47 protein-coding genes (2 of these 47 only partly in view) are annotated in these 57255 nt (G+C 60.8%); 9 read left to right on the top strand and 38 right to left on the bottom strand.

The window, feature by feature from the left end:
* From ACZ9H3_RS06510 to ACZ9H3_RS06480, 7 genes are all read right to left on the bottom strand, one after another.
* Window positions 1-553, bottom strand: partial view of a sarcosine oxidase subunit gamma gene (locus ACZ9H3_RS06510; RefSeq protein WP_102051944.1) — the 5' portion only. 41 nt of this gene lie to the left of the window's left edge; the window shows 553 of its 594 coding nt (coding positions 1-553); the start codon lies at window positions 551-553; its stop codon lies off the left edge, out of view.
* Between the two features lie 3 nt (window positions 554-556).
* On the bottom strand, window positions 557-3460 hold the full coding sequence (locus ACZ9H3_RS06505; protein ID WP_476220139.1) for a 2Fe-2S iron-sulfur cluster-binding protein: 2904 nt from the start codon (window positions 3458-3460) through the stop codon (window positions 557-559).
* The gene (locus ACZ9H3_RS06500) at window positions 3457-3762 is read right to left on the bottom strand and encodes a sarcosine oxidase subunit delta (protein ID WP_330523810.1); all 306 of its coding nucleotides are present in this window, start codon (window positions 3760-3762) and stop codon (window positions 3457-3459) included. The genes ACZ9H3_RS06505 and ACZ9H3_RS06500 overlap by 4 nt, the downstream gene beginning before the upstream one ends.
* 14 nt (window positions 3763-3776) lie before the next feature.
* Entirely contained in the window at window positions 3777-5018 is a 1242-nt protein-coding gene (locus ACZ9H3_RS06495; protein WP_099775209.1) for an FAD-dependent oxidoreductase, read from the bottom strand.
* Entirely contained in the window at window positions 5000-5899 is a 900-nt protein-coding gene (gene folD, locus ACZ9H3_RS06490; protein WP_102051942.1) for a bifunctional methylenetetrahydrofolate dehydrogenase/methenyltetrahydrofolate cyclohydrolase FolD, read from the bottom strand. The genes ACZ9H3_RS06495 and folD overlap by 19 nt, the downstream gene beginning before the upstream one ends.
* On the bottom strand, window positions 5896-6762 hold the full coding sequence (purU, locus tag ACZ9H3_RS06485; RefSeq protein WP_476220138.1) for a formyltetrahydrofolate deformylase: 867 nt from the start codon (window positions 6760-6762) through the stop codon (window positions 5896-5898). Before purU ends, folD begins: the two co-directional genes overlap by 4 nt.
* A 279-nt stretch (window positions 6763-7041) precedes the next feature.
* The gene (locus tag ACZ9H3_RS06480) at window positions 7042-7641 is read right to left on the bottom strand and encodes a helix-turn-helix domain-containing protein (RefSeq protein WP_065761885.1); all 600 of its coding nucleotides are present in this window, start codon (window positions 7639-7641) and stop codon (window positions 7042-7044) included.
* Window positions 7642-7939: 298 nt separating this feature from the next.
* Between ACZ9H3_RS06480 and glnT the strand changes: the two genes are divergently transcribed.
* The 5 genes from glnT (at window position 7940) to ACZ9H3_RS06455 (ending at window position 13734) form a co-directional block, all read left to right on the top strand.
* Window positions 7940-9274: a type III glutamate--ammonia ligase gene (glnT, locus tag ACZ9H3_RS06475; protein ID WP_065761884.1), complete on the top strand. Its 1335-nt coding sequence runs from the start codon at window positions 7940-7942 to the stop codon at window positions 9272-9274.
* 67 nt (window positions 9275-9341) lie between these two features.
* Window positions 9342-10247: a class II glutamine amidotransferase gene (locus tag ACZ9H3_RS06470; RefSeq protein ID WP_476220137.1), complete on the top strand. Its 906-nt coding sequence runs from the start codon at window positions 9342-9344 to the stop codon at window positions 10245-10247.
* Between the two features lie 11 nt (window positions 10248-10258).
* Window positions 10259-10942, top strand: coding sequence for a GltB/FmdC/FwdC-like GXGXG domain-containing protein (locus ACZ9H3_RS06465; protein WP_099775206.1), 684 nt, complete (start codon window positions 10259-10261; stop codon window positions 10940-10942).
* A 15-nt stretch (window positions 10943-10957) separates the two neighbouring features.
* Window positions 10958-12280, top strand: coding sequence for an FMN-binding glutamate synthase family protein (locus ACZ9H3_RS06460; protein WP_065761881.1), 1323 nt, complete (start codon window positions 10958-10960; stop codon window positions 12278-12280).
* A gap of 128 nt (window positions 12281-12408) precedes the next feature.
* The gene (locus tag ACZ9H3_RS06455; RefSeq protein ID WP_476220136.1) at window positions 12409-13734 is read left to right on the top strand and encodes an ammonium transporter; all 1326 of its coding nucleotides are present in this window, start codon (window positions 12409-12411) and stop codon (window positions 13732-13734) included.
* Between the two features lie 70 nt (window positions 13735-13804).
* Here ACZ9H3_RS06455 and ACZ9H3_RS06450 read toward each other — a convergent pair whose 3' ends face one another.
* Together ACZ9H3_RS06450 and ACZ9H3_RS06445 are read right to left on the bottom strand one after the other, a co-directional pair.
* The gene (locus ACZ9H3_RS06450) at window positions 13805-14848 is read right to left on the bottom strand and encodes an LLM class flavin-dependent oxidoreductase (RefSeq protein WP_099775204.1); all 1044 of its coding nucleotides are present in this window, start codon (window positions 14846-14848) and stop codon (window positions 13805-13807) included.
* A 193-nt stretch (window positions 14849-15041) separates the two neighbouring features.
* Entirely contained in the window at window positions 15042-15527 is a 486-nt protein-coding gene (locus ACZ9H3_RS06445; protein WP_065761124.1) for a flavin reductase family protein, read from the bottom strand.
* A gap of 322 nt (window positions 15528-15849) precedes the next feature.
* Here ACZ9H3_RS06445 and ACZ9H3_RS06440 point away from each other — a divergent pair, with 322 nt between their 5' ends.
* Window positions 15850-17256, top strand: a complete 1407-nt coding sequence (locus tag ACZ9H3_RS06440; RefSeq protein ID WP_065761125.1) for a purine-cytosine permease family protein — start codon at window positions 15850-15852, stop codon at window positions 17254-17256.
* A gap of 491 nt (window positions 17257-17747) precedes the next feature.
* On the opposite strand, the gene ACZ9H3_RS06435 is transcribed toward ACZ9H3_RS06440, so the two are convergent.
* From ACZ9H3_RS06435 to ribBA, 5 genes are all read right to left on the bottom strand, one after another.
* Window positions 17748-18902 (bottom strand): ABC transporter ATP-binding protein, encoded by a 1155-nt coding sequence (locus ACZ9H3_RS06435; RefSeq protein WP_065761126.1) that lies wholly within the window; start codon window positions 18900-18902, stop codon window positions 17748-17750.
* A gap of 17 nt (window positions 18903-18919) precedes the next feature.
* Window positions 18920-19729, bottom strand: a complete 810-nt coding sequence (locus ACZ9H3_RS06430) for an ABC transporter permease (RefSeq protein ID WP_099775202.1) — start codon at window positions 19727-19729, stop codon at window positions 18920-18922.
* 6 nt (window positions 19730-19735) lie between these two features.
* Window positions 19736-20680 (bottom strand): ABC transporter permease, encoded by a 945-nt coding sequence (locus ACZ9H3_RS06425; protein ID WP_065761128.1) that lies wholly within the window; start codon window positions 20678-20680, stop codon window positions 19736-19738.
* Entirely contained in the window at window positions 20677-21702 is a 1026-nt protein-coding gene (locus tag ACZ9H3_RS06420) for an ABC transporter substrate-binding protein (RefSeq protein ID WP_065761129.1), read from the bottom strand. Before ACZ9H3_RS06420 ends, ACZ9H3_RS06425 begins: the two co-directional genes overlap by 4 nt.
* 270 nt (window positions 21703-21972) lie before the next feature.
* Complete coding sequence (gene ribBA, locus ACZ9H3_RS06415) at window positions 21973-23082, bottom strand: bifunctional 3,4-dihydroxy-2-butanone-4-phosphate synthase/GTP cyclohydrolase II (RefSeq protein ID WP_476220135.1); 1110 nt, start codon at window positions 23080-23082, stop codon at window positions 21973-21975.
* A gap of 70 nt (window positions 23083-23152) precedes the next feature.
* Between ribBA and ACZ9H3_RS06410 the strand changes: the two genes are divergently transcribed.
* A complete protein-coding gene (locus tag ACZ9H3_RS06410; protein ID WP_409278456.1) occupies window positions 23153-23446 on the top strand; it encodes a DUF1330 domain-containing protein in 294 nt (97 codons plus the stop codon).
* Between the two features lie 18 nt (window positions 23447-23464).
* Here ACZ9H3_RS06410 and ACZ9H3_RS06405 read toward each other — a convergent pair whose 3' ends face one another.
* The 17 genes from ACZ9H3_RS06405 to ACZ9H3_RS06325 all read right to left on the bottom strand — a co-directional run bounded on the left by ACZ9H3_RS06405 (window position 23465) and on the right by ACZ9H3_RS06325 (window position 46093).
* A complete protein-coding gene (locus ACZ9H3_RS06405; protein WP_065761132.1) occupies window positions 23465-24028 on the bottom strand; it encodes an NUDIX hydrolase in 564 nt (187 codons plus the stop codon).
* A gap of 1 nt (window position 24029) precedes the next feature.
* Window positions 24030-24782: a GntR family transcriptional regulator gene (locus ACZ9H3_RS06400; RefSeq protein ID WP_409281808.1), complete on the bottom strand. Its 753-nt coding sequence runs from the start codon at window positions 24780-24782 to the stop codon at window positions 24030-24032.
* A gap of 89 nt (window positions 24783-24871) precedes the next feature.
* On the bottom strand, window positions 24872-25261 hold the full coding sequence (locus ACZ9H3_RS06395) for a carboxymuconolactone decarboxylase family protein (protein WP_065761134.1): 390 nt from the start codon (window positions 25259-25261) through the stop codon (window positions 24872-24874).
* Between the two features lie 20 nt (window positions 25262-25281).
* Window positions 25282-26733: an NAD-dependent succinate-semialdehyde dehydrogenase gene (locus ACZ9H3_RS06390; protein ID WP_476220133.1), complete on the bottom strand. Its 1452-nt coding sequence runs from the start codon at window positions 26731-26733 to the stop codon at window positions 25282-25284.
* A gap of 68 nt (window positions 26734-26801) precedes the next feature.
* Window positions 26802-27287: a flavin reductase family protein gene (locus ACZ9H3_RS06385; RefSeq protein ID WP_065761136.1), complete on the bottom strand. Its 486-nt coding sequence runs from the start codon at window positions 27285-27287 to the stop codon at window positions 26802-26804.
* A 12-nt stretch (window positions 27288-27299) separates the two neighbouring features.
* Complete coding sequence (locus ACZ9H3_RS06380; protein ID WP_065761137.1) at window positions 27300-28781, bottom strand: aldehyde dehydrogenase; 1482 nt, start codon at window positions 28779-28781, stop codon at window positions 27300-27302.
* Window positions 28778-29611: an alpha/beta fold hydrolase gene (locus ACZ9H3_RS06375; RefSeq protein ID WP_065761138.1), complete on the bottom strand. Its 834-nt coding sequence runs from the start codon at window positions 29609-29611 to the stop codon at window positions 28778-28780. Before ACZ9H3_RS06375 ends, ACZ9H3_RS06380 begins: the two co-directional genes overlap by 4 nt.
* A 25-nt stretch (window positions 29612-29636) precedes the next feature.
* Window positions 29637-30227: an amino acid synthesis family protein gene (locus tag ACZ9H3_RS06370; RefSeq protein ID WP_065761139.1), complete on the bottom strand. Its 591-nt coding sequence runs from the start codon at window positions 30225-30227 to the stop codon at window positions 29637-29639.
* 235 nt (window positions 30228-30462) lie between these two features.
* Window positions 30463-31716, bottom strand: a complete 1254-nt coding sequence (locus ACZ9H3_RS06365) for a ferredoxin reductase family protein (protein ID WP_476220132.1) — start codon at window positions 31714-31716, stop codon at window positions 30463-30465.
* A 209-nt stretch (window positions 31717-31925) separates the two neighbouring features.
* A complete protein-coding gene (locus ACZ9H3_RS06360) occupies window positions 31926-32705 on the bottom strand; it encodes a hypothetical protein (protein WP_476220131.1) in 780 nt (259 codons plus the stop codon).
* Complete coding sequence (locus ACZ9H3_RS06355; RefSeq protein ID WP_476220130.1) at window positions 32702-36163, bottom strand: T6SS effector BTH_I2691 family protein; 3462 nt, start codon at window positions 36161-36163, stop codon at window positions 32702-32704. The genes ACZ9H3_RS06360 and ACZ9H3_RS06355 overlap by 4 nt, the downstream gene beginning before the upstream one ends.
* A gap of 441 nt (window positions 36164-36604) precedes the next feature.
* Entirely contained in the window at window positions 36605-37936 is a 1332-nt protein-coding gene (locus ACZ9H3_RS06350) for a TolC family outer membrane protein (RefSeq protein WP_102051931.1), read from the bottom strand.
* Between the two features lies 1 nt (window position 37937).
* A complete protein-coding gene (locus ACZ9H3_RS06345; protein WP_245704425.1) occupies window positions 37938-39257 on the bottom strand; it encodes an HlyD family type I secretion periplasmic adaptor subunit in 1320 nt (439 codons plus the stop codon).
* Window positions 39258-39280: 23 nt separating this feature from the next.
* On the bottom strand, window positions 39281-40990 hold the full coding sequence (locus ACZ9H3_RS06340) for a type I secretion system permease/ATPase (RefSeq protein ID WP_065761914.1): 1710 nt from the start codon (window positions 40988-40990) through the stop codon (window positions 39281-39283).
* 166 nt (window positions 40991-41156) lie between these two features.
* A complete protein-coding gene (locus ACZ9H3_RS06335) occupies window positions 41157-44315 on the bottom strand; it encodes a beta strand repeat-containing protein (RefSeq protein ID WP_476220129.1) in 3159 nt (1052 codons plus the stop codon).
* A 406-nt stretch (window positions 44316-44721) separates the two neighbouring features.
* Window positions 44722-45279, bottom strand: a complete 558-nt coding sequence (locus ACZ9H3_RS06330; protein ID WP_102051929.1) for a cytochrome b — start codon at window positions 45277-45279, stop codon at window positions 44722-44724.
* Window positions 45280-45394: 115 nt separating this feature from the next.
* Window positions 45395-46093, bottom strand: a complete 699-nt coding sequence (locus ACZ9H3_RS06325) for a YoaK family protein (protein ID WP_065758618.1) — start codon at window positions 46091-46093, stop codon at window positions 45395-45397.
* A gap of 216 nt (window positions 46094-46309) precedes the next feature.
* Between ACZ9H3_RS06325 and ACZ9H3_RS06320 the strand changes: the two genes are divergently transcribed.
* Entirely contained in the window at window positions 46310-47275 is a 966-nt protein-coding gene (locus tag ACZ9H3_RS06320; RefSeq protein WP_330523361.1) for a toxin-antitoxin system YwqK family antitoxin, read from the top strand.
* Window positions 47276-47336: 61 nt separating this feature from the next.
* On the opposite strand, the gene fdhE is transcribed toward ACZ9H3_RS06320, so the two are convergent.
* Genes fdhE through fdnG form a run of 4 tightly spaced genes read right to left on the bottom strand, consistent with a single transcriptional unit; the run spans window position 47337 to window position 52848 of the window.
* Window positions 47337-48248 carry a formate dehydrogenase accessory protein FdhE gene (gene fdhE, locus ACZ9H3_RS06315; RefSeq protein ID WP_065758621.1) on the bottom strand — a complete coding sequence of 304 codons (912 nt, stop codon included), beginning with the start codon at window positions 48246-48248 and terminating at the stop codon, window positions 47337-47339.
* Window positions 48245-48892, bottom strand: a complete 648-nt coding sequence (locus tag ACZ9H3_RS06310; RefSeq protein WP_065758622.1) for a formate dehydrogenase subunit gamma — start codon at window positions 48890-48892, stop codon at window positions 48245-48247. Before ACZ9H3_RS06310 ends, fdhE begins: the two co-directional genes overlap by 4 nt.
* Complete coding sequence (fdxH, locus tag ACZ9H3_RS06305; RefSeq protein WP_330523413.1) at window positions 48889-49779, bottom strand: formate dehydrogenase subunit beta; 891 nt, start codon at window positions 49777-49779, stop codon at window positions 48889-48891. The genes ACZ9H3_RS06310 and fdxH overlap by 4 nt, the downstream gene beginning before the upstream one ends.
* An 18-nt stretch (window positions 49780-49797) precedes the next feature.
* The gene (gene fdnG, locus ACZ9H3_RS06300; RefSeq protein ID WP_476220127.1) at window positions 49798-52848 is read right to left on the bottom strand and encodes a formate dehydrogenase-N subunit alpha; all 3051 of its coding nucleotides are present in this window, start codon (window positions 52846-52848) and stop codon (window positions 49798-49800) included.
* A 316-nt stretch (window positions 52849-53164) separates the two neighbouring features.
* Here fdnG and ACZ9H3_RS06295 point away from each other — a divergent pair, with 316 nt between their 5' ends.
* Window positions 53165-53515, top strand: coding sequence for a hypothetical protein (locus ACZ9H3_RS06295; RefSeq protein ID WP_102051924.1), 351 nt, complete (start codon window positions 53165-53167; stop codon window positions 53513-53515).
* Window positions 53516-53521: 6 nt separating this feature from the next.
* Here the strand turns inward: ACZ9H3_RS06295 and ACZ9H3_RS06290 are convergent, their stop codons facing one another.
* From ACZ9H3_RS06290 to ACZ9H3_RS06280, 3 genes are all read right to left on the bottom strand, one after another.
* Window positions 53522-54604 (bottom strand): helix-turn-helix domain-containing protein, encoded by a 1083-nt coding sequence (locus ACZ9H3_RS06290; RefSeq protein WP_065758625.1) that lies wholly within the window; start codon window positions 54602-54604, stop codon window positions 53522-53524.
* A 178-nt stretch (window positions 54605-54782) separates the two neighbouring features.
* Window positions 54783-55754, bottom strand: a complete 972-nt coding sequence (locus tag ACZ9H3_RS06285) for a PDR/VanB family oxidoreductase (RefSeq protein ID WP_102051923.1) — start codon at window positions 55752-55754, stop codon at window positions 54783-54785.
* A gap of 62 nt (window positions 55755-55816) precedes the next feature.
* Window positions 55817-57255: the 3' portion of an NAD-dependent succinate-semialdehyde dehydrogenase gene (locus ACZ9H3_RS06280; RefSeq protein ID WP_065758627.1), read on the bottom strand. The gene runs 10 nt beyond the window's last position; 1439 of the gene's 1449 nt are visible here — the last part of the coding sequence; its start codon lies off the right edge, out of view; its stop codon occupies window positions 55817-55819.

Here is a 57255-nt window from a genome sequence, read left to right as displayed (position 1 = left end):
ACTCACTCATGGCGTCCAGCACGGCATCTTTGAAGTAGGCCAGCGAGGCGCGATCACACAGCAGTTGGAAACAGGGCAGGCCGACGGGGCCCAGGTTGATCACGATGACGTTGATCCGCGCCGCCGAGGTCTGCGCCACTGCACCGACGGGAAACACCTCGGGCCGCAGGTCGACCCCGCAGAGCTTGGCCATGACCTCGCTGATGCAGGCGCCGCTCAGTTGCAGCCAGGCGTGGCTGTCCTGGCGTGGCAGCAGGTAGTTGGCGTTGTGGTCCAGCTCCCAGCTGACTTCTTCATCGGCAATGCGTTGACCCTGGTCGGCCAGGCCACCGAGCAGCAGGTACTCGGTCTGGGACAGGCGCGCGACCTGGCTGCCGTCGGCCTGGAGGACGGCGCGGTTGGGCGCTTCGGGCAGCTCGAAACCGCGTACACGCAAGTAGTCGGCGCTGTGCGTGCCACGAAAGCCGATGCGGGGCAGCGCGGTCAGGTCAATCAAGGCGCACTGCTGCAGGGCGCCAACATCGAGTAAGGGCTGTGCGTGCAGGTTAGACATGGCTCAGAGCTCCTGGCGCTGGTTGGCGGGGTCGAAGAACGGCAACTGCACCACTGTGGCTTGAACCACCTGGCCGCCGTCGACGCGGATGGGAATCTGTTGCCCTGGTGTGCTTTGCTCGGGTGCGGCATAGGCCAGGCCGATGATCTGCCCCAGGGTCTGCGAGTGTTCGCACGAGGTGACGTTGCCGCTGATGTCGGGGCCGTTCAGCACCAAGTGGCCTTCCAGTGGTTTAGGGCTGCCCTTGGGCAGGGTGAAACCGACCAGTTTGCGTTTTGCCGGTTGTGCTTGAAGGATGTCCAGTGAACGGCGGCCCACGAAGAATGGCTTGGTCCGGTTGATCGCCCAACCCATGTCGATCTCGTCGGGATGGGTCATGCCGTCGGTGTCCTGGCTGATGATCACATGGCCTTTTTCCAGGCGCAGCAGGCGCTGCGCCTCGACGCCGAAGGGACGGATGTCGTAGTCCTTGCCGGCATTCATCAGAGCCTGCCAGAGGGCCGCGCCATGGCGCGACGGCACGTGAATCTCGTAGCCCAGTTCACCGACGAAGCCGACCCGCAGCACGCGGGCCTTGATGCCGGCGACTGTGCCCTGGCGCACCCCCAGGTAAGGGAAGCCCGTGCTGGACAGGTCAATGTCGGTGCAGAGCGTTTGCAATACCTTGCGCGCATCCGGCCCAGCCAGGTTCACGGCCGACAGGGCTGCAGTGACGTTGGCAATATCGACGTTCAGGCGCCATTGGGCGTTCCACTTGAGCATCTGCTGGTAGATGCGATCGACGCCGCTGGTGGTGGCGGTGACGTAGAAGTGCTGCTCGGCGAAGCGTGCGCAGACACCATCGTCAATCACCACCCCTTGCTCGTTGGTCATCAGTGCATAGCGTGAGCGGCCCACCGGTTGCTTGAGGAAGGCAAAGGTGTAGAGGCGGTTGAGCAACTCGCCGGCGTCCGGCCCGCGCACATCCAGGCCACCGAGCGTGGACACATCGATCAGGCCGACTTTGGTGCGTACGTGCAGTGCCTCTTCCTGCATGCACCGCTCGCGTTCGCTGGCCTTGCCGTAGTAGGCAGGGCGTTGCCAGATGCCGGCAGGCATCATCTTCGCGCCGGCAGCCAGATGTTGTGCGTGCATGGGCGTTTGCCTGAAGGGGTCGAACGCCCGTCCGGCGACGTGGGCCAGTTTTTCTGCCTCGAAGGGTGGGCGGGCAGTGGTTATTCCGGTTTCACTGATGCTGCGCTGTGTCGAAGCCGCGACCAGGCGAGCCGTGGGCAACGCCGAGTGACGGCCCTGGGACGGGCCCATGCCGACGGTGGAGTAACGTTTGACCAGTTGGATATCGCGGTAGCCGATCCGGGTTGCGTTGATGATGTCATTGACCTGCAGGTCTTCGTCGAAATCGACAAAGTCCTTGCCCTTGGGATGAGGGAAGATCGGCCAAGGGAAGTTGACCCGCGCTTCGGCCTTGAACGATTGCTGCGCTGGGTAGGGTAATGCCAACGCAGCCAGGGCCGTGGCGGTGGCATTGGTGGCATCGGCCAGGACGTTGTCCAGGGTATGCCGGCCATTGGCGGAACCCGCTACGCCGAGGTTGTTCGGCAGGCCGCTCAAGGTGAACTCTGCCGATGCGTCGTTGTAGGCCAGCTTGCCGCCAGCCTGACAAAGCAACTGATACACCGGCATGTAGCCGCCGGACATGCACAGCAGGTCGCAGTCCAGGGTCAAGGCCTGGCTGGCCACCTGGCCCTGGCCGGTGATACTGCGCAGTTCGACGCCAGTAATGTGGCGCATGCCTTTGCTGTGCAGGGCTTCGTAGACGGTCGTGGCAAGGTGGCAGCGGATACTGCGTTGCTCCAGCGCGACCAGCAGATCGCGATTGCCCGGACCACTTCGCAGGTCCACCAGTGCGGCAACTTCAACGCCTTGCTCATACAGGTCGAGGGCGGCCAGGTAGCCGTCGTCGTTGCCGGTGAGCACCACGGCGCGTTTGCCGGGTTTCACGGCATACAGTTTCATCAGGCGCTGGGCTGCACTGGTCAGCATTACACCCGGCAGGTCGTTGTTGCGGAAGATGACGGGCTGGTCGAATGAGCCGCTGCAGATCATGCACTGGCTGGCGCGGACCTTGTACAGGCGCTTGCCTTGAATCACGGGCAGATAGTTGTCGGCAAACCAGCCGTTGCAGGTTGCCTGGGTAAGGATGCGGATGTTGGCATGCTGTTGGACCGCCTCGATCAACTGGTTGCGCAGGGTGTTGGCGCGTCGGTTGTCGATGTCGAAACGGGCATAGTTCAGCGAGCCGCCGAGAATCGATTGTTGTTCAACCAGCAACACCTTGGCACCGGCATTGGCGGCGGTCAGGGCGGCTTGCAGGCCGGCCGGGCCTGCACCGATCACCGCAAGGTCGGCGAACAGGTAGGCCTTGTCGTAGTACTCGGGCTTGAAGTCGAGGTCGAGTACGCCAAGGCCGGCCTTTTTGCGGATGATCGGCTCCCAGACTTTCCACATGCCCTTGGGCTTGTAGAACGAACGGTAGTAGAACCCCACCGGCATGAACCTGGAGAACTTGCCCAGGTAGGCGTCCTTGTCGTGCTCCAGCGAGCCGTTGAAGTTTTGCCCGCTGGCTTCAAGGCCTTGCGTCAACGGCTGGCAGTCGGCCAGGACATTGGGCTCGTGGGGCAACTGGATCAGGCTGTTGGCATCTTGCCCGGCCATGCTCAGTGGGCCGCGTGGGCGGTGGTACTTGAACGAGCGTGACAGCAGAAAACGGCCGTTGGCGAGCAAGGCGCTGGCGATGCTGTCACCCTGCAGGCCCTGATAGGCGGTGCCATCAAAGCTGAAGGTGAGCGGCTGATTGCGATCGATCAGCAGGCCCATGGGGGCCGGAAGGCGATTGGGGAGGCTCATCCTGCGATCTCCTGCGGTTGCGCGGCAGTGAACTCAACCCGCGTGCTGAACAGTTCCCGTGGGTCGAAGGTCCGGATGATCTCGTCAGTGACGGTGTGGCGTTCAGCCAGGAACCAGTAGCTGGAGGGGCTGTGCATCCACCATTCACGAACCACGCCGAGGGTGTCTTCGCTGTTGAAGACATAGGCCGCCCATTCACTGTCGCTGCAGGTGCTTGGGTTCGGCATTGGCTTGAACTCGCCACCGTAGGTGAACTCGCTGATGTTGCGAGGCCCATTGAGCGGGCAAATCATGACTTTCATCTCACGCTCTCCTGTTAGTGGCTGGCTGCCGTGGCGCCCATTTCGTTGACTTGGGCAAAGGTCGAGAAACGCTCCAGGCTGAACGGTTTGATCAGGTCCGGTACCTTGCCGCCACTGGCGACCAGCTCGGCCATGGTCTTGCCGCAGATGGGCGTGGACTTGAAACCCCAGGTGCCCCAGCCGGCGTCCAGGTAATAGTTCTTCACCGGGGACAACCCCATGATCGGGCTGTAGTCCGGGGTCATGTCGGTGATTCCGGCCCATTGGCGCATCAGTTTGGCGTTGGCCAGGAACGGGAACATTTCGATGGCGTGGGCCAGCAGGCTTTCCTTGAGGTCGAGCGTCGAGCGGGTGTTGAACAGGGGATAAGGGTCCGAGCCACCCCCAAACACCACTTCGCCACGACCGGTCTGCTGCACGTAGCAGTGCAGGGCCGAAGAGCTCACCAACGGATCAAGGAAGGGCTTGAACGGCTGAGTGACCATCGCTTGCAGGGGAAAGGTCTGGATGGGCGAGCGAATACCGGCCTTTTTCATCATCTGCGAGCTCATGCCCGCCACGGCTTGCACGACGCAGCCACAGCGCACCGTGCCGCGGTTGGTTTTCACCGCGCTGATCGTGCCGTTTTCGATGACCAGTTCCTGGACTTCGGTCAACTGATGGATTTCCACTCCCCGTTTGGCTGCCTGCTTGGCGTAGCCCCAGGCCACCGCATCGTGACGCGCTGTCGCACCGTCGATGTGCCAGAGGCCGGCCAGTACCGGCAGGTGCCCTGGGTCCAGGTTCAAGGTAGGCACCAGTTCGCGGATCTGCTGGCGATCAATCATTTCGGTTCGCCCGCCGAAGTGCTTGTTCACCTCGGCACGCTGGCGGAATGCACGCACGGTGGCGTCGGTGTGGGCCAGGGTCAGTTGGCCGCGTTCCGAATACATGATGTTGAAGTCAAATTCGTTGGACAGGCCCTGGAACATCTTGACCGACTCGGCGTAGAACTTGACGCCCTCGCTGGTCAGGTAGTTGGAGCGAATCACGGCGGTGTTGCGAGCGGTGTTGCCACCGCCCAGGTATGACTTTTCCAGTACGGCAATGTTGTTGATGCCGTGGTATCGGGAAAGGTAATACGCCGTTGCCAGTCCATGACCGCCGCCGCCGATGATGACCACGTCGTAGGCAGGCTTGAGGGCTTTTGGGGCCGGCAAGTCGACCTCCACCGGGTACTCCGAACTCAGCCCGTATTTCAGTAGGTTGAAAGGCATACGGCCTCCGACTGGCTGCGTTGGGCTTGCTGCCGGGCAGCGATCACGGTGTTTTTCATCAAGAAGGCGATGGTCATTGGGCCCACACCGCCAGGCACCGGCGTAATCGCGGCAACCTTGGGCAGGGCACTGTCAAAATCGACATCGCCGACCAGTCGGCTGCGACCGTGGTCATCAATGCGGTTGATGCCGACATCAATGACCACGGCGCCCTCCTTGAGCCACGAACCATCGATGAGCCGTGGTCGCCCGACGGCGGCGATGACAATGTCGGCGAGCTGGCACAAGGCTTTGGCGTCGGCACTGCGCGAGTGAACCACGGTCACCGAGCAATGGGCCTTGAGCAGCAGGGCGGCCATGGGCTTGCCGACGATGTTCGAGCGACCGATTACCACGGCGTGTTTGCCACTCAGGTCGCCAAGGACCTGCTCAAGCAGGTACAGGCAGCCGCTGGGCGTGCAAGGTGTCAGCACGTCGCGGCCCTGGCTCAGGCCACCGACGTTCTCGCTGTGAAAGCCGTCGACGTCCTTGCTCGGCGCAATGGCTTGCAGGGCCCGGGTTTCCTCGATGTGTGGCGGCAATGGCAGTTGCAGGAGCAAACCATGTACCTGCGGGTCGTCGTTGAGCTTGCCGATCAATGCCAACAGCTCGGTTTCGCCGGTGGTGGCGGGTAGTCGGTACTCCAGCGAGCGGATACCGGCTTCCTCTGCCCGCAGGATTTTGTTGCGTACATAGACTTGGCTGGCCGGGTCCTCGCCTACCAGGATCACCGCCAGTGCCGGTTCAATACCGTCGGCTTTCAGCGTTCGGACGTCTTCGCGCACCTGTTGCAGCACCTGTGCGGCAGCGGCCTTGCCATCAATCAGTTTCAGCGGGCTCATCGGAAGATCACCGTTCTGTCGTTGTTAAGGAAAACCCGGTGTTCCAGGTGGTATTTCACCGCCTTGGAGAGGGCGACGGTTTCGGTGTCCCGTCCGGTGGCGACCAGGTCGTCGGGCTGGTAGACATGGTCGACCCGCTGGACCTCCTGCTCGATGATCGGGCCTTCATCCAGATCGCTGGTGACGTAGTGGGCGGTTGCACCGATCAGCTTTACCCCGCGTTGGTAGGCCTGGTGGTAAGGCTTGGCACCTTTGAAGCCGGGCAGGAACGAGTGGTGGATATTGATTGCCCGGCCCGACAGTTGCCGGCACAGGTCGTCGGAGAGGACCTGCATGTAGCGGGCGAGTACCACCAGATCGGTACGGGTTTCATCAATGACCTTCATCAACTCGGCTTCCTGCTGCGCCTTGGTGTCCTTGGTCACTGGCAGGTAGATGAAGCGAATGCCTTCTCGTTCGGCCATCGGCCGCAGGTCCAGATGGTTCGAGACGATGGCCGTGATGGTCATGTCCATCTCGCCCTTGTGGTAGCGGTAGAGCAGGTCGGTCAGGCAATGGTCGAATTTGCTGACCATCAGCAGCACGCGCATTGGTTCACGGCTATCGAAGAGCTCCCAGTGCATGTCGAAGCCGTCGGCGACGACCTGGAACGCGTGCTTGAGCTGGTCAATGTCGCCGTCGTGGCCGTCGTTGAAGCGAAACACCGCCCGCATGAAGAATTTGCCGCTGAACTCATCGTCAAACTGTGCCATTTCTCCGATGTAGCAGCCGTTTTCCGCGAGGTAGGAGGTAACGGCGGCGACGATGCCTGACGTCGCCGGGCAGCTGATCTTGAGAATGAACGGGTTCTTTTCGTGTTGCATGGCTGGTCCTCGGAAAGATGGCGGCAGGTCATCGCAGAGCGGAAAAGTTCATCGGTGAAATCGTTTTTTGCGGGCCAATAAAAATCACCCTTGGGAATAAAATATTCCTGTGGGTGCTTTTATAGGTGAAGGAGGGCCGTAGCGTCCAGTGGTTTCTGGAAACTTTTTTTACTTACAGGAATTTTTTTGGTGGGCGGGCGAGGTCAGGCGGGTGCGATGAGGGCGTCATCGCCGGCCCGCCGAGGCCCTGCGCAGGAGCGGGTTTTACTTGCGTGCTGCTTACTCGTTCTGGTTGCCGTAGTTCATGATCGACAGCAGGCGAATCGGCACCTGCACCAGTTGCTCCGGCCCGTGGGGAACCTCCCCGTCGAAGGTCAGGCTGTCGCCGGCTTCCATGCGGTACAGCTGATTGCCATGCCGGTAGATCAGTTCACCTTCAAGTAGGTGGAGAAACTCGGTACCGGGGTGGGAGAAGGTCGGGAACTCTTCGCTGGCGTCATCCATGCTCACCATGTAGGCCTCGAAGTTCTTCTTTGGCCCACGGGTATGGTTGAGCAGGTGGTAGGTGTGGCCTTTCTCGGTACCTCGCCTGACCACTTCAAGGCCTTCACCAGCCTTGACCAGTAGCGCGCTGCTGCCTTGCTGATCGTACTGGCTGAACAGTTTCGACATGGGCATGCCCAGCACGTCGCAGAGACGGCTGAGGGTATCGAGGCTGGTGGATACCTGCGCGTTTTCGATCTTGCTCAGCATGCCCTGGCTGATACCGGCGATACGGGCGACGTCGGCCAGTTTCAGTTCCTGGGCCTGGCGCTGACGTTTGATTTGCATGCCCAGGTACTGCTCGAGCTTCAGGCGGGGTTGCGTTTCATCGGTCATCGTTATCACAGCCTGCACTATTTCTTTTCAATAATTTTATATTCGCACCAGGAATGTGCGATGTACACCCCTGTCGAGCCTGTCCACCCTCGATTATTCGCGGTGGGAAAGCAAGTTTCCCATATAGACAGCAGCAACGCTCCCCTTCGCGCATTCAGGTCAGTGGTATCCCAGAGTTGGCAAGCTGATTGCATTCCTATTGGGAAAGTAACTTTCCTGATTGGAATAATGTGGTTGTCAGGGAAGTCAGGCGTTTCAACCTTCCACAACGCTTTGCCTTTCACGAGGAGTGAGATCCATGTTGCCACCAGATACCCAGCATTTGATCGAGAAGCATGGGATCAAGTACGTGCTGGCTCAGTTCGTTGACATTCACGGTTCGGCGAAGACCAAATCAGTGCCGGTTTCTGGCCTGAAAATGGTTGCCGAAGACGGTGCGGGCTTCGCGGGATTCGCCATCTGCGGCATGGGCATGGAGCCGCATGGCCCGGACTTCATGGCCCGGGGCGATCTGTCGACGCTAACGCCGGTTCCGTGGCAGCCAGGCTACGGTCGTATCGTGTGCATCGGTCATGTCGATGGCAAGCCCCATCCCTATGACAGCCGTTATGTCTTGCAGCAGCAGATCAAACGCCTGAGCGATAAGGGCTGGACGCTCAACACCGGGCTGGAGCCAGAGTTCAACCTGATGCGTCGCGATGAGCAGGGGCGTCTGCAGCTGGTGGACAGCAGCGATACCCTGGACAAGCCCTGCTACGACTACAAGGGGCTATCGCGTTCGCGGGTGTTCCTTGAGCGCCTGACCGAAGCCTTGCAGCCGGTGGGTTTTGACATTTACCAGATTGACCATGAAGACGCCAACGGTCAGTTCGAGATCAACTACACCTACAGTGAAGCCATGGAGTCCGCGGACCGCTTCACCTTCTTCCGCATGGCGGCGGGTGAAATTGCCAACGACCTGGGCATGATCTGCTCGTTCATGCCCAAGCCCGACCCGAAGCGGGCCGGCAACGGGATGCACTTTCACTTGTCGATCGCCAGTGCCGAAAACAAGAACCTGTTCCACGATGCCAGTGATCCAAGCGGCATGGGCTTGTCGAAGCTGGCTTATCACTTTGCTGCCGGCCTTTTGGCGCACGGCCCTGCGCTGTGTGCCTTTGCAGCACCCACGGTCAACTCCTACAAGCGCCTGGTGGTTGGTCAATCGCTGTCTGGCGCAACCTGGGCGCCGGCGTTCATCGCCTTTGGTGCCAACAACCGATCTGCGATGGTTCGTGTGCCGTACGGTCGCCTGGAGTTTCGCTTGCCCGATGCGGGCTGCAACCCGTACCTGGTGAGCGCGGCAATCATCGCTGCGGGCCTGGACGGCATCGACCGCAAGCTCGAAATCGACAAGGTCTGCAACGAGAACCTCTACAAGCTCAGCCTTGAAGAGATCGCCGCACGTGGCATCAAGACCTTGCCGCAATCACTCAAGGAAGCCTGTGATGCCCTGGAGGCCGACCCCCTGTTCGCCGAGGTCATGGGGCCGGAGATCGTGGGCGAGTTCATCCGCCTCAAGCGCATGGAGTGGGTGGAATACAGCCGCCATGTGAGCGACTGGGAGATCCAGCGCTACACCGAGTTTTTCTGATTCGTTAATCAACCGTTCCTGACGCCCGGTGAGTGGGGAGGGCGTCTTCTGCCCTGGAGTTTCTAATATGTGTGGAATTGTGGGTCTTTACCTGAAAAACCCCAAGCTTGAATCCCAGTTGGGCAAGCTGTTTGAACCCATGCTCGAGGCCATGACGGATCGTGGTCCGGACAGTGCCGGTTTTGCCATCTACGGTGATGAAGTGGCGGATGGCTGGGTCAAGCTGACCCTGCAGGCGACCACCGAGGGCTATGACTTCAAGGCCTTGGTTGCAGCCGTCGAGGCCCGCCTGGGCTGCGCGCTGGACTGGTTTCAGAATGCCAGCGCCATTGTCCTGAAAGTACAGGCGGACGAAGCCGCGGTGCGGGCCGTGTTGGCCGAGTTGGCGCCAAGCGTGCGCATCATGAGCGCCGGGCAGAGCATCGAGATTCTCAAAGGCATGGGTTTGCCCAAAGAAATCTCTGAGCGTTTCGGCCTGGCTAGCATGAAAGGCAGCCACATCATCGGTCACACCCGCATGGCCACTGAAAGCGCGGTGACCATGGAAGGCAGTCACCCGTTCTCCACCGGCGCCGACCTGTGCCTGGTGCATAACGGCTCGCTTTCCAACCACTCGCGCCTGCGCCAGAACCTGCGCCGCGAAGGTATCACCTTTGAAACCGAGAACGACACTGAAGTGGCCGCCGGTTACCTGACCTGGCGCCTGCAGCAGGGCGACACGCTCAAGCAAGCGCTGGACAAGTCGCTGGAAGAGCTCGATGGCTTCTTCACCTTTGCGATCGGCACACGCAACGGCTTTGCCGTGATTCGCGATCCGATTGCCTGCAAGCCGGCGATCCTCGCCGAGACTGACGACTACGTTGCCATGGCCTCGGAGTATCAGGCGTTGTCCAGCCTGCCAGGTATCGAGAACGCCAAGGTCTGGGAACCGGTCCCGGCCACCATGTACATCTGGGAACGCGAGTCGGCTTAAGGAGCACGCACATGAAAACTATCGATTTGTCCAACGCCTCTGTGCGTGATCTGAACCAGGCCCTGCATGACCAGGCCAAGCATGTGGATGACCGCGAATGGGTCGTGACTCACCCTAACGGTGCGCACAACCTGGCGGTCGGGGTCAACCAGGAGGTCTCTATCGATATTCAGGGCCACGCCGGTTACTACTGCGCAGGCATGAACCAGAAAGCCTCGGTCACCGTGCATGGCAACGTCGGTGTCGGTTGCGCCGAGAACATGATGTCGGGGTATGTGCGGGTCAAGGGCAGCGCCTCGCAAGCGGCAGGCGCCACCGCACATGGCGGCCTGCTGGTGATCGAGGGGGATGCCGGTGCGCGTTGCGGCATTTCCATGAAAGGCATCGACATCGTGGTCGGCGGCAGCATCGGCCACATGAGCTGCTTCATGGGGCAGGCGGGTCGTCTGGTGGTGTGTGGCGATGCCGGCGATGCGCTGGGCGACTCGCTGTACGAAACCCGCATCTATGTCAAAGGCAAGGTCGAGTCGCTGGGTTCGGACTGCATTGCCAAGGAAATGCGTGCCGAGCACCTGGAAGAGCTGCAGCAGTTGCTAGATCGCGCTGGCCTCAATGAAAAGGCCGCTGACTTCAAGCGTTATGGCTCAGCCCGCCAGCTGTACAACTTCAAAGTCGACAACGCCTCCGCGTACTGATCCAGGAGAACCACAATGAGCGAAAAGACCCCTCCAGTGCTGCGCGAGTCCGCCACCTTCGACCGCCTGGCCATTCAGGAAATCCAGCGTGCCGCCGAAACCGGCATCTACGACATCCGCGGCGGTGGCACCAAGCGCAAGCTGCCGCATTTTGATGACCTGCTGCTACTCGGTGCCAGCGTTTCGCGGTATCCGTTGGAAGGCTACCGCGAGAAGTGCGGCACTGATGTTGTGCTCGGCAACCGTTTTGCCAAGAAACCGATTCACCTGAAAATTCCCGTGACCATTGCCGGGATGAGCTTCGGCGCCTTGTCGGCCAACGCCAAGGAAGCGTTGGGCCGTGGCGCGACCATTGCCGGTACCAGCACCACCACCGGCGACGGCGGCATGACCCCGGAAGAGCGTGGCCAGTCGCAGCACCTTGTGTATCAGTACCTGCCATCGCGCTATGGCATGAACCCGGACGATCTGCGCAAGGCCGATGCCATCGAGATCGTTTTGGGGCAGGGCGCCAAGCCGGGTGGTGGCGGCATGCTGCTGGGCATGAAGGTGACCGAGCGGGTAGCGGGTATGCGCACCCTGCCAATTGGTGTCGATCAGCGCAGTGCCTGCCGCCACCCGGACTGGACCGGACCGGACGATCTGGCGATCAAGATCGCCGAGATCCGTGAAATCACCGACTGGGAAAAGCCCATCTACGTGAAAATCGGTGCCAGCCGTCCTTATTACGACGTCAAGCTGGCGGTCAAGGCCGGGGCTGATGTGATTGTCCTCGACGGTATGCAGGGCGGCACGGCGGCGACCCAGGAAGTGTTTATCGAGCACGTGGGCATTCCGATCCTGCCGGCCATCCCGCAAGCGGTACAGGCTTTGCAGGAGATGGGCATGCACCGCAAGGTTCAGTTGATCGTCTCTGGTGGTATCCGCAACGGCGCCGATGTTGCCAAGGCCATGGCGTTGGGCGCGGATGCTGTTGCGATCGGCACTGCGGCGCTGATTGCGCTGGGTGACAACCACCCGCGTCTGGATGAGGAACTGAAGAAAATCGGCTCGGCCGCAGGCTTCTACGACGACTGGCAGAACGGTCGTGATCCGGCTGGGATCACGACCCAGGACCCGGAACTGTCGAAGCGCCTGGACCCTGTTGAAGGTGGGCGTCGTCTGGCCAATTACTTGCGGGTGTTGGTGCTTGAGGCGCAAACCATGGCGCGCGCCTGCGGCAAGTCGCACCTGCACAACCTCGATCCTGAGGACCTGGTGGCCTTGACGGTGGAGGCGGCTGCGATGGCACGGGTGCCGCTGGCAGGCACCCATTGGATACCTGGCCAACAGTACTGAGCCAGCGCTGTAAACGCAGCACCCCTCCCCGGAGGGGTGTTGTGCATGCCTAGAGGCTTATAAAAGCCCGTCTATCAGTGTCTTTTTACGTGCTGCCAGCAAACCCTTTTTTTGCAGGAGCTTCGAAAATGGTCAAGCGCTTTTCTGGCAATCTCCTCTTGAGCCTGATGGCATTGGGCGCGGTTGTGCCGCTGGCCCAGGCCGCTGATGCACCGACACTCAATACCGGCAGTACCGCCTGGATGATCAGTGCGGCAGTGCTGGTGATGTTCATGTGCCTGCCGGGGCTGGCGCTTTTCTACGGTGGCCTGGTGCGGGCGAAGAACATGCTTTCGCTGTTTACCCAGTGTTTTGGTATCGCCGGTCTGGTGGGCGTGCTGTGGGTGATCTATGGCTACAGTATGGTGGTCGATACCACTGGGATGGTTGAAGGGGAGGTGACCTTCAACAGCTTTGTCGGTGGTCTGAGCCGCGCGATGTTGGCTGGCATGACGCCTGACAGCCTGGTGGGTGAAATTCCCGAGGGCGTCTACGTCACCTTCCAGATGACGTTCGCCATCATTACCCCGGCGTTGATCGCGGGTGCTTTCGCCGAGCGCATGAAGTTCTCGGCGGCGCTGTTGTTCATGGCCTTGTGGTTCACCCTGGTGTACGCGCCAGTGGCGCATATGGTCTGGGGTGGGGCGGGAGCGTTGATGCACAACTGGGGGGTGCTGGATTACGCCGGCGGAACAGCGGTGCACATCAATGCCGGGGTGGCAGCGCTCGCTGCGTGCTTGATGCTCGGCAAACGCAAAGGCTATGCCAATACGCCGATGCCAGCGCATAACCTGAGCCTGACCATGGTTGGTGCGGCCATGCTCTGGGTCGGTTGGTTCGGCTTCAATATCGGTTCGGGTGGTGGCCTTGGCGGTGTCTCCGGGATTGTCATGCTTAACACCCAACTGGCGGCGTGCGCCGGCATCCTCGGCTGGATGTTCACCGAATGGTTCAAGGTCGGTAAACCCAGTGCGTTGGGCCTGGCCAGCGGTGCCTTGGCCGGCTTGGTCGGTATTACCCCGGCATGTGCCTACGTGGGGGTTGGCGGGGCATTGGCCATCGGCGTGTTGTGCGGCGTGCTCTGTTACTTGAGCGTCACCGTGCTGAAACGGCGCCTGGGTTATGACGACAGCCTCGACGTGTTTGGCCTGCATGGTATCGGCGGCATCATTGGCGCGCTGCTGACCGGTGTGTTTTGCGTACCGTCCATGGGTGGGCTGGTTGAGGGCGTGAGCATGGGCGCGCAGGTGTGGGCGCAGGTTCAGGGTGTTTTGATGACCACGGTTTACTGCTTTGTGGTCAGCTGGCTCATTCTGAAAGTGGTGAATGCGCTGACGGGCTTGCGTGCCGATGAGTCGGTAGAGGAGATGGGGCTGGACCTCGCCGAGCACAACGAGCGGGCGTACAACCATTGAGTTGTAGCAATTGAGTGCAAAAACGCCGGGGCATGCCCCGGCGTTTTTGTGACAGATGCCTGCGCTTCGCTTAGCTGAAGGCGGGTACCACGTGCTTGATGAACAGCTCCAGGGACTTCTTCTTCTCGGCATGCGGCAGGCTGTTGTCGCACCAGAAGCTGAACTCGTCCACGCCCAGTTCCTGGTAGTAGCGAATGCGCGCAATGATCTCTTCCGGGGTGCCGATCATGGTGTTCTTGCGGATGTTTTCCAGCTCGAACTCTGGGCGTTCGGCGAACTTTTCTTCCGGGCTTGGCTCAAGGAAACCATTGACCGGGGTTTGCTTGTTGCCGAACCAGGCATCGAAGGTGCGGTAGAAGCGCGAAATGGCCTGGGCACCGACTTTCCAGCCTTCAGGGTCATCAACGGCGTGTACATGGGTGTGGCGCAGTACCATCAGTTGCGGGCGTGGTACTTCGGGGTTGTTGTTCAAGGCAGTCTGGAACTTGTTCTTGAGGTCCAGGACTTCTTCATCGCCCTTCATCAGTGGCGTGACCATCACATTGCAACCGTTGGCGACTGCAAAGTTGTGCGAGTCTGGATCGCGGGCGGCAATCCACATGGGTGGCATGGGTTTCTGTACAGGTTTTGGCACGCTGGTGGAGGTCGGGAATTTCCAGATATCACCGTCGTGGGCGTAGTCACCCTGCCACAGGGCACGGACGACCGGGACCATTTCACGCAGGGCCTGACCACCGGAGGAGGCGGGCATGCCACCGGCCATGCGGTCGAATTCAAACTGGTAGGCACCACGGGCCAGGCCGACTTCCATCCGCCCGTTACTGATCACGTCCAGCAGCGCGCATTCACCCGCAACGCGCAAAGGGTGCCAGAACGGCGCAATGATCGTGCCTGCACCCAGGTGGATGGTGGTGGTCTTGGCCGCGAGGTAAGCCAGCAGCGGCATCGGGCTTGGCGAGATGGTGTATTCCATGGCGTGGTGTTCACCAATCCAGACGGTGCTGAAGCCGCCGGTTTCGGCCATGAGGGTCAGCTCGGTCAGGTCTTCGAACAACTGGCGATGGCTGACGCTTTCGTCCCAACGCTCCATGTGTACGAACAACGAAAATTTCATGACGCTTACCTCGGATCTTTTGTTGTGGGCCTGTCGACTGCAGGCCTGATATCAGGAAAGAGCGCTGTGCGCTGCCGGGTGGTGTCTGGCCGTTATCACCGGGTACCGAGTGGAACAGGAAGGCCCGGGTACTGAATTATTGGTATACCATAATACGGGATATCTGCAAGCGATTTGTCTTCTGTGCCCAGGCTCAAGCCAGTACTGGCAATGCGCCCATCTTTCCATTGCAGTACACCAGCGGCCCGTTGTCGCGCTGCGGCACAATCAGGTTCTTGACTGCGCCAACCATGATGGCGTGGTCGCCGCCTTCATACTCGCGCCACAGTTCACATTCGATGATGGCCGTGGCGTTACTCAACAGTGGGTTGCCCAGTTCGCTGAGGGTCCATTCGATCCCTTGCGCCTTGTCTTTACCCTTGCGGGCGAAGGCATAGGCTTCTTTTTGCTGGACGCCGGACAGCACATGGATGGCAAAGCGTTTGTTCTTGATCAGGACCGGGTAGGAGTCGGAACTGTAGTTGGGGCAGAACAGCACCAGTGCCGGGTCCATCGACAGCGAACTGAACGCGCTGGCAGTCAGGCCGACGACCTGGCCATCGTCGTCGAGGGTGGTGATGACGGTCACCCCGGACGGGAATGAACCCATGACTTGTTTGTAGAGGGTGGCATCGATCATTGGACTGTCCTCGAAGCAGCAGGAAGGATTGGGTCAGGCTTCAGGTATGATGGTATACCATAATATGATCTTTGCAACGCCTTTTACGTACAACACGACGAGTGTCACAAAGGCGCTTCAGGCCCCGTGTTCTCGGGGGTTTTGGCCATTAAAATCGGGCGTTCCACGGCACGAGGGCAGATCAGCTGCTCGGCAAAAGACCGGCTCAGTCTTGTTAAAAAGTTGGAATACCATAATATGGTGTTCATCTTGGGTGGCTCGCAGAGCCGCCCCGGTTTGGCTTTGTACAACGATAAAAACAGACAAACTCGAGTTGATGAACATGTCCCAGATGTCCAAACAAGACCCGTTGATCGAGAACCATACGGTCGACTACGTACCGCTTGCGGAGCGCCATGGGAAGGCGCGCGATCTTTTCACCCTGTGGTTCAGCACCAACATTGCGCCATTACCCATCGTGACCGGTGCGATGGTGGTTCAGGTGTTCCACCTCAACCTGTTCTGGGGAGTGATGGCGATCATCCTCGGGCACATGATCGGCGGCATCGTGATTGCCCTGGCGTCGGCGCAAGGCCCATGCATGGGGATTCCGCAGATGGTCCAGAGCCGTGGTCAATTCGGCCGCTACGGTGCATTACTGATCGTGTTCTTCACTGCAATCATCTACATCGGCTTTTTCATTTCCAACATCGTCCTGGCCGGAAAATCCATTACCGGCATCGCGCCTTCGGTGCCGGTACCGGCGAGCATTCTGATCGGGGCGTTGAGCGCTACGGCAATCGGCGTGATCGGCTACCGCTTTATCCATACCTTGAACCGTATCGGCACTTGGGTCATGGGCAGTGCCTTGCTGGCAGGTTTCGTCTATATCTTTGCCCACGATGTGCCTGCTGATTTCTTCAGCCGTGGCGGTTTCAACCTTTCTGGCTGGTTGGCCACGGTGTCACTGGGGATCATCTGGCAGATCAGCTTTTCGCCCTACACGTCGGATTACTCGCGCTACCTGCCCGCCGATATCGGCATTGCCCGACCGTTCCTGGCTACCTACCTGGGCGCGACACTGGGTACCATTCTGTCGTTCACCTTCGGTGTCGTCGCCGTGCTGGCCACGCCCGATGGTACTGAAGCCATGGCTGCTGTAAAGCAGGCCACGGGCGGGTTGGGGCCGATTTTGATGGTGCTGTTCCTGCTCAACATCATCAGCCACAACGCCCTGAATCTGTATGGCGCTGTGTTGTCGATCATCACCTCGATCCAGACCTTTGCCAGCCAGTGGACCCCAAGCATCAGGGTACGGGTAGTGTTGTCGACGCTGATCCTGGCGGGGTGCTGCGTGGTTGCGCTGGGTGCCTCGCCGAACTTCATTTCGCAGTTTATCGGCCTGGTTCTGGCGCTGCTGCTGGTGCTGGTGCCGTGGGCGTCGATCAACCTGATTGATTTCTACCTGATCAAGCGCGGCCAGTACGACATCAGCTCGATTTTCAGTGCCGACGGCGGCGTGTATGGGCGTTTCAATCTGCATGCGATTGTTGCGTACTTTATCGGTACCCTCGTGCAACTGCCGTTTGCCAATACTTCGCTGTATGTCGGGCCCTACGCCAACCTGGTGGAAGGCGCTGACTTGTCCTGGCTGGTCGGGCTGGCAGTGACCTGCCCGCTGTACTACTGCCTGGCTACCCGTAGCCAGCCTGCAGCACGCGGTGCCGTCAAACTGGGCTTTACCGACTGATCAAGCGCGTTACTGTCACTCGCCGTCGCCGAGCAACTGGGCTCACACCCAGGTTGCTCGGCGACGGCGTATTGCGTTTCAAGCGTCAGCCCCGCTGCGTCGACGACGAACCGATAATCCCCCCATCGAGTAATCGAACAAACACCGCTTACTGACCTGGCGTGCAGTGCTCAGGTTAGTGGCCGGGTTGCCTGCGCCCTGCGCCCTGCGCTTCGCTGCTGCTTTCGGGCATCACGCTTCATTCCCTTTCAGCGTTCATTCCTTTCAATTGATACAGGCGGATCGGCTCTGGAATACCTGGCTCGCGGACAGGCACGGTACCGACCCGCTGTATGGCTACGCTGGCGGTTAAGCGCGAAGTCTCGTGAGGATTAGCGAAGGCAGGAGAGGGTGTCGTGTTTTATGTAGCGTAGGAAAGGGGGGGCGATGCAGGCCGACTAGTACCGTCGGTAGGGGCGTTCCCGTGCAGGGCACGGGAACGTGGAGGGGAGTTAATGCGCGCCAGCGGCCTTGTTCAGGTCGCTTTCAGACCATTGGGTATACACGCAGGCATCACTGGTTGCCCAGCGTACCCGCACGGTGTCGCCAGCGGTGAGTGGCATGCCGGTGGCCGACAGGGCCTTGACGGTCATCGCCGTACCACCCGGTGTAACCACGCTGCAGGTTTGGCTTTCACCGAGGAAGAGCATTTCGCTGACCTTGGCCGAGACTTCGTTCCAGCCCGCAGCGAGTGGTTCCCGCTGGGCCTGCTCAACACTCAGGGCCAGTGCTTTCTCCGGCCGGATCATCAACAGCACGTCCTGGTCGAGTTGCAGGCCACCGGTCAGACGGATCGACAATGGCTGGCCTTCAAAGCTGGCCACCGCATTACCCTGGGCCTTGAGCTTGAGGAAGTTGGAGTTGCCAAGGAACGAGGCGACAAAGGCATTCGGTGGGTTCTGATAGAGGTCGTAGCCACTGCCCAGCCCAACGATCTTGCCGTGACTGAAAATCGCAATGCGCTGAGACAGGCGCATGGCTTCTTCCTGGTCGTGGGTGACATAAACGATGGTAATGCCCAGGCGACGGTGCAGTTGACGCAGTTCGTCCTGCAGGTCTTCGCGCAGTTTCTTGTCCAGGGCGCCGAGCGGCTCATCCATCAGCAGGATGCGTGGCTCGTAGACCAGCGCACGGGCAATCGCCACGCGCTGCTGCTGGCCACCGGAGAGTTGGGACGGGCGCCGATGGGCGAACTTCTCAAGTTGTACCAGCTTGAGCATGGCATCGACACGTTTGTCTCGTTCGCTGGCCGCCAATTTGCGGATGGCCAGGGGGAAACCGATGTTGTCGCGGACCGAAAGGTGCGGGAACAGTGAGTAGCGCTGGAACACCATGCCGATGTCGCGCTTGTGCGGCGGGACATTGACCAGCGATTGGCCATTGACCAGGATCTCGCCGCTGCTGGGTGTTTCGAACCCGGCAAGCATCGACAGGGTGGTGCTCTTTCCCGAGCCGCTGGAGCCGAGGAACGTGAGGAACTCACCGTCCTGAATGTCCAGCGAGATGTTGTCCACGGCGGCAAAGTCGCCGTAGTGCTTGTTCAGGTTGCGCAGGCTGACCAGGGGCTTGTCGCGCTGCTGTGCAGGATCTTTGATGACGGCACTCATGTCGTACTCCTAGGCGCTCAGGCGCTGATTTCATTGCGCCGGCGCAGCGCGGCGGCGATCACCATGACCAGTACCGACAGACCGATCAGCAGCGTCGAAGCGACGGCGATCACAGGTGTCAGGTCCTGACGCAGGGTGGTCCACATTTTCACGGGCAGGGTTTGCAGGGTCGGGCTGGCCATCATCACGCTGAGCACCACTTCGTCCCACGAGACCAGAAAGGCGAACAGTGCACCGGCAACCATGCCCGGGCGGATCGCCGGGAAGGTCACCTTGACCACCGCCTGCAGACGCGACGCCCCGCAGATCACCGCGGCGTCTTCGATAGACTGATCGAACAGCTTCAGTGAGTTGATGATCGAGATGATGGTAAAGGGCAGCGCGACGATCACATGGCTTACCACGAAGGCAAACAGGGTTCCGGTGTAGCCCAGTTTGAGGAACAGCGCATACACCGCCACGGCGATGATCACCAGTGGCACGATCATCGGCAGGGTGAACAGGCCATAGAGCATTTCCCGGCCAGGAAAGCGCCCGCGAACCAGGGCGAAGGCCGTCGGCAGGCCGAGTGCAACGGCGCAGATTGTCGTCAGCACCGCCACCTTCAGGCTGGCCAGTGCGGCGTTCATCCAGTCGGCATTGGAAAAGAACTGGCTATACCATTTCAGCGTCCAGCCCGGTGGTGGGAACACCAGCCACTGCGAAGAACCGAATGACAGCAGCACGATGAACACGATCGGCAGCAGCAGGAACAGCGCGATCAGGCCGGTGGTGAGGTACAGGCCCAGACGCATGCGCCGGCCCATGGCATTGGGAGTCAGGAGCATGATCGCTTACCTCGCGTTACTGGCACCAACCGGAGACTCCGGTTGAAGCTTCAGGTAGAAGTAGAACAGCACCAGGGTGATCACGATCAGCAGTGCGGCGCCGGCGCTGGCCAGGCCCCAGTTAAGGAACGATTGCACCTGCTGAATGATGAACTCGGGCAGCATCATGTTCTGCGCACCGCCCAGCAGCGCTGGCGTCACGTAGTAACCCAGGGACATCACGAACACCATCAGCCCGCCAGAGAACAGCCCCGGACGACACAGCGGCAAGAACACCCGGAAGAAGTTGGTCCAGGGGCTGGCGCCGCAGATTGAGCCGGCCTGCAGGATCATCGGGTCGATTGCCTGCATGGTGGCCTGCAGCGGCAGGACGATGAACGGGATCATGATGTAGCTCATGCCGATCACCACGCCGGTCAGGTTGTGCACCATTTCCAGCGGTTGATCGATGATGCCCAAGGCCATCAGCGCCTTGTTGATGACCCCGGACGCCTGCAGCAGCACCAGCCAGGAGTAGGTGCGCGCCAACAGGCTGGTCCACATCGACAGCAGGACGATGTTCAACACCCAGCGACCCCAACCGCGAGGTACCAGCGTGATCACCCAGGCCAGCGGAAAGCCCAGCAGTAGGCTGAACAGCGTGACCAGCCCGGCCACCGAGAACGTGTTCAGCAGCACCCGTGCATAGGCCGAGTTGGCGAACAGTTGTTCGTAGTTTCCCAGCCCTGGCGTGGGTTCCAGTACGCCACGCAGCAACAGGCCGATTAATGGCGCCAGGAAGAACAGGCCAAGGAACAGCAGGGCCGGTATCAGGTTGCCGACGCCCCGCCAGCGTTGGGCCAGGGTGGGGGATTGCTTCATGGTGACTGCCTTGCCAGTGGTCGAGCCTGCAGCGCCCTTGGCGCTGCTGCTCGGGTTAGCGTGACGGGACGCAGTGGCCGCCATTTTCATTTGACCAGCCATTCGTTCCACCGTGTCGCAATGGCAGGACCGTTCTTGGCCCAGTATGCGAAGTCGAGAGTGATCTGGTCCTTAGCGTAGGCAGTCGGCAGGTTGGGTGCCAGCACGGAGTCCAGGCGCGCGACGCTGTCGACGTTGACCGGCGCATAGGCGGTCAGGTTGGAAAAGTCGGCCTGGCCTTTGGCGCTGCTGGCATTGGCCAGGAACTTCATGGCCGCATCCTTGTTCTTGGAGCCTTTGGGGATTACCAGGAAATCGGCCATGACCAGGTTCTGTTTCCAGCTTACGCCCACGGGGGCGCCATCTTGCTGCAGGGCATAGATCCGGCCGTTCCAGAACTGCCCGAGGCTGGCTTCACCCGAGGCAAGCAGTTGCTGCGATTGCGCGCCGCCGCCCCACCAGACGATGTCTTTCTTGATGGTGTCGAGTTTTTTGAAGGCGCGGTCCAGGTCCAGCGGATAGAGCTTGTCGGCGGGCACGCCGTCAGCCAGCAGGGCCAGCTCAAGCACGCCAGGGCTTGGCCATTTGTACAGGGCACGTTTGCCGGGGTAGGTCTTGGTGTCGAACAGTGCGCTCCAATCGACTGGCTTGCTGGCGCCCAGCTTGCCTTCGTTGTAGCCCAGCACGAAGGAGAAGAAGAACGAGCCGACGCCGTGATCGGAGACAAAACGCGGGTCGATCTTGTCGCGCTGAATCGTGTTGAAGTCCAGTGGCTCGAGCAAGCCTTCAGCTGCTGCGCGCAAGGCGAAATCAGCCTCTACATCCACGACATCCCACTGCACATTGCCGCTTTCGACCATGGCCTTGAGCTTGCCATAGTCGGTTGGCCCGTCTTGAACCACGGTGATGCCGCTGCTGCGGGTAAAGGAGTCGGCCCAGGCCTGCTTCTGCGCATCCTGGGTTGTACCGCCCCAACTGACAAAGTTGACGCTCTCGGCCGCTGAGACGAATGAGCAGGCCGATGACAGCATGCCTGCAACAAGTACCGCGGCTACACGTTTGTTCAACACCATTTTCACGCCCTCATTTGTTGTGTTTTTGAGCGGGCTGTAGACACCCGCTTATCGGGAGCAGTAGGTCCATCGGGGCCTTGAGAGGCGACCGTGCCAAGGGCTGTTATTTGTGCTGTCCCTGGCGGGCGCACTTGGCAAAAGTGTCCGGTCTACGGAATATCATATTATGGTATTCCAAACTTTCTGCAAGCATTTTGCCGTACCGACCATCCGGCAAAATGCTGTGTTTCTGGACAACATCGCGCATTGCCGCGCTTGAAACAGCGGTGATCAGGCAGAAAATGGAATACTTTCAACCACTTCCAGGTCATAGCCGGTCAGCCCTGCGTATTTCAACGGTGGGCCAAGATGACGCAGTTTGCCCACGCCCAAGTCCTGCAGGATCTGCGCGCCAGTGCCGACTTCCGAGTAGATGCGCGACTGTGAGCGGCTGTACTGCCGTGGCGGTTTGGTCAACTGCGGTATGCGTTCAAGCAGGGCTTGTGAGGATTCATGGTTGGCCAGGATTACCACAACCCCATGGCCTTCCTCGGCGACTTTCTGCAGGGCCGCCCAGAGTGTCCAGTTGCTTGGCCCGCTGTACTCTGCGCCCACCAGGTCACGCAGTGGGTCGATGACGTGCACCCGTACCAGGGTTGGTTGTTCGCGGCGCAGTTCGCCCATCACCATCGCCATGTGTACGCCGCCTTCAATCCGGTCTTCATAGGTGACCAGGCGGAAGGTGCCATGTACCGTCGGCAGCTCACGCTCACCGATACGGACTATCGTGTGTTCGGTGCTCAGGCGGTAGTGGATCAGGTCGGCAATGGTGCCGATCTTGATGCCGTGCCGGCGGGCGAACACTTCCAGGTCAGGGCGCCGGGCCATGGTGCCATCGTCGTTCATGACCTCGACAATGACCGAGGACGGGGTAAGGCCCGCCAGTCGCGCCAGGTCGCAGCCCGCTTCGGTATGCCCGGCGCGGGTCAGGACGCCGCCTTCCTTGGCGCGCAACGGAAAGATATGCCCGGGTTGTACGAGGTCCTCTGGCACGGCATTGCTGGCCACTGCGGCGGCCACGGTACGGGCCCGGTCGGCAGCAGAAATGCCAGTGGTGACGCCGCTGGCGGCTTCGATGGAGACGGTGAACGCGGTGCTGAACACGCTACCGTTGCTGGGCACCATTTGCTCCAGGCCCAAGCGCTGGCAGTGCTCGTCGGTTAGCGTCAGGCAGATCAGGCCACGGGCCTCGCAGGCCATGAAGCTGATGGCCCTGGCGTCGCAATGGTCGGCCGCGATCAGCAGGTCGCCTTCGTTCTCGCGGTCCTCGTCATCGACCAGGATCACCATCTTGCCCTGGCGGTAGTCTTCGATGATTTCTTCGATGCTGTTGAAGGCCATGGCTGGACTCTCAGTGTGTGGTATGAAATTCTATGGTATACCATAATACAGCTTGACTGAGGAGGTCACGATGAAGGCTTACTGGATTGCGCATGTGGATGTCACCGACCCGGACGCTTACAGCGAATACACCCGTCGTGCACCTGCGGCGTTTGCTGCTTATGGGGGGCGTCTATTGGCTCGAGGCGGCCGCAGCGAAGCGCTGGAAGGGCGAGCAACGCCACAACGCAGCGTTGTCATCGAATTTGACTCCTACGCGCAGGCGCTGGCCTGCTACCACTCGCCGCAATACCAAGAGGCCAAGGGCTACCGTGAAGGTGTTGCTCGGGCTGAAGTGATTATAGTCGAGGGCATAGCACCCTGAATGACGGGCGCGGTGGGGTCAGCGGATGAAGTGGATCTTGCCGCAGTCATCATTGCCAATGTAGATGCCATAGACACCCGCGCGGCGTTCCTCGATGTAGCGTTCGAGGATCTGCCGTATTGCCGGGTAATAGATGCTGTCCCAGGGAATGTCCTCGGGTGCGAAGAACTTGTAGTCGAGGGTTTCCGGGCCAAACTGGCCGGTGACTTCCAGGGCGATGGCGCGGTAGATGATGTATACCTCACTGATCTTCGGCACGCTGAAGATCGAGTAGGGTGAGTGGATTTCCGCTCGCACACCCGTTTCTTCCCATACTTCGCGCAAGGCAGCCTGTTCAGTGGTCTCATTGCTTTCCATGAAACCGGCCGGCAGTGTCCAGGTGCCCGGGCGAGGAGGGATGGCGCGTTGGCACAGCAGGTACTTGCCGTCCTGCTCGATGATGCAGCCGGCAATGATTTTTGGATTGACGTAGTGGATGTAGCCGCAACTGCGGCACATCTGGCGCTCATGGGTATCCCCCGGTGGCAGCTGGCGAACCAGGTCATTGCCACCGCATTGCGGGCAAAAGCGCGGGGTCATCATTTCAGCGGCCTATACGCGGTTCTTTAAGGGCGATGGGTGCAATGATCTCGGGGATGTCGCCGGTTTCCCCTTGCTTGCGCTTGAGGTACTCCAAGGCCACCTTCGCCGCCGCGCGGACGTGGTCGACCGAGGCCTGGTGCGCGGCCAGTGGATCGCCGCTCTTGATGGCCTCGACGATACGTTCCATTTCGTGGCTGCTGCTGCCACGGCGGTTCTCCTGAGACACCGATGTGGCACGAAGGTAGCTGATACGGGCCTGCAACTGGCGTAACTGGGTCGCGGCGATGTGGTTGCCCGAGCCTTCGAGCAACACGTCATAGAACCCTTGAACCGAATCGATGACCTGCTGCAGTTCGCCCTCTGCGAGGGCCTTGCGGTTTTCTTCGAGGGCTTTTTCCAGGGCCTTGATATCCTTGGCCTTGGCACGCAGGGTGAACAGTTGGACGATCATGCCTTCCAGTACACAGCGCAGCTCGTAGATATCGACCGCATCGTCCAGCGTAATGATTGCCACCCGAGGGCCCTTGGCGTCGGCGAATTCCACCAGCCCTTCGGATTCCAGGTGGCGCAAGGCTTCGCGAACCGAGGTACGGCTGACGCCGAGGCGGTCGCACAGGTCGCGTTCGACCAGGCGGTCTCCGGGCAGGAGCTGGAAATTCATGATGGCGCTTCGCAGTTTATCCAGCACGATTTCGCGCAGGGTAACGGGGTTGCGATTGACCTTGAAGCTGTCGTCGAGTGGCAGGCGTTTCATGGGGTCTGCTCTGAGTTGGGCTGTCCAGGTAAAAGGCGCACGTCGATCATCGGGATCGTCCGTGCTCCGTTTGGATCAGCAGCCCAGGTTTAACTGGAGGCCTCTGCATCGGCTTCGGCGAAGGCTTCACGGGCAAGCCGGAAACTGTCTACGGCAGCGGGTACGCCACAGTAGATGCCGACCTGAAGCAGAATTTCGCGTATTTGTTCACGACTCAGTCCATTGCGCAAGGCGCCACGGATATGCAGCTTGAGTTCGTGAGGCCGGTTAAGGGCCGATATCATGGCCAAGTTTATCATGCTGCGCTCTTTAAGCGATAAGCCCTCGCGGCCCCAGACGTGACCCCAGCAGTACTCTGTGACCAGCTCCTGCAGGGGGCGATTGAAGTCGTCGGCATTCTCGATTGAGCGGTTGACGTAGGCTTCGCCCAGTACCTGGGTACGAATCGCCAGGCCCTTTTCATATTTTTCGTTGCTCATGTCGTGCTGCTCCTGTCGGGTCAAAGCCCGCCCATCAGGGTGTATTTGATTTCGAGGTAGTCTTCGATGCCATACTTCGAGCCTTCACGGCCCAGGCCCGATGCCTTGACCCCGCCAAAGGGCGCCACCTCGGTGGAGATCAACCCTTCGTTGATGCCGACCATGCCGTACTCCAGGGCTTCGCTCATGCGCCAGGCACGCCCCAGGTCGCGGGTGTAACAGTAGGCCGCAAGGCCGAATTCGGTGTCGTTGGCACGCGCAATCGCTTCGGCTTCAGTGTCGAAACGGAATACCGCTGCCAATGGCCCGAAGGTTTCTTCCTGCGCGACCTTCATTTCGCGGGTCAGCCCGGCGAGGACGGTTGGCTGGAAAAAGCCATGCCCCAGCGCATGGCGTGCGCCTCCGCAGACCCGCTGTGCGCCTAATGCCAGTGCATCCTGAACATGCTCTTCAACCTTGGCCACGGCGCGTTCGTTGATCAGCGGCCCTTGCTGGACATCGGGCTCGAAACCATCGCCAACCTTGAGTGCTGCAACACGCTCGGCAAGGCGTGCAACAAACGCATCGTGAATGCCGTCTTGAACCAGGAAGCGGTTGACACACACGCAGGTCTGCCCGGCATTGCGGAACTTGGCGACCAATGCGCCTTCCACGGCGCGCTCAAGGTCGGCGTCGTCGAAGACGATAAAGGGCGCATTGCCGCCCAGTTCCAACGAGACTTTCTTCAGGGTCGGCGCGCACTGCGCCATCAGCAATTTGCCAATGCCGGTGGAGCCAGTGAAGGAAAGCTTGCGCACCACGGGGCTGCCGGTCAGTTCTGCACCAATCGCCACGGCGTCGCCCGTGATGACATTGAACACGCCGGGTGGAATACCGGCCTGTTCGGCCAGCGCGGCCATGGCCAGCGCTGAGAAGGGGGTTTCCGGTGCCGGTTTGACGATACATGTGCAGCCTGCCGCCAAGGCCGGACCGGCTTTGCGGGTGATCATCGCGGCCGGGAAGTTCCACGGTGTGATGGCGGCCACGACACCGATCGGCTCCTTGCTGACGACGATACGTGCATCAGCCTTGTGGCTGGGGATGGTATCGCCGTAGATGCGTTTGGCTTCCTCGGCAAACCACTCGATAAAGCTGGCCGCGTAGAGAATCTCACCCTTGGCTTCGGCAAGGGGTTTGCCCTGTTCCAGCGTGAGGATTTCGGCCAGGGCGTCGGCATGTTCGAGCATCAGGCTGTGCCAGCGCTTGAGCAGGGTGCTGCGTTCCTTGGCCGTCAGGCTGCGCCAGCTCGGCCAGGCCGCGTTTGCCGAAGCGATGGCCAGGCGGGCGTGGTCGGCGCCGAGGTTGGGGACTTGGCCGATTTTTTCGCCGTTGGCCGGATTGAAAATCTGCTGATAGGCGCCGTCTGGCGCGTCCAGCCATTGGCCATTGATAAAGGCTTGCTGGCGAAATAGTTGCGAGGCTGCAGGTGTCATGCCGGCTCCCGGAATAAAAAGGGGCCGCTACCGAGGGGGAGGGTAGCGAGCGGCCCCGGAGTAAACGCTTAGGTCAGGGTGGGCAGCGCGCCCAGCTTGCCTTTGTGGTAGATCATCGGCGTGGCTGGCTGATCGGGCAGGATCAGGTTTTTTACCGCGCCGACGATGATGGCGTGATCGCCGCCGTCGTATTCGCGCCAGAGCTCGCACTCAATGATCGCAGTGGCCTTGCTCAGCAAGGGGTTGCCCAACGCACTGAGGTGCCACTCAATGCCTTTGGCCTTGTCTTTGCCCTTGCCGGCAAAGGCATAGGCTTCGGCCTGCTGATCGGCTGCGAGCAAGTGAATGGCAAACTGCTTGCTGTTGCGCAGAATCGGGTAGGTATCAGACGCGTAGTTAGGGCAGAACAGGACCAGTGCCGGGTCAATCGACAACGCGCTGAACGCGCTGGCGGTGATGCCGACGATGTCACCCTGCGCGTCCAGGGTGGTGACCACTGTCACCCCGGAAGGGAAGGAGCCCATGACTTCTTTGTAAATGCCGGGTTCGATCATGATGCAGGTCTCCTAGCGCATGACAAACGGGTCGGGCATCGGTGCTTGCGAGAGGTTGATCCATACCGTTTTCAGTTCGGTATAGGCCAGCACCGATTCGATGCCGCTCTCGCGACCGTAGCCGCTGTTCTTGAAGCCGCCGATAGGCGCCATGGCCGATACCGCGCGGTAGGTGTTGACCCAGATGATGCCGGAGCGTACGTCCCGGGCCAGGCGATGGGCGCGGCCCAGATCGCGTGTCCAGATACCGGCAGCAAGGCCGAATTGCGAGTCGTTGGCGATTGCCAGGGCTTGGGCTTCGTCCTTGAAACGAATCACCGAGGCCACTGGGCCGAACACCTCTTCCTGCATGATCTTCATCGAGTTGCTGTCGCACTCGAACAGGGTCGGCTCATAGAACCAGCCTCCGCCGGCAATGTCCGGGCGCTTGCCACCCAGGCGCAGACGAGCACCTTCGGCCAGGGCATCGGCCACCAGGCCTTCGACGACTGCCAGTTGTTGGGCCGTGGCCATCGGGCCCATCTCGGTGCTGTCGTCCTGCGGGTTGCCGATACGAATGCGTTTGGCGCGGGCAATCAGGCGCTCGACGAACTCATCGTAAATTTCGTCCTGAACCAGCAGGCGCGAACCGGACACGCAACTCTGGCCGGAGGCCGCATAGATACCCGCGATGGCTCCGTTGATTGCACTGTCGAGGTCTGCGTCGGCAAAGATGATGTTGGGCGATTTGCCGCCCAGCTCCAGCGACAGCTTGGCAAAGTTCTCGGCGCTGCTGCGTACCACGTGGCGCGCCGTGGCCGCACCACCGGTGAAGGCAATCTTGCGCACCAGGGGGTGACGGGTCAGTGCAGCACCCGTGCTGGGGCCGTAACCGGTCACGACGTTGACGACGCCAGGCGGAATGCCGGCTTCCAGGGCCAAGCGTGCCAGCTCAAGAATAGTCGCCGAGGCATGTTCGGACGGCTTGAGCACGATGGTGTTACCTGCGGCCAATGCTGGCGCCAGTTTTATCGCGGTCAGGTACAGCGGGCTGTTCCACGGGATGATCCCGGCCACGACGCCGATGGGCTCGTGCACGGTGTAGGCAAACATGTCCGGCTTGTCCAGCGGCAGCGTGCCGCCTTCGAGCTTGTCGGCCAGGCCCGCGGTGTAGTGGAAGAACTCTGGCAGGTAGCCCACCTGGCCGCGGGTTTCGCGGATCAGTTTGCCGTTGTCGCGACTTTCCAGTTGTGCCAGTTGCTCTTTGTTCTCGGCGATCAGATCGCCAAGGCGGCGCAACAGCTTGCCTCGAGCGGTAGCGCTCAGGCCCCGCCAGGCTGCGCCCTCGAAGGCTGCCTGGGCCGATTGAACGGCACGTTCGACATCGGCTTCGTCAGCATCGGGCAGCACCGCCCAAGGCTCGGCGAGCGCCGGGTTGAGGCTTTCAAACGTCTTGCCGTTAAGGGCATCGACCCATTCGCCGCCGATGCACATCTGGAAGCGTGCGAGTGTCATGCAACGATCCCCTCTATCTGGTTGTGTTGGTTTTGTGCGTTATCCAGAAAGTTCAGCAGCACCTGATTGACCAGGCGCGGCGACTCTACCGGCATCATATGCCGCTGTTCGTCGAGTATTGCCACTTGTGCGCCGGGAATGCGCTCGGCCAATTGCCGGGCCATCTCCGGGGTCGAACCGGGGTCCAGTTCGCCGGTGGCAATCAGGGTGGGCACCCGAATGCTGCCGAGGTCGTCAGCGCGGTACATGTCCTGCGTGGCGAACAACTCGTAGGTGGTCAGGTAGCCTTGTGGATCATTGCTGGCCAGTGTCTGGCGGATGGCTGCGATCTGTGCCGGGTTGGCAGCCTGATACTCGCGGCTGAACCAGCGTGACAGCGCCGCTTCGGCATTAGCGTCCGGCCCGTGCTCAGCGGCCTGGGCGGTTCGCGCAATGACGCCAGCGCGTTGTTCCAGGCTACGGTTGAACACGCTGTTAAGGATCACCAGCCCCTGCACGTGCTGCGGATAGTGCAGCGCAAAGGCGCGAGCGACCAGCCCGCCCATGGAGAAGCCAATCACGGTCGCCCGCGGCAGCTCAAGGTGCTCAAGCAACTCCAGCAACTGATCGGCATAGCCCAGCAGGTCGGTGCCAGTGGGCGGGCGCTGGCTGGCGCCATGCCCGAGCATGTCGTAGGCAATGACACGGTACTTTGTGGCCAGGCCTACGATCTGCCCGCCCCACATTTCTTTATTCAGGCCCACGCCGTGGATCAATATCACGGGCTGGCCTTGGCCGGTCGCCAGGTAACTGGTGCCAGCCGGTGTGCGTTCAGCAGTGAGCCGAATCATGGAGCGCTCCTACATGCTGTGTGGGTTACTGCGCTTTCTCAGCGGCCAGTTCTTCCAGATCGATGTAGCGGTTGCCGATACGCGGGTGCAGGCGGCCACCGTCGGCGCAACCCAGGACCACAACGATTTCGTCGGCACGCGGTGCATCTTCGATCTGCATTTCCAGCGTGATGTAGTGCGAACGCAGACCCTCATCGTCCTTGTGCATCATCGGAATCTGGATCGAAGTGCCAGGGCCACCGCGCTTGTTGGTGAAGCTCAGGTAGCTTTTGGCCTTGACCGCTTCACGGTAATGATTGCCAAAGCGCAGGGTATGGATGACAGCGGAAGCGTGCTCGATTTCACCGTCGGCACCGACGACGGCCGCCTTGCCGTAGGCTTCGATCTTTTCCGCGCCGCCAATGGTTGCCACCAGCCGCTCAACCATCAGGGCACCGAGGTCGGAGCAGTTGGCACGGATTTCCGGCTTCAGGTCTTCAACGAAGCCGCGGCCCAGCCAAGGGTTCTTGATGACCACAGCCAGCCCGACCATGGTCACCGGCTTGTCTGCAGCTTTACCGCCTTCGATGAAGGTTTCTTCGACATAGCTGACGATTTTGCGAATTTCAAAACTCATGAGCGGCTCCATCTGAGGGAATAAGGTTTGTGCGTATGATGGTATACCATAATACTGTAAGCGCAAGTCCCTCAGATGAGTTTGTAGAGCAAGAAGGCGACAGATGGCCTGCAAACAGGGATTCCGCTGTCTGCTGGAGGTGTGCTGGGAGGGCGAGGGGGAAAGGCGAGGGCGTGATGTAGCTGCTACGCCAATCGGCCTTGGCGTAGCATCGCGAGAGATTCAGTGATGGCTGTTAGCGGAATTCGAAGAACTCATAACGCAGATTGCCTTCTGGAATCCGCTGTTCGCGCATCAGTTCCTTGACTTGGGCCAGCAGCCCTTTGGGGCCGCAGAAGCTGATCTGGATGTGCCCTGGATTGGTTTCGCCAGCAACCCGGCGCAAGGTCTCAGCCAGTTTGTCGGCGCTGCTGTCATGGCCGACAAACTCGGCGCCGCGTTCTTCAGCCATCGTTTTCATCTGCTCGACACTGGGGAACGCCCGTGAAGGGTTGAAGCAGTAAACCAGCGTGACATTGTCGAAGCGCTTGGCAGCTTTGTCCTGCAACCAGGAAACGAACGGCGAAATGCCCACCCCGCCACCAATCCAAATTTCCCGCTGAGCATCGGGCAGGCGCTTGAAGTGCCCGTAAGGGGCATAGATATCCGCCAGCATGCCGACCTTGACCTGTTTGCGCAGCGCCTGGGTGTAGTCGCCCAAGGCGCGGATCACGAAGTGGATATGGCCGTTGTCTTTATGGGCGCTGGCGATCGTGAACGGGTGGGGCTCACGCAAGCCCTTTTCCTTCATGGCCAGGAATGCGAATTGCCCGGCCTTGAACGGGAAGCCGCGATGGACCGGTGCCAGTTCCAGGTGCAGGGAGCCTTTGGCAATGGACACCGCAGCAACCTTGTACTCGCCGGCTGTGGCAATGAAGGGGTAGAGCACCAGCTTGTACAGGGCAGCAATGACCCCCAGGCCACAGAGTACGGCCAACCAGATGCCGGAAGGGCTGTTCAGGGTAATCGGTGACTTGAAGCTCAGCCAATGGGCAATGACGATCAGGAACAGCGGGCCAGAGAGTTTGTGCCACCAGCGCCAGACGCTATAGGGGATGTTTCGGTTCAGGGCCAGCAACACGATCATGCCCAGTGCCACATAGCTCAGTTGGCGCACCATGCGCGTCCAGTACTTGGAAAACTCCACAATCGCAGCACTGTTCCAGGCGTCCAGGTTGGCTTTGAACACCAGGTGGTAGCTGGCAAAGACCAACGCCCAGATGCCCAGCCATTTGTGCGTTTCATACACCCGATCCAGCCCGCCGAACAGTCGCTCGATGAGATGCCAGCGAGCGGCCAGCAGGCATGAAACCGCCATGTTGGCCAACGCCGCAGCGCCCAGCACCAAGCTGAGGGTGGCCGAGGTCATCCAGGTATCGGAAGGAATTTCGAGCAAAATGGTGAGCGTGGTGATCAGCAGGATACCCACGACGCAGTGCCAGCTTTTCAAACGGTTAGCCTCCAGTTATCAACGTTAATAGCTTAACGGTTTTCGAGGCGGTCGGCGCTGACCTGGGTCACGGGTGTCACGACGGTGTCAGTAATAACGCTACTGTAGTTCCGTGCCTTGATGCTCCAACCCAGTATGTCAGCACGGACTTCACGTTAGATAAACCGCTGACTGCGGTCATTTAGCCGTCTCCGTCCGACCAGTGCGCGTTAACCACGGTCAACGTGCCTGTCGACTCGAGGTACATTCGGGAGGTGCTGCTCAACAAGCTCCAGGATCGACTCGAACGCTTTACGCTTGGCAAACAGTGGGAAGGTACTGCGCGAGTGTTTGTTCAGATAATCGTTGTACCAAGCGAACTCCAAGCCAACCAATTTTTGCTTTCGGTCTATGGCTACCTCTGTAAACCTCGACCACTCGTAGGTATGGTGATGAAAGTCTGTATGCAAATCACGGTAGCGTGCTGAGTTCATGGAGGCATGTGTCAACATCACGCTACCGGATCCGCCAATAGCACCGATCAGAAGCGCCGGATCGTTATATGCACTTGCCATACACATAAATGCAATCGCCGTGAATGCTGCCAAACCCTTCAAGAAAGTGAGTGTCCACTCCGGAAAAACTTTCCACTTGCAAAATTCTGCTCCAGACTTTGTAAAACGGTAGGCAAAATTCATGCGTTGATGGGTCATGCACGACACAACAGATGCGATGAAGAAGAAAAAACACACGCAAGATAATGTTCGCCAGGGCTCACTAGTGCCTTCATAAACGTCATACATGATGAGGCACATTGCAGAGGTAAAAAAAAGCATGAAAATAAAAATCCCATTAGCAACAACGGTATTGTAGTTTCGCGCTTTTATCCTCCAGCTCAGCAGTTCAGATTCATGTTCATACTTCCACGTCAGTTGCGGCGGTAGTTCTCGTGGCGTGGCCCAGTTACCCAGTAGGGACTTCACGCGAGACAACCCTTCTGAAACCTTCATTTCGCCATCCCCTCTGGCACCTGAAGGTTCAACCCATAGAGGCTGTGTTTCTCCAACTTCTGTTCTTCAGGCAGCATGTCCGTGAACAGCGTATTTTTGCGCTCGGCCTCACGCAAATCGTCGCGTAGGGCCACGCGGAACATGTAGCCACGGGCGTCTGCGCGTTGATTGAACGATGATGGGTAATGCACCTCCAGCTCCAGCGCTGCATTGCTCTTGGGTGTCGCCACCCAGGCCTGCCATACGCGGTGTTGATCCTTGGCCTGATAGGCAAAGTCGCTCTGTAATTGCTGGCCACCGGCGGCCTCCGGCAGTTGCCCGGCCAGCTCAGGATCAACCCAATGACCGCGCAGAAAGTGCTCGTAGAGTGGGCTCTGCTGCTGCGGCGTGTGATAGACCGGCGAGCCTTCGCTGTCGATCACCACCGGTTGCAGTTGGACAATACTGCCCGCCAGCGTAGCGGGGAGCAGCAGTTGCACCCAGAACCCCAGGCAACGTTGTGGCCCTCGGTCCGGGTAGGTGTATACCGCTCGGGCCCAGACGCTGGGTCGCTGCAGGATCTCCAGCAGGGCCGTGAGTTGGGTTTTATGGCCGTCAATGCCCACCCAGGTCTCTTCCGGGGCCTTGCCCCAGCTACAGCGGTACAGCCACAGCCTTAGGCCTTCACGCTTGTAGCGATTGGCATGTATTGAAAACAGCAGATAGGCAATGCCGAGTGCGCCCAGAACAATGGTGACCGGTGAGGACATGATCCAGGCGAAGTTGAGCCAGTAACCCAAGATAGCACCAGCTAACTGTGCAGTTGCCACACTGCTCATCCCTACAAGAGCCCCCCACTTCAGTTTGAGTAAACGTTTTTCCTCCTCGCTACTCGCCCCCGCAATATCCTTGGACACCTGCCACGCTTCAACACCCGCCGCAATTGCACCAAGCGCCGCCCAGGTCGCCGTGCGGGCAATCAACCGCTTGGCGGCCTGCGCGAAGTTGATGTCGCCTTGAGCCAGCCATGCCCTGGCGCCCGCTTTCGTAAGTTTCGTGATCTCGTTGCCCAACGGCGCAGACATCCCCTGCGCCCGATTCCACGCCGGGCCCACGCACACCGCCATCATTGCGTTACTGGTATAGGCCGCATTGGCGGTCATCATCCGCAGTTCGCTGTTGTTGAACAGGCCGTCGGCACTCGCTTGTTCAAGGCTGTACAGGGTGTTCCAGACATTCAGCCCGACCAGCATCAGCGGCAGCGACTGGCCGAAGTGCTTGCCCATCCATTCGCGGCTGCGGGCGTTGAAGCGCTCGCGTTGTTGGCTTTTGAGGCGGTGCTGGGCCAGGGCCTCCTGCTGCCCGAGGTCGCCCAGTTGTTGGTGGAGGTGGTCGACATGCACGTTCAGGCGGTTGACCGGGGACAGTGTGAACAGCAGTTGATGCGGCCGGCTGAAATGCAGGTCCTGCAGTTGCAGGGTCAAGCTGCGTAACGCGGTGCGGGTCGCAGCCTGATCGTGAGGCGCGCCGGGACGTGTCAGCGTGCGCTGCTGGGCGTCGATCTGCTGTTGCAGGCCAAGCACCTGCTGCTGCCAGCGGCGGAACTGCGCCTTGAAGTCGGGGTTGAAGCGCAGTTGGGTAGCGTCAGAGGCCTGGGTCGAGATCAAGGCCTGGGTAACGACTTGGGTGAGCACGTCCGTCGCGCTGGCGTAGGCTCGTTGCAGGGCCGGCGCCAGGGTCATGCTCAGGGTGTGCCAGGCCCCTTCGGCACTGCTGTTGGCCACCGTCACCAGGGTGTCGAACGCCTGCCGGGCCGTCGTGCTCAGCGCCTGGTAGGCCTTGCTCTGCTTGACCGAGGGCAAGTCGAGCACGCCTTTGAGTTCGTTCGCCCGGGTGGCAACGCTGGTGACATCCGCCGGGTTGCCGGGGTCGACGGGGAGTGTGCTGCCATCGCCCTGGCTACGGCCATCGAGCAGGCCGGTGGTGGCGAAGTTGTGCGCAACCGTGCGTACCAGTGTGGCAATTTCCGGGTTGAAGTTGAACAGCGCCGTGCCCAGCAGGGTGCTCGGTTTCACCGCCTGTCGGCACAGCCAGTCCTGCCCGGCCTCGCCGCCGCCCAACAGGGTCGCGAGGCCTTCGGCAGTCTCCAGCAAGGCGCGGCTGTGGGCCGGGTTGCAGGTGTCTAAGAACAGGGTGTCGGCATTCGGTGCAAGCCGCTCCAGCCAGTTGAGCAGGTCACGTTCGCTGCGCTGGGCATGGGCCTCAAGCTGGGCCGCCTGGGCCGTGGCTCGGCTCAGGAAGCCTTGCAGTTCATCGAAGTGGACGTCTTCGCGCCACAGGCGTTTGTCGCGCCACTCGGCCAGGGTGCGCCGCCAGGTGCCGGGGTGCGGGAGTGTGCCCCAACGCTGAATGAACGTCGCCTCATGTGCCTCGATCTCCCAGCGCCACGTCTCGATCATGGGCGCATCACCCGCACTGCCAACCACACGGGCTCGCTCGGCTTCATCATCGGCCTTGAGCAACGTGTACAGGTCATCGGTGTAGGCGCGGGTCAGCGCCGGGTCCTGGGCGACGTGCGCGGGTAGCAGCGGGGTGCAATCAAAGCCGCACAGTGCTTGTACCGCCGTGGCCGTTTGCAGTTTCTCCTGGTGTTCCTGCTCGAACAGTGCCTTTTCCAGGCGCCGCCCGGTGAGGTTCAGGCTCAGGTCGTCAATCAGCGCCAACGGGTCGTCGAGGGCGATGAACAGTGCCGTGTGCTGGTCTGGCACGTAGCCACGAATCAGCGCTTCCTCGAAATCCCGCTTGAACGGCCGGTCGGGGTCGGATGGGTCGGCATCGGTGGGCAGCGTGGTGCTGAGCAGGTTCGGTGCGGGCTGGTCCTGTACGCGGATATCGGCCACGCTCTGGCCCAGTTGCACCAGTGGTGCACCGTGGGCAACCTGGTAGGTGTCGCAGTAATCCGGCAGGTCGAGGTCGCGCAACCAGGGCGTTTGCAGGCCACCGGAACGCATGGCCTCGCACAGCCGCCAGGTCCATTGCACCGGCGAAAAGGCCAGGCGCAAGATGCTGCGGCGGGGGTACAGCAGGTAAGGCCGTGATTCGCCGGGGTTGGTTCGCAGGTCCTGGCCAATTTCCAATGCGGTCCAGGTGTGGCGGATAAACAGCCGCCCGATGACCTGGTACTCGTGGAAGGTCTTGTCGACGCTGTCCCAGACATACAACCAGCCGTCCCGCAGTTGGCGCAGGGTGTAGCTGCGGGTTTTCAAGGTGGGCTGGAGCTTGGGTGCCCAGCCTTTGGGCAGTGGATGCGGGCCTTGTGCCTGGCCTTTTTCCGGGGACGCGTCAATCGCGTAGCGCACTGGAAAGATGGCAACCTCGGGGGATTTCAGCGGGCAACAGCCGCGCCCCACCGGAACATTGTCAAAGGCTTGCCTGAGACGCGCCTGCCTAAGCTCTGCCGGACTGGCTTCCTGATTCATGTTGCATCCTTGTCTAATTCGATTGCCAGGCAGTGGTCATCCATGAAGGGCGTGCCGACAGTGGCCTTGCTGACTGCAGTGGTAATGAGTGGGGTGCTCGCCCATAGCGGAACACCTCGAATGGCAAAGGATTGGAACGCTAGCAGATGCACTTCTGGAGGGATGTAGGACGCTTCCGAAAGTTGTTACAAGGCCGGTGTCGGCAGCTGCGTCTCACATTGTCGGGAGAGGGCGGGAAGGGGGCAAAGGTCGAGGTTACCGTCTGGGCAATGATTGAACGCGCGGCTCAAGCTGTTGCCGGGGGATGAGCTGGTATCCGGTCCGGTTGCTACCGGTATCGAAAGCCCCTGCAGGTGCTCATCCCTGCAGGTTAGCGTATCCAGAGCGGTGTATCGGGAGCGGAAGACGAACTGTCAGGGCACTCAGGCCGCTTGTGCAGCACTAGAGTGGCTCTACGAGCCACTCGTTGGCCTTGCGGATATCGGCTTGTGCCAAGCGTCCGCTCCAGCGGTGCAGCACCAGCATGCTGGTGATGAAGCGGTACTGCGCCTGGTAGAGGTCACGGCGGGCGCGGAACTCTTCCTTGATGCTGTAGAGCACATCGACTGCATTCTTGACCCCGTAGCCAAAGGCTTTTTCCGTCGAGATGCGTGACTTCGTTGCCGATTCCAGCGCGCGGCGGGTGGCCTTGATACGTCCGAGTTCGGCGCTCATGCCGATGTAGGCTGTACGGGTTTCCTTGATGATCTCGCGGCGCAGGGCTTCCATTTCCTGCTGGGCGGCGTCCTTGTCGCCTTCCGAGCTGACCACGCGGGCGCTGGTGGAGCCGCCGCTGTACAGCGGTACTTGCAGGTCGAGGGACGCGACATAGTTTTCCGAGCGCGGTGTCAGGGTGCCTTCATAGCCGATGTCGCTGCGCAGTGCGGTCAGGTTCAGCCCAAGACGGGGCAGGTGCCCGGCCTTGGCTTCGGCGATTGCCGCATCGGCGGCATTGACGCTTTGTTGGCGGGCCAGCAGTGCCGGATTGCTGCTCAGGGCCGCTTCTACCCAGTAATCCTGGGCTTGAGCCGGCAGGCTGAAACTCGGGTTGTCGCCCAGCCGTTTGAGCGGTTCCTGAACGTCACGCCCTACCAGTTCGGAGATGGCCTCGCGGCTGTTCGCGACCTTGTTGCCTGCCTCGATCTCATCGGCCAGCAGCGTGTCGACCCGTGCCTCAAGATCGTTTACGTCGGTGATCATCGCCATTTGCCGGGCGAACATGGCTTTCACTTGCTTGAGGTTGCGCTCGGTCGCGCTGCGTTCGCTACGCACCAGGGAAAGCTCGTCCTCGGCGGCGAGCACGGCAAAGTAACGTTCGGACAAGTCGATGCTGGCTTGTACCTGAGTGTCGTCCGACTCGTACTCACGCTGCTTGGTCAGTTGCGTGTACTTCTGGTAGCTGCGCCAGACCTGCGGGTCATAGATCACCTGATTCAGGCTCAGGGTAGCGCGCCGACCGGTGTACTCGGTTCGGCTCAGGTCGTCATCACGCCGGCTACGGTTGACGCTGGCACCGGCGCTGAGCTGCGGCAGGAGTTGGCCAAACGCTTCGCGCTGGCGGCCTTCGCCACTGCGAATCAAGGCGTTCGCACGCAGTATGCGTGGGTCGGCGCTGCTGGCCTCCTGCTGCAGTTGCCAGAGGTCAACGGCGTGGCCTGCGGCGCTGCTTTCAACTGGGCTGTTGGCCAGTGCTGCCAGTGGCACGGTTAAGCACATCGCGATCAGGTACTTCATGTCAGTCCTCGATCAGCGAGCGGGCGAAGGCATTGCTGGCAGGTTGTATCAGGTACTGCAGCAGGGTACGGGCGCCGGTGTTGATCAGGACTTCGGCAGGCATACCCGGTACCAGCGCCAGGTTGCCGAGGGTTTTTCGACCCGTTTCGGTCAGCGCTACACGGGCCAGGTAATACGCCGTCCCGGTCTCCTTGTTGGTCAGGCGGTCGGCGGAGACCTGCAGCAACTGCCCCTCGATGACCGGGGTTGCGCTGCTTTTGAAGGCGCTGAAGCGAATGTCCACCAACTGACCGACCACGATACGGTCGATATCGGTGGGCGATAGCTGTGCTTCGACAATCAGTTCTTCGTTGGCCGGAACAATGTCCATCAGCGGCGTGCCCGGGTTTACCACACCGCCCAAGGTATGCACGGTCATGCCCATGACCATGCCCGACTCTGGTGCCAGCACTTCCGTGCGCTTGTCGCGGTCTTGTACGGTGGCCAGTCGCTCGCGCAGGTCGTAGATCTTGGTGCGCGTTTCACCCAGTTGCCCGGCAACTTCGGTGGCGAAGGTCTTTTTCAACTGGAGAATCTTCAGCTCGGCTTCACCGATTTGTACCTGGGCGCGGGCGCTGGCTGATTGATGCTCGACCACTTCGGCCTGCAGGCGCGCGAGGCTGCGCTCCTGTTCGCGCAGGCGCTGTTTATCAACGTAGCCTTCGGCCAACAAGGCGCGCAGGTCGACGATTTCTTCCTGGTAGGAGGTGGCCAGTGTCTGTTTGCTGGCGATGATCGCCCGGAAGCCGCGAATCTGTTCCTCGATCTGACGGATCGCTTTTTCCTGTATGCCGATCTCGCCCAGCAGCCCGTTGCGGCGGGTCTGGAAGATACGCGCTTCACTGTCGCGGGCTTCGCGCACGCGTGGATCACTGGCGTCGAGGTCGGGCACGGCGGCAGGCTCTGCCAATCCGTCGCGTTCGGCGACCAGTCGTGCTTCCAGTTCGCGTGCGGCGATCAGTTGGCTGCGCATCATCTCTGTCTCGGAGCGGGCCTGGGTGTTGTCCAGGACCAGCAAGACGTCGCCTGCCGTTACTCGGTCGCCGTCGTGTACCCGCAGTTCGCGGACGATGCCGCCTTCCAGGTGTTGCACGGTCTTGCGGTAACTTTTAACGGTGACGACACCGGGCGCCAGTGCAGCGCTTTCCAGGGGGGCAAAGACCGCCCAGCCGCCGAACAGGCCAAAGGTCACCATCACAATAAGGAAACCGACACGACGGGTTGGCCGGTCATCGACAGGCAACTGCGCCGTAGTGACGGAGGCGTGCATAGAGTCTTGCATGGCGTTGATCATCTGCTTGTTCGTTAGGCCTGAGCGGTTTGCGCGTGCGCGGTTATATTGCTGTGCAGGTGCGCCCAGACCTTGTCGCGTGGCCCGTACAGGCTCAGTTCGCCTTGGCTCAACACCAGCAATTTATCCACGTTTGCCAGCACGCCCGAGCGGTGTGTGATGACAAATACCGTGGCACCGCTTTGCTTGAGTTTGCGCAAGGCTTCAGCGAGCATCTGTTCACCGGTGTCATCGAGATTCGAGTTGGGTTCGTCCAGTACCACCAGTCGCGGTGCCCGATACAGGGCGCGGGCCAGGCCGATACGTTGGCGCTGGCCACCGGAAAGCCCGCCGCCATTGGCGCCGATAAGGGTGTCGTAGCCCTGTGGCAATTGCAGAATCAACTCATGCACACCAGCCATTCGGGCCGCAGCGACAACGGCGGCAGCGTCGACTTCACCGAAGCGGGAAATGTTTTCGCTGATGCTGCCTTCGAACAACTCGATGTCTTGTGGCAGGTAGCCAATGTAGCGGCCCAGTTCGTCGCGTCGCCATTGGCTGATGTCGGCGCCGTCCAGGCGTACCGTGCCGGCCAGGCTTGGCCAGATCCCGAGTAGGGCGCGGGCCAGGGTCGACTTGCCGGCACCGCTGGGGCCGATGATACCCACGGCTTCCCCAGCAGCCACGCGAAAGCTCAGGTTACGCACCAATGGCGTGCGGTTGCCTGGCGAGCTGACGGAGAGGCTTTCGACCGTGATGGCACCGTGTGGTGCCGGCAGTGACATGCGCACCGGTTCAGCGGCAACTTTCTGCAGGAGTTCATGCAGCCGTGAGTACTGCGCACGCGCACCAACGAAGCCTTTCCAGATACCGATCAACTGGTCGATCGGGGCCAGGGCGCGCCCCAGCAGAATGGAGCCTGCGATCATCAAACCGGAAGAAATCTCATGCTTGATGGTCAGGTAGGCGCCCAGGCCCAGTACCAGTGACTGGACAATCTGGCGGAAGGTCTTGGAGACCGCCGCAATGGCACCAGCGCGATCGCTGGCACAGCTTTGTAGCATCAAGACCTTGTTGATTCGCTGGCTCCAGCGCTGGCGCAGGTCTGCAAGCATGCCCATCGATTCGACGACTTCGGCATTGCGCAGGCTTTTCTGGGTGAAGGTAGTGGCCGCCATCTGCTCGCGGTTGGCCGCTTGCAGGGGTGCCTGGGTGAGTTTTTCGTTGAGGTAGGCCAGCGCACCCAGCAGCAGGGCACTGATCACGCCCATCCAGCCATACCAGGGGTGGAAGATAAACATGACCGCCAGGTAGATCGGAATCCAGGGGGTGTCGAAAAAGGCGAACAGGCCATTGCCGGTCAGAAACTGGCGCAGGCTACTGAGGTCGTTGAGGGGTTGGGCTGACGCATTCATGCCGCCGCTGTTCAGGGCCTGCCTGAAGCTGGCATCGAACAGTCGCTGGTTCAGCAGGGTGTCCAGGCGGGTGCTGATGCGCACCATGATTCGCGAACGTACCCATTCCAGGCCGCCGAGGGTGACCATCAGCAGCAGCATGATCAGCGTCAACATCAGCAGTGTCGAGAGGCTGCCGCTGCCTACGGCGCGGTCATACACCTGGAGCATGTAGAAGGAGGGCACCAGCATCAGCAGGTTGACGAAAAAACTGAAGAAGCCGACCGAAAGAAAACTCTCCCTGCATGCTGCGAGGGCGCTTTCCAGTTCAGTTCTGGGTTGCGTTGACATGGTCCCTTACCTGAGGCCCGCGAGGGGTGTCTCAAAAATCATTGTCTGTAGAGTGAACAAATGCCCACCCCTGACGGACACACATCTGTGTTGGCCGTCAGGGGTGGGCACTAGTGTGTGCTGTCTCTGTGACCATCAAGGCCACAGAGACAGCTATCACTGATGCTTAGAGCACCAGGTCTGCAGCAGCCAGGGCAGTGACACCCACCAGCTTGATCGAGAAATCAGCGTTGTGGTCAGCGTTCGAGGTACCGTACAGCGTCACGGAAGAGCCATCCGTCACGTAGCGCAGTTCCTTGGCCGCCCCGCTGAAGTCGGCCGCTTCACCGATGAACGTGTAGCCCTTGAGCGCGGAGAAGTCGAGCTTGTCGCCTTTGCCTGGGCTCACTGCATGGGTGGTGAAGCCATGGACGACGTCCTGCTTGTTGTTCAGGCCCAGTTCCTTCAATGCATTGAACTTGATGGTATCGACACCGCTGCCGGCATAGAGCGTGTCGGCACCGGTGCCGCCGATCAGCACGTTGTTGCCACCATCGCCGGCATACAGGGTGTCGTTGCCCACGCCGCCATTGAGGGTGTTGTTGCCGGTGTTGCCCCACAGGGTGTTGTCTGCAGCATTGCCGGTCAGGGTGATGCCCAGTTTACCGGTCGCGCGTGCGTCGAGGTTTTCCAGGTTGGCGCCCAGCGTGATGGTTGCTTTGCCCTGGAAGGCGTTGACGGAAGCGTCGCTCATGCGCAGTGCCAGGGTGTCTAGGCCCTGTTTGGCACTCTCGATGACGGTGTCTTCGAGCACCACGGTCGCCTTGCCACCAGCGCCCTTGGCCAGCAGGTCGACGATGTAGGTGTCATTGCCAGCGCCGCCGACCAGCTTGTCAACGCCCGCACCGCCGTCCAGCGTGTTGTTCGCCGTGTTGCCGATGAGGGTGTTTTTCAGGGCGTTGCCGGTACCGTTGAGGGCACCATCAAGCAAGGTCAGGTTTTCAATGTTGGCCCCCAGTACGTAGTCGATGGAGGCGTTGACAGTGTCCGCACCTTGGTTGACGTTCTCGATCACACTATCGCCAGCGTTGTCGACGACGTAGGTGTCATTGCCCTTGCCGCCGATCAGGGTATCGACACCAAGGCCGCCGTTGAGGGTGTTGGCTACGTCGTTACCGGTCAGGGTGTTGCTCAGTGCGTTACCGGTCAGGCTGATCGCAGCCTTGGAGTCGACGATGGCGTTTTCAACGTTCGCGGCCAAGGTGTAGCTGTTCTTGAGGTAAGACACGACCCGCACGGTGTCGGTACCTTCGCTGGCGTTCTCGATGACCACATCCTTGTTGCTGTAGACGTAGTAGGTGTCATTGCCCGTGCCGCCCTTGAGGGTGTCGACACCTTTTTTACCGTCAAGCACGTCATCCCCGGCACCACCGCTGAGGGTGTTGTTGCCCATGTTGCCGATCAGGATATTGTTCTGCGCATTACCCGTCAGGTTAAACAGGCCTGCACCGGCCACGGTGACGTTCTCGAAGTTCAGCAGATTGTTTTGGTTCAAGTCGATGGTCAGTGCCTTGCCCTTGTTGACGTAGCCAACTTTCAGGGTATCGGTGCCCTCGTTCGCGTTTTCTTGAACCAGCGCCAGTTCGCCAACGTTGTCGAGCAGGTAGGTATCGTTGCCCTTGCCGCCGATCAGGGTGTCGATGCCGGCCTTGCCGTCAAGCAGGTTGTCGCCATCACTGCCGACGATCCGGTTAACCAGGGCGTTACCCGTCAGGCCAATGTTGAGCTTGCCGGTTGCGGAGGCATCGAGGTTTTCCAGGTTTGCACCCAGGGTCAGTGCGGCTTTACCGGCAAAATTCTGGGCCAGGTTGGTGTCCATGCGCAGCTTCAGGGTGTCGGAGCCCTTATTGGCAGTCTCGAGGACCGTGTCTTCCAGTACCACGGTTGCCTTGCTGCCTGCACCTTTGCTCCGCAGGTCAACGAGGTAGGTGTCGTCGCCGGCACCACCACTCAGCTTGTCGACACCGGCACCACCGTCCAGGGTATCGTTGCCTGCAGCACCGGTCAGGGTGTTCTTGGCGCTGTCGCCGATGATGACGTTGTTCAGTGTGTCGACGGTCGTGTCGACACCCAGCAGCTCGCCCGTGCTGCTGATGTTTTGCAGGTAGATTGCGGTCGGGCTGTCGTTTGTCTGGGTACCGGTTTCCCAACTGATGGAAATCGTGCCATCGTCCCGGACGGTCACTGCCGGGGTGTCCCAGAGGATTTCATCGACACCTGCGGTTGCGACCTTGATCGGTGTTGCATCGCTGGCCGTGCCGTCTGCGGCGAAGCGCTGGACATAGACATTGGCTTCGCCCATGGCGTATTCGTTCCAGGCCAGCAGGTAACCGCCATTCGGCAGTGAGGTGATGCTGGCGCCATTGACCGAATAAGCGCTCTCGACTTCCGATGGCGTGCCGACGGGATTGAACTGGCTGTCGTAGCGTTGGGTATGAATGACCCGGTTCATGCCGGAGGCGCTTTGGTCAACCCAACTGACCACATAGCCACCGGTGACGTCGACAACGTTGAAATAGGCAGCATTGCCATAGTTGCTGGTGACAGTGTCGAGGGTTTTTGCCGTGCCTGTGACCACCTTGCCATCGGCACCGATCTGGCTGATCAGGTACTTGGAGGTGTACTGATAGGTCGGCGGTGTGGTGGCGTCAATCACCTCGCCGCGTTCAACACTGTACGCCAGCCAGTAGCTACCGTTGCCGGTGGGCAGCACGGTCATGTCGTCCGCTTCGCCGTCGGCCGGATTGGCGGTGGCGAGGGTCTGCACAGTGCCGGCCACGTTGTTGGTGTACACCACGGCCTTGAGGTCGGAGGTGTCTTCGCGCTCGTCACCCGAAGGGCTTTCATGGGTCTCGCCCCAGGTGACGATGTATTGGGTGGCGCTCAGTACGGTGACTTTGGCGTCTTCAAGCTCAAGCGGGGAGGTGGTAACGACCACCGGGCTGCCGCTTTTATTGCCATTGGCATCGAACCGCTGGGTGTAAACGGTAGAGGTGTGGGTCGCATCATTTGCCGAGCTCCAGGCCAGAATGAACTGGCCATTGGGCAAGGCGGTGACCGATGGATCGTCGACATCGTTGGAGCGGATCTGGGTACTTTTCAGCAAGTCACCATTGGCCGCGTAGCGATTGACCACCATTCCCTCGAAGTCGGCGTTGTCCACCGACCAGGCAATTACATAGCCGTTGTCGGTAAGCCCCGTGAGGTTCGGGCTTTCTACGTTGCCGGAGGCGATGATGGCGCTGGTGTCCGTTTGATTTCCGTTAAATGTAACCGGGGTGCTCATATTCCATTTCCTTGCATGACCAGGTACGGCGCTGGTGCCGTGACGATCGGGTATTGGGATAAACAGTCGTGATTGGGCGTCAGTTCCGAGAACGGTTGTGTTTAGTGGTTATTCAAAGCGCAGCTTTTACCACCAGCAGGCCTTTGATGGTGGCATTCTGGCATTAACTAACGTTATGTAAAGCGCTTGGACGAGCTGCTCTGGTCGTCGCCTCGACAGGGAATTGCAACCTGTATCGGCCCATTCCAGGCAATCTTTAAGGCGAAATGGTTGCGCGCAGGCGTGCATTTTTCGGCAGACGTTTCAGGCGGGAGGTATACGGCGAGTGTCTATCGGGGGGATGGCCCGATGGTGGGAATGTCCTGGCGCACGCGTTACACGTACGGCGCCAGGACCCGATCAAACATTACTTCAGGCGAACCTGCTCTGGCAGCATGCGCTTGAGGGTGTTGTCGCGGTTGACGTAGTGGTGGAACAAACCAGCCACGGCATGCAAGCCGATCAGCCAGTAACCCGCCGAGCCGGCCAGTTCGTGCCACTCCTTGATTTGACCTGCCAGCTCAGGGTTCTTGCCAATCAGCGGGGGTAATTCCAGGCCGAAGAACGGGATGGGTTTACCGGCAGCGCTCAACACCAGCCAGCCGGCCAGCGGTGCGCCGATCATCAATGCATACAAGGCCAAGTGCATGAGATGGGACAGTGCCGTCTGCCATTGCGGTGGTGTCGGGGTGATTTTCGGCGTGGGGGCAATCAGGCGGCTGAGCAGGCGTATCCACACCAGAGTGAAGATGCCCAGGCCCAGCATGAAGTGCCATTGCTTGAGCAGTTCACGAGGCTCGCTGCCCTTGGGGAAATTGCCTTTGAGTTCTATGCAGGCGTACACGCCAACCATCAACACCAGCATCAGCCAGTGCAGGGCAATGGTGAGGCGACCATAGCGCTGTTCATTGTTGTTCCGCGTCATAACGATTCCCTAGTTTTGCGCGATTGTGGGTGGGTTCGCCGCAGACGGTAATCGGGGGAGCTTAAGCATAGCTTAAGGCCATGAGCTGTCGGGCAGCGGCGCCTCAGCTTCGGCCTCAGCGTGGCATGTAGCGCAGTTGCCAGCGTCGAGGGATCTTCAACGAGATCAGGCCGAGGCTGAGTGTCAGGAGCGCGCTGAACAACATGGCGCCCAGGCCAAAGGTTGTTTCCAGCAGGGCGCCGATGACGGCACCTACGAACATGCCGGTCCAGGGCACCAACTGCACACGCCAGCCGTGCCGACGCTCACCGAGCAACGTGCGGCCCAGGCCGCGGCCGAAGCGCGACAATGCCCCTGTGACGTAGGTCAGGCCGATGGGCAGGCCGTTCACTTCCTCCACCACGGTGTTCACCAGGCCCATGGCAACCACTGCGGTGACCAGTGCCAGCAGTTGCAGTGATGCGGGCAGGAGGGCGGTGATGCAGAGCAGAGTGGCAATTGTCAGCAGCAATGGCCATGGCCGACGACCGCTAAGGCGGGCGGCGATGACACCCAAGGCATTCCCCAGCACAAAGGCTGCGATCAGCAACACGATACGCAGGGCCGGGCCAAACTGCTGTTCGCCCAGTGAAACGGCGAGGCGGGTAGTGTTGCCACTCATGAAGGAGACGAAGTCGCCGGTGGCCATGAAGCCGATGGCGTCGGTCATCCCCGCGAGTACCGACAGGCCGGCAACAAAGTACAGGCCCACACGGCCGCGTAACTTCGCGGAATGAACGGTACGGACGCTGGTATGGGTTGAATCGGGCAGCATTGGTCCCCCTGAGTGAGCCTTGTAAATGAGCTGGAACCCTACACGCTCATTACGCCGTACCTGTATTTCTACCACAGCCGGGCAGCCCGGCAGTAATACCTTGGTCTATTGATCCGGCTCGCCGAGCCGGTGCGTCCCCCGTGCAGGCCGCTCCATGGAACTTAAGCGGCAAATGATGATCGATTGGCTGGCTGATCATCTGCACGCGGGGAACACATGTTCAAGAAAATAGCGGCTTCCCTACTGGTGGCCGGTTCCGTCTTGCTGGCGGGCTGTGGCAAAAGCATCGAGTTTCGCAATACCGAAATCGTCAACGGCGCCGTCTACGAAAAGGGTGCCAACCAGCCGTTGACTGGTGAAGTCACCAACTTTCCTGAGCGCTTGCTGGCCTTTCAGGTCGGGCATAACGACTTGCTCGACACACTGAACCGGCTGTTGAACCTGATCGGGAATACCTCCGATGGTTTGCTCGGGCAGAACCTGCTGTGCACCATCACGGTCGACGAAGGTCGGCTCGACGGGCCGGTGACCTGTTTTACCCCACGATCCACACTGGTGCGTTATCAGGCCCGCTATGCCGGCGGCACCTTCGAGGGTGAGACCACCGTCTTCAGCCATGACGGTAAGCGCACGCTTGCCAAAGGCCATCTGAAGGGCGGCCTGCTCGACGGTGAACTGGAAGTGCTCCATCCCGAGACCGGCAAGCCGCTGTACCGCGCCGAGTACAAGGATAACCAGACCCAGGGCACGATTGAGAGTTTCAGTGCCAAGACCGGCAAGCGGGTCCTGTCTGCTGGTGCGGTTGCAGGGAAGTACAACGGTCAGATGCAGCGCTTTACCGAGCAGGGCCAATTGATTTATCGCGGCACCTATGCCGACGGGGCAAAGGTCGGCTTGCATGAAGAGTTCTACCCCGACAGCGGCAAGCCATCGGTTTCAGCCGAATGGGCCAACGGTCAGCTCAATGGCGCGGTCAAGCAGTGGAATGCCCAAGGCACGCTGGTGGAAGAGTCCACTTACAAGGACGGCGTCAAAGTCGTCGCGCGGCCGACCGCTCGTGCCGCTGGCAGTGATGATTGCGTCAGCAAAATGGCGGCCGAGTACCGTAAGGAAGCGGGGGCGGCGGCAGTGGTGCGGGCCGGTATGCTGGATGAGTGGGCCGCCATGTGCCGTCAGCTTTGAGGCCTGAAAACACCCCCTTCGACGCTGACGTCGCAGGGGGTATTGGCCAGGCAGGTAGCGCTTAGCCAGGAAACAGGAAAGGATTCAGCGCACTGCGTCCGAACCCTTCGCGTTCCAGTTCCGCATCCAGCGCCAGTGAGGCCAGGTCATCGGCTACCAGCTCCAGGTCACGGTCACGCTCTGGATAGAACACCTTGAGATAGCTCTGGCAGTCGTCACAGCTCTCGGCCTTGATCGGTGCCTCTTTATTCTCCAGCGACCAGTAGTCGAGCGCGCCGGTGGCTTCGCAGTTGCTGCATTTCAGGCGCACCATGTGCCAACGGCTTTCACACAGGCCGCACTGCAGGTAGCGCAGCCCGGCCTGGGCGCCGGTCATGATCACACTGGCGACCGGCGCGCTGGCGCACACCGGGCAATGCTGGCGCGCCTCACCCGGCAGGGCCTTGGCAGAGGCGGGCAGGTGCGCCGCCAACTGGGTGAAGTACAGCGACAAGGCTGCCCAGAGGAATACTGCCTGGCCGCTGTCGACTGCCGTGTAGTCGCCTGCGAGCAGGGCGCTGGCTTGCTGCTCACGTTGTGCAGGTGTTTGCGAGCGCAGCGCGTCCAGTGCGGCACTTACGGTGGGCGTTGCCGCGGCAGTCAGTTGATTGAGCAACTGCTCCAGCACGTCTTGCCAGTAAGGCGCACGCGGGTACTCGTGATAGGCCAGTGGTGGTTGTGCGCGGCCCAAGCGTTCGGCCAAACCGTCGACGCAGGCCGCCGGTAATGGCCGCGTGTCGAGCAGGTGTTGCTGTGCTGCAACGATGTTGGCGGCGAAGTTCAGGTAATCGGCCATCACATGCTCTTCAGCCAACTGACGCAGCCGCGCGGCACGCGGTGCATAGCGTTGCTTGAGGCTTGGCAGCAGGACGGCGGGGATCTCGGTGATACCCGGCGAGCGCGGCTCGACCGGGGTCAGTTGAATGCTGCTCATTGCTTGCGACCGCTCCCTGGTTGCTTGTTGCTGATCTGCCGGTACCAGCGATCATGGTGGGTCTTGGCCCAGCGATGCGAGACATAACCGGTGACCATGCCACGGATCGAGCCTTTTACCCAGAACGCCAGGTAGGCGTGGCCGATGATCAGCAGGATCAGGCTGATGCCGGCCAGGGCATGGACGAACAGGCCGATGCGAATAATCGGGATCGAGAACAGCGGCGCGAAGTACGGTCGCCAGATCACCACGCCACTGATCAACAGCAGGGTGATCAGGGCCATGATGCCCCAGAACAGCACTTTCTGGCCGGCGTTGTACTTGCCGATCTGCAGCGCCGGTTCATGCTTGCCGGCCAGTACCTGCTTGATGTTCTTGAACCAGGTCAGGTCCTCGCGCTCCGGCAGGTTGTATTTGACGAAGCGGATGAACAGGAACATCAGCAGCAAGAACACCACCACCCCGAAGAACGGGTGCAGGATGCGCGCCAGTTGCGGCGTGCCAAACACCGCGTTCAGGCCATTGAGCGACGGGAAGAACCACGACAGCCCCGACAGCGCTACGGCAAAGAAGCAGATGACCATGAACCAGTGGCTGGCACGCTCGATGAAACGGGTGCGCAGGATCAGTTTGTCCTTGTTCATGCGTGGGTGTCCTCTTCGTGCGTTTCGTCCTGTTCATCCACCTCGTTCGGCCCGACGCCAACGTAGTGGAAGAGGGTGCCGGCCAGGGTGGCGAAGAACGCCACTGCGGCAGCAGGCTTGAGCCAGCCCTTCCAGCCATGAACGGCGCTGCTGATACGCGGGTCGGTCGGCAGCTTGTGGTACAGGTGCGGTTTGTCGGCATGTTGCAGCACATACATCACATGGGTGCCGCCGACGCCTTGCGGGTCATAGATGCCTGCCCCGGCGAAGCCGCGCCCCTGCAACTCGACCACCCGCTCGCTGGCCAGGTGCTGCATGTCCTGCTTGCTGCCGAAGTTGATCGCGCCCGTCGGGCAGGTCTTGACGCAGGCCGGCTCCTGGCCGACCGAAACACGGTCGACGCACAGCGTGCACTTGTAGGCTTTGTTGTCCTTCTGGCTGATGCGCGGCACATCGAACGGGCAGCCGGCGATGCAATAGCCGCAGCCGATACAGTGCTCGGATTGGAAGTCGACGATGCCGTTGGCGTACTGGATGATTGCCCCCGGCTGCGGGCAGGCCTTCAGGCAGCCCGGGTCGGCGCAGTGCATGCAGCCGTCCTTGCGGATCAGCCACTCCAGCTTGCCGCTCTCGTCTTCTACTTCGTCGAAGCGCATCAGCGTCCAGGTTTCAGCCGAGAGGTCGGCCGGGTTGTCGTAGACGCCGACGTTGTGACCCACCTCGTCACGCAGGTCGTTCCATTCGTTGCACGCGACCTGGCAGGCCTTGCAGCCGATGCAGATACTGACGTCGATCAGCTTGGCCACTTCGGCCTGGTGATCGCGGGTATGTGGCGCCGGGGTCAAGGCGTTGGTGGCGGAGCGCCTGACGATGTCTTGGGATTGCATGGACATGGGTTCGCTCCGTTACACCTTTTCAATATTCACGAGAAACGCCTTGTATTCCGGCGTATGGGTATTCGACTCGCCGACACCCGGGGTCAGGGTGTTGGCCAGGAATCCCTTGCGTGTGCTGCCTTCGTAGCCCCAGTGGCAGGGGATGCCGATGGTGTCGACGTCCTGGCCGTCGATGGTCAGGCGGCGGATACGCTTGGTCACCACGGCCTTGGCCTTGATGTAGCCGCGCTTGGTGCTGACCTTGACCGTGTCGCCTTGAACGATGCCCTTGTCACTGGCCAGTTTTTCACCGATCTCGATGAACTGCTCGGGCTGGACGATGGCGTTCAGCCGTGAGTGCTTGGTCCAGTGACGGAACAGCTCGGTGATCGAGTAGGTGGTCGCCACATACGGGAACTCTTCACGGGTGCCCATGCGCAGGCGGTCGCTTTCGTACAGCCGTGCCGTCGGGCTGTAGGTGACGTTGGGGTGCAGCGGGTTCTTCGCCAGCGGGCTTTCGGTTGGCTCGTAGTGTTCCGGGAATGGCCCGTCGTTCATGGCACCGACCGAGAACAGCCGGCCAAGGCCTTCTGGCAGCATGATGAAGGGGTTGGTATTGCTGCCCGGTGCGGCGGTGACGGCAAAGTCCGGTACGTCGACACCGCTCCAGCGCGTGCCGTCCCAACCGATCAGTTTGCGCTTGGCATCCCAAGGGTTGCCCTGCGGGTCGGCCGAAGCACGGTTATAGAGGATGCGGCGGTTCTGCGGCCACGCCCAGGCCCAGCCCGGCGTGCAGCCCAGGCCACTGTCGGCATTGTCGCGCCGTGCCATCTGGTTGCCTTGCTCGGTCCATGAACCGGCGAAGATCCAGTTGAAGCAGCTGGTGCTGCCGTCGTCGCGTAGTTGCGAGAAGTCGTTGAGCAACTGGCCCTTGCGCAGGATCAGATTGCCCTGGTCATCGTGCAGGTCGGCCAGGGCGCGACCGTTGGACTCCTTCGCCACTTCTTCAGGTTTCGGGTCCAGCGGGTCGGCATAATCCCAGGCCATGTTAAGGATCGGCGCCGGGTTGGCGCCGCCTTCCTTCTCGTACAGCTCGCGGATCTTGAGGAACAGGTGGCCGAGGATCTTGCCGTCGTGCCAGGCTTCCCCGGGCGGTGCGGCACCCGCCCAGTGCCATTGCAGCCAGCGCCCGGAGTTGACAATGGAGCCGTCTTCTTCGGCGAAGCAGGACGAGGGCAGGCGGAACACCTCGGTCTGGATCGAGGCGGTATCGACGTCATGCTGTTCGCCGTGGTTCTGCCAGAAGCTTGAGGTTTCGGTGGCCAGCGGGTCGATGATCACCAGGAACTTGAGCTTGGACAGGGCGGCCTGGGCCTTGTTCTTGTCCGGGAACGCCGCGACCGGGTTGAAGCCTTGGGCGATGTAGCCGTTGACCTTGCCTTCATACATGCGGTTGCTGAAGTTGAGTACGTCATAGCTGTCGTCCCACTTCGGCAACCAGTCAAAGCCCCAGCTGTTTTCCCGGGTCGCCTTGTCACCCCAAAGGCTTTTCATCAGGCTGACGAAGAACTTCGGGGTGTGCTTGTAGTAGTTGACCTGATCAGGCAGCAGCGCCGTCGGGGTGATCTGCTTGAGGTAGGTTTCAAGGTCGGTTTGCGCGTCGGACGGCAGGTTCATGTAACCCGGCAAGCGCAGCGAAAGCAGGCCCAGGTCGGTGTAGCCCTGAATGTTGGAGTGCCCGCGCAAGGCGTTGACCCCGCCACCGGCCATGCCGATGTTGCCCAGCAGCAACTGGATCATGCCCGAGCCACGGATCATCTGCGCGCCGTTGGTGTGGTGGGTCCAGCCCAGGGCGTAGAGGAAGGTCGCGGTCTTGTCCGGGGCGCTGGTTTCACCCAGGATCGCGCAGATCTTCAGGAAATCGTCTTTCGGTGTGCCGCAAACCGTGGTGACCATCTCCGGGGTGTAGCGGCTGACATGGGCCTTGAGCAGGTTCCACACGCACCGTGGATGGCTCAGGGTCAGGTCGCGCTTGGCATAGCCTTGCGCGTCCAGTTCGTAGGTCCACGAACTGCGGTCGTAGGCTCGCTTCTGCGCGTCGTAACCACTGAACAGGCCATCGTCGAAGTGGTAGTCCTCGCGGACGATCAGGCTGGCGTTGGTGTAGGCACGTACGTATTCATGCTGGATCTTGTCGTGGCTGATCAGGTAGTTGACCACGCCCATCAGGAAGGTCACGTCGGAGCCCGCGCGGATCGGCGAATAGATGTCCGCTACCGAGGCACTGCGGTTGAACCGTGGGTCGACCACGATGACCTTGGCGCCATTGCGAATCTTCGCCTCGATCACCCACTTGAAGCCTACCGGGTGCGCTTCGGCAGGGTTGCCACCCATGATCAGCACCACGTTGGCGTTCTTGATGTCGACCCAGTTGTTGGTCATCGCGCCACGGCCAAAGGTCGGCGCCAGGGCTGACACGGTCGGGGCGTGGCAGACCCGCGCCTGGCTGTCGGTACCGAGGATGCCCAGGGCGCGGGTGAAGCGTTGATCGAGTGAGCCGGTCTCGCTGCTGGCGGCCGAGGAGCAGAGCATGCCGGTACTCAGCCAGCGGTTGACCGTGGTGCCCTTGGCATTTTTCTCGATGAAGTTGGCGTCGCGGTCGTCCTTCATCAAGCGGGCGATGCGCTCGATGGCGTGTTCCCAGCTGATGCGCTGCCATTTGTCCGAGCCCGGCGCCCGGTACTCTGGGTAGAGCAGGCGTTGTTCGCTGTGGATGTAGTCCACCAGCCCGGCCCCTTTCGGGCACAACGAGCCACGGCTGACCGGATGGTCCGGGTCGCCTTCAATGTGGAAAATGCGGGCCTTGGCGTTCTTCGCGCCGTCGCCCAGGCTGTACATGAGGATGCCGCAACCCACCGAGCAGTAGGTGCAGTTGTTGCGGGTTTCCTTGGCGCGCAGCAGCTTGTACTGCCGCGACTGGGTCGCTTGTGCTACGCCGGGGGCGAAGCCGAGGGTGGCACAAGTGGCGGTGGCAGCGCCGACGGTACAGAGCTTGAAGAACTGTCTTCTGCCAAGACCCATGGTTATCTCCTTATACAGACGACGTCAGGCATTGCGCGTCGGGGCCAGGCCCGACAGCAACATGTCGATGGTGGTCTTCGGTTTACAGGCTGGAAATCAGAGGGTGCGCCGGTGCCCATTCTGCGCAGGGCTGAGTGCGCGCTTGCGCCGCAGTCTATTGCCTTACTAAATGTAAGACTAATTGACCTTGTCGATGGCGCCATCGACACGCTCTATCGGTGACGCATGTACAGGCCCGGCTGGAGGTTTTCACGGGCAGGCACGCTCATCAGCCCCGCGCAGTGATACAGTCGCGTTTTCTCAAAGAGGATGGACCATGCGGGTAGTCATCGCGGTTGTTGCCGCAGCGTTGTTGGCGGGCTGTGCGTCCTCGACGATGGATGAAGCACGAAGCAAGACACCGGGCAAAACGTTTTCATCGGCCAAGTCGGCGGACGTCGTTGCCCAGTGCATTCAGTTTTCCTGGCAGGACGAAGCCGTGTTCGGTGTCGATGCCAGTGGTTACCTGGAACCCGGCAAGCAGGGCGGCTTTACCGTCTACACCCGCGGTGCGGAGTCGTTTGCAGACATCCAGAGCCAAGGGGCGGCCTCGCGCGTCAACTACTACGCGGTGAAGCCTGACGCGGTTGCCCAGCGTCGCATGGCCGCCTTGGCCACCTGCCTCTGAACGGGGTCAGTGTGTTGCCGCCAACTGGGCTTCCAGGTCGGCAATGCGTGCCTGCAGGCGCGCCTGCTCTTCGCGCTGGGCACTGATGTCCTCGTACACACTGATCAGTTGTTCCGGCTCACCGTTCTGGCAGCGTTGCAGGGCGGTACGCGCCCGTACCCAGACATAATGCCCGTCTTGATGGCGCACGCGCTTTTCCACGACATAGCGGTCGATCTCGCCGGCCAACAGACGCTGCAGCAGTGTCAGGTTGGTCGCCAGGTCGTCAGGGTGGGTGAGTTGCTGGAAGGTCATGCCATAGAGTGCTTCGGCGCGGTAGCCCAACAGCTCGCAGAAACTGCTGTTGACCCGCTTCCAGGTGCCGTCCAGATCAATGTACGCGAGGGCGCCCCAGGCCAGCTCGAAGATCGCCCGAAAGCGTTCTTCACTGTTGCGCAATGCTTCTTCAGCCACCTTGCGGTCCGTGGTGTCCATGCTGATGCCGACCATCCTGATCGAACGCCCGGCGCTGTCGCGGACCACCGTGGCACGCGAAGAGATCCAACGCAGTTCGCCGTCGGGTTGGTAGATGCGGAAGTCACACTCGCAGCCAGTGCCTTCAGCCACGGCCTGGGCGTACATGGCCTGCATGTTGAGGACATCCTCTTCGGGCAGGTGAACCCAGAAGTCCTCGTTACGGTTGACTTGCCAGCCGTAGACCGCTTCGACGTTAGGTGAATAGGTGACTTCGTCGCTGATCAGGTTCCATTCCCAGGTCACGATGCGGGCGCCTTCCTGGGCCAGCTTCATGCGGGTTTCGCTTTCCATGATCTCGGCGGTATAGCGGCGACGCAGATCGGTCATCGGCAGTTCGACCACCTGGGTAGTCTGCACATCCTGCAGCGCGTCTTCGCCATAACGCAGCCAGATCCAGTTGACCTTGAGGAAGGCTGCCAGCTTGCGCAGGTTGTCGTAATCGATTTCGCCGCCACGGGTCCATTTGTGTACCGCCGTACGCGAAATGCCCAATGCCGTACCCACCGCCTGCAAGGTGAGTTTGTGGTGTTCAAGCAATTCTTTCAGGCGAAACGCGAAGCTGTTTTCCATCATGCGCAGGGGTGTCCTGGTCAGGTACAGAGCCTGCAGTATACCTAAGCTGTCAACTTGAGGTTGACGGTGTGCGCCAGTGTCAGTCGTCAGGGGGGCTTGCTGCGCCGACAAGCCAGCACCCCTTTACCACAGGATCACAGGACCACAGGGTTGGGGCTGGCTTGTCGGTGAGGCGGTGTTACAGGTCCAGCACCAGGCGTGCCGATTTGGCCCGCGACACACAGACCATCAGGCTCTGCTGGGCGGCTTTTTCTTCATCGCTCAGGTATTGGTCGAAATGTTCGGCCTCGCCGTCGATGATCCGCGTTTCGCAGGTACCGCATACGCCTTCCCGGCACAGGCACTCGACGTTGGCGGCCTTGGACTTCTGGATGGCCTGCAGGATGGTCATGCCTTCTTCCACCAGCAGCTCCTGGCCGGAACGTGCCAGCACCACGGTGAATGCCGCGCCGGTGGCCGGCGTGGCGGCAAATTGCTCCCAATGTACGCGTTGCTCGGCGATGCCGGCCTTGGCGGCAGTGGCGATCACCGCATCGATCAGTGGCTTGGGCCCGCAGACATAGAGGTGGGCATCGTCGGTCAGGCCTGCGCAGAGTGCGGCCAGGTCGAGCTTGCGCTCCAGGCTGTCAATATAGAACCGGGTACGCCCGGCATGGGGGCCGCTCGAGAGGTCATCCTGGAAGGCACCATGCTCCGGGCTGCGGAAGGCGTAGTGCAGTTCGTAGTCGGTGTCGCCACCTTCCAGTTCATGCAGTTGGGCCAGGAACGGCGTGATACCGATACCGCCAGCGATCAGCACGTGGCGTCCGGCGGTCGGGTCCAGGGCGAACAGGTTGTTCGGGCTGGAGATGGTCAAGGTACTGCCGACCTCGACCTGTTGATGCATGAACGCCGATCCACCCTTGGACTGCTCTTCCAGGCGTACGCCGATCTGGTAGCTGCGGGTGTCGCGTGGGTCGCTCATCAGCGAGTAGGCATTGCTGAACTGGCTGCCGTCGGCACCCTGCATTTGTACGATGATGTGGCTACCACCGGTAAAGGCTGGCATCGCTGCGCCATCGTCGCGCGCCAGGGTGAAGCGCTTGATCAGGGGTGTTGCTTGCTCTACTGCGGTTACCCGCACGTTGAACATTTCATAGGGGTTGGCCATGGTTCACCTCGACTGCAGCAACGCGCGGCAGGCCCTGCCGCGCGCTGTAACTCAATGCCTGTTCAAACGGCCAGGCACAGGTACTTGATTTCCAGATAATCCTCGATGCCGTACTTCGAGCCTTCGCGGCCCAGGCCGGATTGCTTGACCCCGCCAAAGGGGGCGACTTCGTTGGAGATCAGCCCGGTATTGACCCCGACCATGCCGTACTCCAGGCGCTCGGCCACCTTGAAGACCCGCGCCAGGTCACGGCTGTAGAAGTACGCAGCCAGGCCATAGAGGGTGTCGTTGGCCAGGGTGATCACCTCTTCATCACTGGAGAAGCGCACCAGTGCCGCCACCGGGCCGAAGATTTCCTCGTCCAGCAGTTCCATGCCCGGGCCGATGTTGGCCAGCACGGTCGGTTCGAAGAAATTTCCGCCCAAGGCATGGGCCTTGCCACCGAGTACGACCTCGGCGCCTTTGCTCACCGCGTCGTCAATCAGGCTCTGGACCTTGGCCACGGCCTTGTCGCTGATCAGCGGTCCGACCTGCGTGCCGTCGCTTTGGCCATGGCCGACGCCGAGGGCGCGTACGCGCTCGACGAAGCGCTCGGTAAACTGCGCATACACGCGGTCATGCACATAGAAGCGGTTCACGCAGACGCAGGTTTGCCCGGCGTTGCGGTACTTGGCGATCAGGGCACCTTCCACGGCGGCGTCGATGTCGGCATCTTCAAACACAATGAACGGCGCGTTGCCGCCCAGCTCGAGTGACACCTTCTTGATGGTTTCGGCGCATTGGCCCATCAGCAGGCGGCCAACCGGGGTCGAACCCGTGAAGCTCAGTTTGCGCACGGCCGGGTGACGGGTCAGTTGCGCACCAATGGCCGGCGCATCACCGGTGACCACGCTGAACACGCCCGCCGGTACGCCAGCGCGCTCGGCCAGTTCGGCCAGGGCCAGGGCCGAGAAGGGGGTTTCGTTGGCCGGCTTGACCACGATGGTGCAACCGGCGGCCAGCGCCGGGGCGACTTTGCGCGTGATCATCGCCGCCGGGAAGTTCCACGGGGTGATGGCGGCGCAGACACCGATGCCTTGCTTGATCACCAGCAGACGCTTGTCGCTGGCCGGGCTTGGGATGACATCGCCATAGACACGTTTGCCTTCTTCGGCGAACCACTCGACAAACGAGGCGGCGTAGCGAATTTCACCCAGGGCTTCGTGCAGCGGCTTGCCCTGTTCCAGGGTCATCAACTGGGCCAGGTCTTGTTCGTGTTCCAGCAGCAGCTCGAACCAGCGGCGCAGTACCTGCGCGCGGTCCTTGGCGGTGCGCCCGCGCCAGCCGTCCAGTGCGGCTTCAGCGGCTTCGATGGCCCGCACCGCTTCGGCGCCGCCCATCAGCGGTACGTTGCCGAGCACGTTGCCATTGGCCGGATCGGTCACGGCCAGGTGGCGACCGTCATCGGCCTCGCACCAGGCGCCAGCAATATAGGCTTGCTGGCGGAACAGTTTGGAATCGT

The organism is Pseudomonas sp. TE3910 (genome assembly GCF_056279025.1).
The sequence above is the reverse complement of the archived record's forward strand: the minus strand, read 5'-3'. Positions and strand labels throughout refer to the sequence as shown.

What these genes read in the sequence shown, in the direction of transcription:
- ACZ9H3_RS06495 (WP_099775209.1), bottom strand. Translation starts at nt 5,018, where the DNA reads ATGCCTTTCAACCTACTGAAATACGGGCTGAGTTCGGAGTACCCGGTG.
- ACZ9H3_RS06370 (WP_065761139.1), bottom strand. Translation starts at nt 30,227, where the DNA reads ATGAGTTTTGAAATTCGCAAAATCGTCAGCTATGTCGAAGAAACCTTC.
- ACZ9H3_RS06360 (WP_476220131.1), bottom strand. Translation starts at nt 32,705, where the DNA reads ATGAAGGTTTCAGAAGGGTTGTCTCGCGTGAAGTCCCTACTGGGTAAC.
- ACZ9H3_RS06450 (WP_099775204.1), bottom strand. Translation starts at nt 14,848, where the DNA reads ATGAAATTTTCGTTGTTCGTACACATGGAGCGTTGGGACGAAAGCGTC.
- glnT (WP_065761884.1), top strand. Translation starts at nt 7,940, where the DNA reads ATGTTGCCACCAGATACCCAGCATTTGATCGAGAAGCATGGGATCAAG.
- ACZ9H3_RS06500 (WP_330523810.1), bottom strand. Translation starts at nt 3,762, where the DNA reads ATGAAAGTCATGATTTGCCCGCTCAATGGGCCTCGCAACATCAGCGAG.
- ACZ9H3_RS06390 (WP_476220133.1), bottom strand. Translation starts at nt 26,733, where the DNA reads ATGACACCTGCAGCCTCGCAACTATTTCGCCAGCAAGCCTTTATCAAT.
- ACZ9H3_RS06480 (WP_065761885.1), bottom strand. Translation starts at nt 7,641, where the DNA reads ATGACCGATGAAACGCAACCCCGCCTGAAGCTCGAGCAGTACCTGGGC.
- fdnG (WP_476220127.1), bottom strand. Translation starts at nt 52,848, where the DNA reads ATGGGTCTTGGCAGAAGACAGTTCTTCAAGCTCTGTACCGTCGGCGCT.
- ACZ9H3_RS06470 (WP_476220137.1), top strand. Translation starts at nt 9,342, where the DNA reads ATGTGTGGAATTGTGGGTCTTTACCTGAAAAACCCCAAGCTTGAATCC.
- ACZ9H3_RS06385 (WP_065761136.1), bottom strand. Translation starts at nt 27,287, where the DNA reads ATGATCGAACCCGGCATTTACAAAGAAGTCATGGGCTCCTTCCCTTCC.
- ACZ9H3_RS06380 (WP_065761137.1), bottom strand. Translation starts at nt 28,781, where the DNA reads ATGACACTCGCACGCTTCCAGATGTGCATCGGCGGCGAATGGGTCGAT.
- fdhE (WP_065758621.1), bottom strand. Translation starts at nt 48,248, where the DNA reads ATGAGCAGCATTCAACTGACCCCGGTCGAGCCGCGCTCGCCGGGTATC.
- ACZ9H3_RS06320 (WP_330523361.1), top strand. Translation starts at nt 46,310, where the DNA reads ATGTTCAAGAAAATAGCGGCTTCCCTACTGGTGGCCGGTTCCGTCTTG.
- ACZ9H3_RS06295 (WP_102051924.1), top strand. Translation starts at nt 53,165, where the DNA reads ATGCGGGTAGTCATCGCGGTTGTTGCCGCAGCGTTGTTGGCGGGCTGT.
- ACZ9H3_RS06310 (WP_065758622.1), bottom strand. Translation starts at nt 48,892, where the DNA reads ATGAACAAGGACAAACTGATCCTGCGCACCCGTTTCATCGAGCGTGCC.
- ACZ9H3_RS06330 (WP_102051929.1), bottom strand. Translation starts at nt 45,279, where the DNA reads ATGACGCGGAACAACAATGAACAGCGCTATGGTCGCCTCACCATTGCC.
- ACZ9H3_RS06345 (WP_245704425.1), bottom strand. Translation starts at nt 39,257, where the DNA reads ATGCAAGACTCTATGCACGCCTCCGTCACTACGGCGCAGTTGCCTGTC.
- ACZ9H3_RS06285 (WP_102051923.1), bottom strand. Translation starts at nt 55,754, where the DNA reads ATGGCCAACCCCTATGAAATGTTCAACGTGCGGGTAACCGCAGTAGAG.
- ACZ9H3_RS06420 (WP_065761129.1), bottom strand. Translation starts at nt 21,702, where the DNA reads ATGGTGTTGAACAAACGTGTAGCCGCGGTACTTGTTGCAGGCATGCTG.
- ACZ9H3_RS06290 (WP_065758625.1), bottom strand. Translation starts at nt 54,604, where the DNA reads ATGATGGAAAACAGCTTCGCGTTTCGCCTGAAAGAATTGCTTGAACAC.
- ACZ9H3_RS06400 (WP_409281808.1), bottom strand. Translation starts at nt 24,782, where the DNA reads ATGAAACGCCTGCCACTCGACGACAGCTTCAAGGTCAATCGCAACCCC.
- ACZ9H3_RS06505 (WP_476220139.1), bottom strand. Translation starts at nt 3,460, where the DNA reads ATGAGCCTCCCCAATCGCCTTCCGGCCCCCATGGGCCTGCTGATCGAT.
- ACZ9H3_RS06340 (WP_065761914.1), bottom strand. Translation starts at nt 40,990, where the DNA reads ATGTCAACGCAACCCAGAACTGAACTGGAAAGCGCCCTCGCAGCATGC.
- ribBA (WP_476220135.1), bottom strand. Translation starts at nt 23,082, where the DNA reads ATGGCCTTCAACAGCATCGAAGAAATCATCGAAGACTACCGCCAGGGC.
- ACZ9H3_RS06430 (WP_099775202.1), bottom strand. Translation starts at nt 19,729, where the DNA reads ATGCTCCTGACTCCCAATGCCATGGGCCGGCGCATGCGTCTGGGCCTG.
- ACZ9H3_RS06410 (WP_409278456.1), top strand. Translation starts at nt 23,153, where the DNA reads ATGAAGGCTTACTGGATTGCGCATGTGGATGTCACCGACCCGGACGCT.
- ACZ9H3_RS06350 (WP_102051931.1), bottom strand. Translation starts at nt 37,936, where the DNA reads ATGAAGTACCTGATCGCGATGTGCTTAACCGTGCCACTGGCAGCACTG.
- ACZ9H3_RS06425 (WP_065761128.1), bottom strand. Translation starts at nt 20,680, where the DNA reads ATGAAAATGGCGGCCACTGCGTCCCGTCACGCTAACCCGAGCAGCAGC.
- ACZ9H3_RS06395 (WP_065761134.1), bottom strand. Translation starts at nt 25,261, where the DNA reads ATGAGCAACGAAAAATATGAAAAGGGCCTGGCGATTCGTACCCAGGTA.
- ACZ9H3_RS06445 (WP_065761124.1), bottom strand. Translation starts at nt 15,527, where the DNA reads ATGATCGATGCCACCCTCTACAAACAAGTCATGGGTTCATTCCCGTCC.
- purU (WP_476220138.1), bottom strand. Translation starts at nt 6,762, where the DNA reads ATGCAACACGAAAAGAACCCGTTCATTCTCAAGATCAGCTGCCCGGCG.
- ACZ9H3_RS06335 (WP_476220129.1), bottom strand. Translation starts at nt 44,315, where the DNA reads ATGAGCACCCCGGTTACATTTAACGGAAATCAAACGGACACCAGCGCC.
- fdxH (WP_330523413.1), bottom strand. Translation starts at nt 49,779, where the DNA reads ATGCAATCCCAAGACATCGTCAGGCGCTCCGCCACCAACGCCTTGACC.
- ACZ9H3_RS06440 (WP_065761125.1), top strand. Translation starts at nt 15,850, where the DNA reads ATGTCCCAGATGTCCAAACAAGACCCGTTGATCGAGAACCATACGGTC.
- ACZ9H3_RS06455 (WP_476220136.1), top strand. Translation starts at nt 12,409, where the DNA reads ATGGTCAAGCGCTTTTCTGGCAATCTCCTCTTGAGCCTGATGGCATTG.
- ACZ9H3_RS06460 (WP_065761881.1), top strand. Translation starts at nt 10,958, where the DNA reads ATGAGCGAAAAGACCCCTCCAGTGCTGCGCGAGTCCGCCACCTTCGAC.
- folD (WP_102051942.1), bottom strand. Translation starts at nt 5,899, where the DNA reads ATGAGCCCGCTGAAACTGATTGATGGCAAGGCCGCTGCCGCACAGGTG.
- ACZ9H3_RS06435 (WP_065761126.1), bottom strand. Translation starts at nt 18,902, where the DNA reads ATGAGTGCCGTCATCAAAGATCCTGCACAGCAGCGCGACAAGCCCCTG.
- ACZ9H3_RS06465 (WP_099775206.1), top strand. Translation starts at nt 10,259, where the DNA reads ATGAAAACTATCGATTTGTCCAACGCCTCTGTGCGTGATCTGAACCAG.
- ACZ9H3_RS06355 (WP_476220130.1), bottom strand. Translation starts at nt 36,163, where the DNA reads ATGAATCAGGAAGCCAGTCCGGCAGAGCTTAGGCAGGCGCGTCTCAGG.
- ACZ9H3_RS06405 (WP_065761132.1), bottom strand. Translation starts at nt 24,028, where the DNA reads ATGATGACCCCGCGCTTTTGCCCGCAATGCGGTGGCAATGACCTGGTT.
- ACZ9H3_RS06375 (WP_065761138.1), bottom strand. Translation starts at nt 29,611, where the DNA reads ATGATTCGGCTCACTGCTGAACGCACACCGGCTGGCACCAGTTACCTG.
- ACZ9H3_RS06325 (WP_065758618.1), bottom strand. Translation starts at nt 46,093, where the DNA reads ATGCTGCCCGATTCAACCCATACCAGCGTCCGTACCGTTCATTCCGCG.